Origin of the sequence: Luteibacter sp. OK325 (genome assembly GCF_003050935.1) — a bacterium.
Lineage (GTDB): Bacteria > Pseudomonadota > Gammaproteobacteria > Xanthomonadales > Rhodanobacteraceae > Luteibacter.
Genome location: NZ_QAOX01000007.1, coordinates 113,281 through 168,235 on the forward strand (window position 1 = coordinate 113,281; position 54,955 = coordinate 168,235).

The window sequence follows — 54,955 nt, forward strand, 5'->3', positions numbered from 1 at the left end:
AAGACGGCGACCGCGCCGTTCTGTCCTTCCGAAGTCGCCGGCTCGATCGTGGTTCCCATGGAGCTTCCATGGTGGAAGAAGGCCGCGCGCTTCGCCGGGCCCGGCCTGCTCGTGTCGGTTGGCTACATGGATCCAGGCAACTGGGCCACGGACATCGAGGCGGGTTCGCGCTTCGGTTACCGGTTGCTCTTCGTCGTACTGCTCTCCAGCCTCGCCGCCATCCTCCTGCAGTGCCTCGCGGCGCGGCTTGGCATCGCCACGCGCAAGGACCTCGCCCGACTGTCCAGCGAGCGATATCCCAAGGCGGTGGGACGGCTCCAGTGGGTGCTCGCCGAGATTTCGATCATCTCCTGCGACCTGGCCGAAGTGCTCGGCAGCGCGCTGGCTTTCAAACTGCTGTTCAACGTGTCCTTGCCAGTCGGCGTGGCCCTGACCGCGCTGGACACCTTCATCGTGCTCGGCCTGCAAGGGCAGGGGTTCCGTCGCGTGGAGGCGATCATCCTCGGCCTGGTCGGCACCATCGGCATCTGCTTCGTCGTGCAGCTGTTTCTCATCGGGCCCGACTGGGCCGCGGTGGCCGCGGGTTTCGTGCCGTCCCTGCATGCCTTGTCCTCGCGCGAACCGCTGTACCTGGCGATCGGTATCCTGGGCGCGACGATCATGCCGCACAACCTCTACCTGCATTCGTCCATCGTGCAGACGCGCGCCGTGTCCGGCGAGGAGGGTAAGCGCGATGCCATCCGGCTCACGCGCGTCGATACGATCGTCTCGCTGTGCCTCGCGCTGTTGATCAACGCGGCCATCCTCGTTGTCGCCGCCACGGCGTTCCATCGGACAGGCCGCACGGATGTGGCCGATATCTCCGATGCTTACCAGTTGTTGGCGCCGATCGCCGGGACCACCGTTGCCGCCTTGGCCTTCGCCATTGGTCTGTTCGCCTCGGGGCAGAGCTCCACGTTCACCGGCACCATCGCCGGACAGGTAATCATGGATGGTTTCCTCCAGATGAAGCTTCCCTGCTGGCAGCGGCGCCTGATTACCCGCGGGCTGGCCATCATCCCGGCGTTCATCGGCGTGGTGACCATGGGCGACCGGGCCATCGGCGCCCTGCTTGTAGCCAGTCAGGTGGTCCTGAGCCTCCAGTTGCCCTTTGCCATGTATCCACTGATCCGCTTTACCGACGACCGCCAGTTGATGGGCGTGTTCGCCAACACCCGCCTGGTGTCGTACTCGGCGTGGTTCCTGTTCGTAGTGATCTCGGCGGCCAACCTCTGGCTCGTAGCCCAGGTGTTCGCCCTGGCATGACGCAGGGCTGACACACGCATCACATACGGCCGCGCAGTCTCGTGTCCCGACGACATCACCGGTGCCCGAAGCGATGCAGAGTCCCTACGTTCCTGAAACGCCTGGCACCTCACCGGTCGTACCAGAAGAAAAGCCGAACGCGCCGAAGCCGGAAATGCCTGGCACCGATCCGATGAGGGATCGGCCGCAGGAACGTCCTCCGCATCCCGATGACCCCGAGGACGATGGCGTCCCCAGGCCACCGGCGCCCGAAGCGCTGGATGTTCGCATTCCATGACACAACGCATTCCCTGAAACCGGAGGAATTCCGCTCATGCCTGAGAAAAAAACCACTGCCAGGGCACGGAAGGACAAACGCGAAGGTAAAGCGGCCTCGACGCAGGCTGGCGAGTACGTGCGGGAAGAGATCGACCATGTGCGCGAAGGCAAGCATGGTGCACGGTCGGCCAAGCAGGCGATCGCGATCGGTCTGTCCAAGGCGCGCCGGGCCGGCGTGAAGGCCAAGCCGTCGAAGACCGCCAGCGCGGCGACGAAGAAGAAGGCGGCCCAGGATACGAAGGCCGCGACACGCAAGCGCTCGTCCGGCACGGCGGCGAAGAAATCTACCGCACGCAAGCGCGCGACGACCAAGGCGCTCAAGCGCGAAGGCACGGCATCTGTGTCGAAGCGGGCGCTCTCGACGCAGGCCAGGAAGAGCGCATCCAAGCGAACGGCGAGCAGCCGTTCGGCCGCCGCGAAGAAGGCGGCGCATACCAAGGGTGCAACGGGAAGGAAGACCGCCGCCAGGAAGGCGGCACGGACCAGGGCGAAGAAGGCTTCCTGATCGTGAATGGGCCCGCGTAAAGCGGGCCCATTGTTTTCGCTCATCCCGGACCGGGAGAGCGAGGCAGGAGAAGAGGACCTTAGACGGCTTCGCCGCTCAGACGGCTGGCGACTTCGCCGAGCCAGTCGTAACCGTCCATTTCGCCGCCGAACAGATCCATGCCAGCCATATCGGCGGCGGAGCCGTTCGAGAATTCGAAGGTCGAGATGCCGTAATCGTTGCGAAGTTCGTTCATATCGTTTCTCCCAGCCTTTATCGGGACCGGTTATCAATCGTCTGACGCCACGCCGCCGGTCTCTGGCGTGGCGGGAACCTTACGCTGCTGCAGGCCGTTAACGATGGCGCTGAGCGACTGGTCCGTTTCGTTTGGTGAACAATGGGTTCGTTAGTCTTTCGTCATGCCCTTTTCGGGCTTAATTTCTGTACTAACCAGTTTCCTGTGCACCCCTTTGTGTGGGCGCCCCTCGGCTTTACAAGGGCTTCCAACCGTTAAATGCTTGGACAGCGGGTGTAAGCAAAAGGTTCAAAACAAATTCCATCGAGGCTGGCGTGGCCCTTCGGCGAGTCCCTTGCGGCGGCCTTTCGTTCGCCGTTTGGACCCCATCTGTTAACCCTAGTTTAACTCAAGGGCTGCCGGGCTGCCACGCTGGCGCTTGCTGCCGTTCAGTTAGAATTGACGATCCCCCCGGCCCAGAGCCGGTATGACCGCCTTTGTACGAGGAACTCCGCCATGAAGTCTCGCGCCGCCGTTGCCTGGGAAGCCGGAAAGCCGCTTTCCATCGAAGAAATCGATGTCCAGGGTCCGAAGGCCGGTGAAGTGCTGGTGCGGATCGTGGCTACGGGTGTGTGCCATACCGATGCCTACACGTTGTCGGGCGATGACCCGGAAGGCGCCTTCCCGGTCATCCTCGGTCACGAGGGTGGCGGTATCGTGGAGGAGGTCGGCGAAGGGGTGACCTCGGTCAAGGTTGGCGACCATGTCATTCCGCTCTATACGCCCGAGTGCGGCGAGTGCAAGTTCTGCCTGTCTGGCAAGACGAACCTCTGCCAGAAGATCCGCCTGACGCAAGGCAGGGGCCTGATGCCGGACGGTACCTCCCGGTTCTCGATGGGCGGCAGGCAGCTGCTCCATTACATGGGCACGAGCACTTTCAGCGAATACACCGTGCTGCCGGAAATCTCGCTGGCGAAGATCAGCAAGGAAGCGCCGCTGGAGAAGGTCTGCCTCCTCGGTTGCGGGATCACCACCGGCATCGGTGCGGTCCTGAACACGGCCAGGGTGGAGCCGGGTTCCACCGTGGCCGTGTTCGGCATGGGCGGCATCGGCCTGTCGGTGGTGCAGGGTGCGGTGATGGCAAAAGCCTCGCGCATCATCGTGGTCGATACCAATCCCTCTAAGTTCGAGATGGCGAAGATGCTGGGCGCCACCGACTGCATCAATCCGCGCGACTATCCGGACACGCCGATCCAGCAGGTCATCGTCGACCTGACCGACGGCGGCGTCGACTATTCGTTCGAGTGCATCGGCAGCGTCGACGTAATGCGCGCCGCGCTCGAGTGCTGCCACAAGGGCTGGGGCGAGTCGATCATCATCGGCGTCGCCGGTGCCGGCCAGGAGATCCGCACGCGGCCCTTCCAACTGGTGACGGGGCGCGTCTGGCGCGGTTCGGCATTCGGCGGGGTGAAGGGGCGCAGCCAGTTGCCCGGTTACGTCGATCGCTACATGGGTGGTGAGATCAAGATCGACCCGATGATCACGTATACGATGGGGCTGGAAGAGATCAATCGCGCCTTCGACCTCATGCACGAGGGCAAGGCCATCCGCTCCGTCATTATTTATTGAGCTTGCCGATGAATGCATCGATCGACCTGATCCGCCGCTACCACGAGGCGTTTAACCGCGCCGACTGGCCAGGCATGCTGGCGCTGCTGGACGAGCACGTCATTCATGACCTCAACCAGAGCGGCCGTGAAATCGGGCGCGAGCGTTTCGCCGCGTTCCTGCAGCGAACGACCGTCAGCTATGACGAGCAGCTCAAGAACGTGGTCGTGATGGCGAATGAAACCGGTACCCGGGCCGCCGCGGAATACATCATCCACGGCATGTACAAGGCGACCGACGAAGGGCTTCCGCTGGCCCAGGGCCAGTCGTACGCCATGCCCGGTGGCGCGTTCTTCGAGATCGCCGACGGTAGGATCATGCGGGTCAGCAACTACTACAACCTGGAAGACTGGCTCTCCCAGATACGTCGGATCGATGTCGACTAAGCCTTGAACGAACGGGAAACGGGCCGCAGGTCTTCTGCGACCCGTTTCCCATTCAAGGTTGAGCATGGCCTGGACGAACCCGTACTTCGACCGTTCGAAGGAACATCACACGCCGGAAGGATTCCGCAACCTTGAACCGGAACTACGGCCGCCAGGCGGCCTGAAGCGCTGGCGCAAGGAGCGCAAGGAGCAACAGCTACCCCGCCCGCCTGAGGCCGGTTATGAGGCCTTCGCCCGCCGCTGGTGGCAGACCGCCGACCTCGGTGGCACCCAGGATGCCGCCTGGTGGCTTGGCCACGCCACCGTTCTGGTGCGGCACAAGGGCCTTACGGTGCTTACCGATCCCGTGCTTGGGCAGCGTGCTTCGCCACTCTCGTTTGCGGGCCCCGCGCGTCGCACGATAGCGCCCGTGGACGTGGCTGGTCTTCCCGCCATCGACGTCGTGGTGATCTCGCACAACCACTACGACCATCTCGATAACGCGACGGTGCATGCCCTCGCCCGGCGTTTCCCGCAGGCTGTTTTCCTTGTGCCACTGGGCCTGAAGCGCTGGTTCGACAAGGCGGGCATCGGCAATGTCCGCGAGCTGGACTGGTGGGCGAGCACCGAGGTTCGGGGTGCCTTGTTCACGTTCGTGCCGGCGCGCCACTGGAGTGCGCGGACGCTCTGGGACCGTAATCGCTCGCTCTGGGGCGGCTGGGTCATGGATCACCAGGGCTTCCGCTTCTGGTTCGCGGGCGATACGGGTTACTCCGACAAGCTCGCTGAGATCGGCCGCCGGGCGGGCCCGATCGATCTTGCGGCCATTCCCATTGGCGCTTATGCGCCTCGCTGGTTCATGCAAGGGCAGCACGTGGACCCCGCCCAGGCGGTGCAACTGCACCGGGAGGTCGGCTGCAAGCGCTCCATCGCGATCCATTGGGGGGTGTTCGAGCTGGCCGATGACCAGCTGGATGAGCCGCCGCGGCTGCTCAAAGAGGCGCTGGCCGAGGGAGGCATTACAGAGGAGGACTTCATGCTGCTCAACATCGGCGGCCGAATTGCGCTCTAATGGCAGACCCGATCATCCGAAAGCCGCCCACCATGTCGTTTCATGAATTCCGCCTCGAAGGCGAGTACGTCGAACTCAACCTGCTGCTGAAGCTCGCCGGTCTCGCCGGAAGCGGTGGCGAAGGCAAGCGTTTCGTCGCCGATGGCCTGGTGACGGTCGACGGTGTCGTCGAACTGCGCAAGACGCACAAGGTACGTGCCGGACAAGTGGTGAAGTTCGGCGAGGAAGAGATCAGCGTGTTGCCCGAAATCGACTGATCGTCGGCGGCACCCACAAAAAACCCGGCGCTGCAAAGCGCCGGGTTTTTTCGTTCACGCGGCTGGAATTACATGCCCGCCGTGGACGCCTTGGCCGGAGCAGCCTCGTCCGTGGCCTTCTTGTGCGCCTTCTTGTGGGTCGACTTCATGGCGCCGCCGGCAGCGGCGTCCGACTTCATGGAATCGCCCGACTTCATGGAATCGCCCGACTTCATCGAATCGCTGCCCGTGTGCATGGGCGTGGCGGCCGTGGCGGCGGGGGTCGGATCCTTCTTCATCGAATCCTGCGCGAAAGCCGCGCCGCTCATCACCGTACAACCAGCCAGCATCGCGAGGATCAGTTTCGTGTTGCGCATGACGTAGCTCCTGGAACTTGTGGCGCCGATAGGAACATTGCGATACCCGGCGCAAAAGGTACCGCTCACCGGTGACCCGGACTAAGTGCGTGGTGCAGACGCTATCCCTTTTTCGATGAACGTTGCTCTTGCAACGCAGCATTTCGAAGGCGTTCGTTCAGCTTAAAATTTGCATCTGTTAAGTGACGGCATAGGATGCGTGGCGTGAGCGGCGGATCGACTAATGGAAGTCGCGTGAAACCGAGCCCAGGGCGGGAAGCAAGTCACTGAAATCGTGAAGACGATTCGCTATCAGGTGACGCACGCCGTCGATCGATTGCCACTGCCCGTCGACCGCAAGGAGCACCGCGTCGAGCAGCGCCTGGCGACAGGCCTCGGCCACCCTGGGTCGCACGATGACGTTGACCTGACCGGTTTCGTCTTCCAGCGTGACAAACGTGATGCCGCTGGCGGTCTGCGGGCGTTGCCGCACGGTGACCAGGCCGGCGTGGCGTAACCAGCTTCCGTTGCGTGTGGTTTCCAGTTCGCTGGCGCGACGCACGCGCCGGGACTGCAAGTTCTTGCGAATCAGGCTGAGCGGATGCGCGGTGAGCGAAAGGCCGTGGGTGGCGTAATCGGCGAAGACATTTTCCGTGAGCGTGGGCGGCCGCAGGATCGGGCGTTCTTCGGCCACGTTGTCGAGCAGGGGCAGTGCCCGCTCGATGCCCGAACTCTCCCAGCGTGCGCGATGGCGATGGCCGCTGAGGACTCGCAAGGCCCCCGCATCGGCAAGGCGTTCGCGCTCGAAACGATTCATCCCGGCGCGTCGGGCGAGATCGGCCAGGTCGCGGAAAGGCGCCACGGTCCGTGCGGCCATGATCCGCGCGCCGAGATCGGCCGACAGCCCGCCGATCAGGCGTAGTCCCAAACGCAGGGCGAACGCATCGGCGTTCTTCGCCAGGGGCTCCAGGGTGCAGTCCCAGTCGCTGGTCGTGACATCGGGCGGGCGCACTTCCACTCCATGGCGGCGCAGGTCGGCCACCAGTTGTGCCGGCGCGTAGAAGCCCATCGGCTGGCTGTTGAGCAACGCACAGGTGAATACCGCCGGGTGGTGGCACTTCATGAAGGAGGATGCATAGGCGATCAGGGCGAAACCGGCCGAATGCGATTCGGGAAAGCCGTAACTGCCAAAGCCCTGGATCTGGTCGATGATCTGCTGGGTGAATTCGGGTGTGTATCCGTTCTTCGCCATGTTGTGGCGAATCCTTGGCTCGAACTTCTGCAGGCCGCCACGCCGCTTCCACGCCGCCATGGAACGGCGCAACTCATCCGATTCGCCAGCGGTGAAATTGGCCACGACCTGCAGGATCGCCATGACCTGCTCCTGGAAGATCGGCACGCCGAGCGTGCGCTCCAGCACCGGCCGCACCCCGTGTTCGTAGACGATCTCACTGGCGGGAAGCTTTCGTCGCTGCAGATAGGGATGGACCATGCCGCCCTGGATAGGGCCAGGCCGGACGATCGCCACCTGGATGACCAGGTCGTAATAGCAGGCGGGTTTCAGTCGCGGCAGCATCGACATCTGCGCGCGCGATTCGATCTGGAAGACGCCGACGGTATCGGCGTGCTGGATCATCGCGTAGGTATCGGGGTCGTTCATCGGAATGTCGGCGAGGCGTCGGTAATCCTTGCCGCCAAGCTTGCGCAACAGGTCGACCGCCTTGCGCATGCAGGTGAGCATGCCCAGTGCCAGGCAGTCCACCTTGAGCAGCTTCATCGTTTCCAGGTCGTCCTTGTCCCACTGGATGATCGTGCGATCGTCCATCGCCGCGTTCTCCACTGGCACGAGATAGTGCAGTGGGGTGTCGGAGATGACGAAGCCGCCCACATGCTGCGAAAGGTGCCGGGGCATGCCGTTGAGTTCCTCCACCAGCACGACCAGCTGGCGAATGGTCCGGCTGGCGATGTCGAAGCCGCGCTCCTGCAGGCGCACGGTGATCGGTACATCACCATGCGCATGCGAATAGGCATGGCTGAGCTGGTCGAGCTGGTCTTCTGACAGGCCAAGCGCGCGACCCACGTCGCGCGCGGCACTTTTGCGTCGATAGCTGATCACGGTGGCGGCGAGCGCGGCGCGTTCGCGTCCGTATTTGTTGAAGACGTACTGCAGCACCTCCTCGCGCCGTTCGTGCTCGAAGTCGACATCGATATCCGGCGGTTCATCGCGTTCGATCGAAATGAACCGCTCGAAGAGCGTGGAGATCTGCGCTGGATTGACCTCGGTGATACCCAGGCAGAAGCAGACCACGGAGTTCGCCGCCGAGCCACGGCCCTGGCAGAGGATCTCGCGCGAGCGGGCGAACCGCACGATGTCCTGCACGGTGAGGAAGAAAGCCTCGTACTGCATCTGGCCGACCAGCGTCAGCTCTTTCTCGATGCGCTCGACCAGGTGGACGGGAATGCCTTCGGGCCAGCGCGTGGCGGCGCCGGCATAGGTGAGCTGGCGCAGGTAGGCCGGCGCATCCATGCCTTCGGGCACCAGTTCGCGCGGGTAGACGTAGTTGATGCCGCGGATGTCGAAACCCGTGCAACGCGCGGCAACCACGAGCGTCTCGTCGATGAGGTCGCCAGGATAGATGCGTGCGATGGTTTCGCGCCGGCGCAGGTGACGTTCGCCGTTGGGAAATAGCGCATGACCCGCCTCGGCGACGGGATGGTTGAGCCGGATTGCCGTCATCACGTCCTGCAGGGCGCGACGACGGCGCAGGTGCATGTGGACATCTCCGGTAGCGACGCAAGGCAACACGTGGCGTGCGCCGAGCTCGCGCAGGGCGATCAGCTCGGCATCGTCGTGCTGGCCACGGTGCAGCTCGACGGCAAGCCATGCACGGTCGCTGAAATGCTTCGCCACCCAGCGTGCGCGCTCGTCGTGCAGCGCGGCGTCGTTGGCGTTCAGGGGCCCGGGAATCCATAGCAGGCAGAGACCTTCGGCGAGGGATTCGAAGTCGGCACGGTGCAACTCATAGTGACCCTTGGATGCGCGTCGGCGACCCAGGGTGATAAGGCGGCACAGTTCGGTATAGCCGGCCTGGTTCTCCACCAGCAGGACCAGCACGGTACCGTCCTCGAGGCGGAACTCGTTACCGACGATCAGGGGAAGGTCGCTCTCCAGCGAAGCCTCCAGCGCACGCACGATGCCGGAGAGTGAGCACTCGTCGGTGATGGCCAGTGCGCTGTAACCGATGTCCTTCGCACGCTCGAACAGTTCGCGTGCGTTGGAGGCGCCGCGCTGGAAACTGAAGTCACTCAGTGCATGCAGTTCGGCATAAGCGGGGGCGGGGGCATCCCCGTCATTGGCGGGAGGTGGCAGCTCGAAGGGAAGCATGGGAATTCAGGCGAACCAGCCGTGCAGCATCCAGCCGTCGAGCGTGCCGGGCGGCAGGTAGGCCCAGGCCTGCTGGCCCTGTGCCGTGCGTACGATGTAGTAATCGCGACGTGCATCCGCGCCATCCCACCAGCCGCTCTCGATGCGCTCGGGCCCGGCGAGGACAGCGACCGGCTCCGGCCGCATGGGCATCGGCCGGGGCAGCAACCAGAGTGGCCGGCGTCGACGCGGCAGGGAAACGACAGGACCGGGGGTGCCATAACGCATGGCGCGCTCGGGCCGGTGATCGGCGACCAGGGCGATCTGCCGCAATGCCGCGTCGCCCAGGCGTGCACGCAGGCGTTCGTCCAGTGTCGGCCAGTCCAGACCGTCACCCCGAACGGGTTCGAACAGGTCGCGCAAGGGTGGTCTGAAGACCGGCAATTCTTCCGCGACGAGTTCGATCGCCCGGGCCGGGGCCGGTAGCGTGGTTCGTTCGAGGCGTGTACGCGCCAGTTCGAAAAGGCGCTCGGCTTCGCGCTGAGGAGCCGCCATGGCAACCACGATGCGGGTGCTCTGGCCACGTGCGTGTTCGAGTGTCAGGGTGAAACGTTGCACGCCGCCGTCGCGTGCGGCAAGCAGGTTGGCCAGTTCGCGAGTCAGGCGGCGCAGCGGGAACAGCAAGGGCTGGCTACCGTCGAGCTCACCGTCGAATTCGATTTTCTGCAGGAAGTTTGCCGGCGGCTGCCAGGCGGGCAGCGCATGGGCCGACTGGCCACGGATGCGATCGAGCCAGGCCACGCCATCGCGGCCGATGCGTCGGGTCAATTCGGGGCGGGGCAGGCGGAAGATGTCTTCCAGGCGACGGAAGCCCATCGCCTGCAACGACTTCACCATGCTGGCAGACAGTCCGCTCCGGGCCAGTGGCAGCGCCGCAAGCATGCGCAGCACACCTTCGCGTTCGGGCAGCACCATGCCATCCGCACTCGCGGCGAAAATCCATGAGGCCGAAGCGAAGGGCGTGGCGGCCATGGTGTGCGGATGGCCTTGTTCAAGCAGCCCGCTACGCAGGCGCTCGGCAAGTACCGGCCATCCATCGAACAAGCGCAGGCTGGCGCCCACCTCCATCAGGATGGCCTGGGGTGGCGCCAGGCTGACATGGCCGCTGAACTGGTAACACCAGGCGGCAATGCCGGCGAGCAGCCGGGTTTCGGCGTCGCGGTCGCGTGGGCGTACATCGAGGGCCGGGCAGAGCGCCCGTGCGGCGGCGACGCTCTGCCCACGGCGGACGCCGAAGGCTGTGGCTTCTTCGTTGGCGGCGGCAATCAGGCGCTGGCGTGCGTGGCCGTCGAGGAGAGCGGAGGGGCCTGCCTCCGGTGTCGCGGCGAAGGCGGCGGAGAACGCCAGGCCGGGAAAACGGAGGCAGGCCCAAAGCATGGCTGCGGAAGAGGGGCGACGACGGAGCGTCCGTCACGACGGCGTGTTGAACGCGGCGTCATGACGGGATCCATCAGGCCCGCATGCGCAGCAGCGGAGCGGTGGTAGTCAGCAGACCGCGCGATTTGAGGACATCCACGTAGGTGGCCTCGTCGCTGTTGCTGACCTTGAGGCGGAGCGCGGCCGGGCTGTTCTGAGCGGCATGTGTGGACGGGCGGAAAATCATCGCGCAGGCGTCACCGGTTTCGGCGGCCAACTGCAGGCGACGCAGGCTGCGGTAATCGATGTCGGGCAACCAGCCCACCACGGCGCCGCAACAACCCGATCGCAGGCACTGTTCCATGCTCCATGCGGCCTCGGTGCTTCCTGCATGGATTTCATGCAGGAAGCGCAGGTCGACACCGGCCGCGGCCAGCGCGGGGGCATAGGGAAGATAAGGCGGCGCGACGAAGATTACCCGGCGGTGCTCCTGGGTCAGCGCGGCCAGTGCAGGCATGACCAGGTCCAGTTCGCCCAGGCCGTCGTGTTCGAACAGGATTTCGCTGAGGGCGCCCTGCGGCCAGCCGCCGCCGGGCAGTTTCGCGTCGAGCGAAGTCCAGCCGGTGGACAGCGCGCGTACGCGCGGCTGACGGTCGGCGGAACGCCGCCAGATACCGGGATGGTCGAGCACCTGAGCGAGATTCGGAGAGGCGATGGCGTTCATGGTCAGGTCCTGCGGATGATGCCGACGTAACGCCCTTCGATGGCGAACGCGTGGCGACGGGGGTCGACTTCGATCGGCTCGAAGTCGGGATTTTCAGGCAGCAACAGGACACGGTTGCGGTCGTGCTTGAGGCGTTTCACGGTGACTTCGTCGTCGAGACGGGCGACTACGATCTGGCCGTCGGTGGCGACGGCCGTCTTGTGTACGGCAAGCAGGTCGCCATCGAGGATGCCGGCATCGCGCATGCTCAGGCCGACGACACGCAGGAGGTAGTCGGCGCGCGGGCGGAACAGCGCGGGATCGACTTCCAGTTGCGATTCGACGTTTTCCTCGGCGAGGATGGGCGAGCCGGCGGCGACCCGGCCGATCAGCGGTAGCTCGTTGGCAGTCTGACCCCGGAAGCTCGAGGCCAGGCCGCCCGGCAGGCGCAGGCCGCGGTGCTGCGGGGAGCGCTCCAGCACGCCCTTGCGGACCAGGGACTCGACGCAGGCCTGTGCAGAGCTGTGGCTGGAAAAGCCCAGGGCATCGGCGATCTCGCGCAGCGTCGGTGGCAGCCCCTGTGTCTGCAGGTATTCCTGAAGGAAGGAAAGGGTCTTTTGCTGACGCTCGGTAAGGGTAGGTGTCGACATGCGTACATTTGTACACATGCCGGAGGACTCATGCAAGGGGGAAGGTGTTTACGGGATGTCTCAAGGGTGGGCCGGCGCCTGTCATTCCGGATTTCTCCTACACGACTGCGAGGGCGAAGGCGTCTGGAGGCTGCTTACGGAAGAGTCAAAGATGACAAATCCCCCGGATAAGCCGCCTTAGCGGCCTGGTGAACTGCCATGAGCGCTGCCCCCGTCTCCAGCGAGACACCCCCGTCGCCTTCAACGGGCTGCGCGCAGCTTGCTTGCTCCACAACGCTCCCGCAGGATACCGCCATGGAACATAGACTTACCCGCCTGGAAGCGACTACCCAGCATATTCAGGATGATCTTCGCGGTCTTCGTACCGAGGTGAGCGACTTCAAAGGCGAGATGCGCGAGTTCAAAGGCGAGATGCGCGAGTTCAAAGGCGAGATGCGCGCGTTTAAAAGCGAGATGGTCGAGTTCAAAGGCGAGATGCGCGCGTTTAAAAGCGAGATGGTCGAGTTCAAAAGTGAGATGCGCGACTTCCAGAAAGAAGTTCGGTCCGAGTTCCGTGATGTCCGCCATCAGGCACGTACGGATTTCCGCCTTTTATTCGGCGCACTGATCGGCGTTGCCTTGGGTATGGCTACCCTGATGGCCAAGGGTTTTCATTGGATTTGATTTAACCGTTGCACGTTTGTGCACGTTTACGTACATTGATGCGTATTCCCTGTCCCCGGAAGCCGCATGAATCCCGTACGCGCTACACGTTTGATCTTTCTACTCTCCGGAATAGGCATGGCCAGTTGGGCACCGATGGTGCCCTACGCCAAAGCCCGTCTGGCCCTCGACGACGCCACTCTGGGTCTCGTGCTCCTGTGCATGGGCTTTGGCGCCGTGATCGCGATGCCCCTTGCAGGATTCCTGAGTCATCGCTTCGGCCATCGGGACGTGATCGGCGTGAGCGGTCTGCTGGTCTGCCTGGCGTTGCCCTTGCTGACCCTGGCGCCGAATGTCTGGTGGCTGGGTGCGGCCCTGCTGTTCTTCGGCGGTTCGCTCGGTGTGGTCGACGTAGCGATGAATGCGCACGCAGTGGATGTCGAGAAACAGCAGGGCAGGCCGATGATGTCGGGCTTCCACGGTCTGTTCAGCGTCGGCGGTCTCGCCGGCTCCGCGGGTATGGCGGCCCTGCTGCATGTCGGCTCGCCCCTGACCGGTAGCGCGATTGCGGTATCGATCCTGTTGCTGGTCATCGTCACCACGCAGTGGCGGCACTTCCTCGTCCGTCACGACGACGGCTCCGGTGAACCGCATGCACGTTTTCGTCTGCCTGGCGGTGCCGTGTTCCTTCTCGGCTTCCTCTGCATGGTGGTGTTCCTTGCCGAGGGCGCCATGCTTGACTGGAGCGCGGTGTTCCTTCGCTTCTCGCGCGGCTTCGATCCGTCCGTGGCCGGACTGGGCTACGCGGCGTTCTCGGTGGCGATGGCGGTGGGGCGCCTCCTCGGCGACCGCATCACTGCCGCGCTGGGCCCGGTCAACATCGTTCGCATCGGTAGCCTGATTGCCGCCGCCGGCTTCTTTCTTGCCACGGCGCTGCCGTGGGGACCGGTTGCCCTGCTTGGCTTCGCACTGGTCGGTATCGGCGCCTCGAACATCGTACCCGTGCTGTTCAGTGCCGCCGGCCGGCAGATCCGTACGTCGCCCGGTATCGCCATCGCTACTGTGACCTCGCTGGGTTACGCCGGCATGCTCGCCGGGCCAGCCGTCATTGGTTTCGTCGCCAAGGCCAGCACGCTGTCGATCGCCCTGGGTGGCGTCGCGTGCCTGCTCGTCGTGGTATCCCTTTGCGCGTCCATTGCGCGCCGCTGATCAAGGAGCCTTCCATGCATTCGAAACGCAATGTGGTTATCTTCGATTTCGGTGGCGTGCTCGTCGACTGGAATCCGCGCTATCTCTACCGGAAGTTGTTTGGCGACGATGAAGCCGGCATGGAGCGTTTCCTCGCCGAAGTGACCACCCCTGAGTGGAACCTGCAGCAGGATGCAGGCCGTCCGTGGGATGAAGCCGTTCGCTTGCTGACCGCGGAGCACCCCACCCAGGCGGACCTGATCGCGGCCTACCAGCATCGTTGGGAAGAGACCCTGGGCGGTCCCATCGACGATAGCCTGCATATCCTGCGTGAGCTCAAGGACGCAGGCCATCCCTTGTACGGCCTGACTAACTGGTCGCACGAGACTTTTCCGATCGCACGCCAGCGATATGCCTTCTTCGACTGCTTCGACGGCATCGTGGTATCGGGGGAGGAGGGCATGATCAAGCCCAATCCGAAGCTCTACGAAACCCTGCTCGAGCGCTACGACATCGACCCGACCTGTGCCGTCTTCATCGACGACAACAAAATCAACGTGGAGGCTGCGGAGGCCCTTGGTATCCACGGCATCCATTTCCATACCCCGGCCCAGTTGCGTGCCGAACTGATCGAGCTCGGGTTCCTGCCGAAATGAACGCTCCGGATACCACGCTGCCGCGCGAGCGACAGCAACTGATCCTCGAGCGCCTGCAGCGCGATGGCAAGGTCATCGCGGCAGATCTCGCCCAGGAGTTCCGTGTATCGGAAGACTCGATCCGGCGTGACCTTCGCGACCTCGCCGCGCAGGGGTTGTGCCGCCGTGTCTACGGAGGTGCGTTGCTCGCCGTGAACATACCGCCCCTGGGCGAGCGCCATGCCGAACGCACCGAGCTGAAGCGCGCGCTCGCGCGCACGGCGCTGGAGTTGATCGGTGCGGGCCAGATTCTTTTCATCGATGCCGGATCCACCAACACGGTGCTGGCGAAAATGCTGCCCGACCACAGCGACCTCACCGTGGTGACCAATGCGCCCGACGTCGCCCTCGCGGTGTTGGGGCGGCCGGGTTTCGATGTGATCATGCTCGGCGGCAAGCTGGATCCCGCCATTGGTGGCGCCATCGGTTCGCGCACCGTGCGCCAGGCCCAGGACATTCGCGCGGACCTTTGCTTTCCGGGCGTTTGCGCGATCGATTCACAGCGTGGGCTATGGACCTACGACGAGGAAGAGACCGTATTCAAGCAGGCGATCATCGAGGCCAGCGGCGAGACGGTTGCCATCGCGACGCCTGACAAGCTGGTGGCGTCGGCGACACATCACACGGTGCCGATTTCGGGTATCTCGCATCTGGTGGTTGCGGCGGATACGGATGCGGTCGTGGTGGCGCGATATCGCGCCGCGGGTGTGACCGTGCACATGTGATGCCTGGTGGCTCTGTGTGGGAGCCGCTTCAGCGGCGATGGGTGTTGCCGCGAGCCCCATTCGCCGCTGAAGCGGCTCCCACATTACTCAGCCGGCCTTTTTCTTCGCCAGTCGCAGCCATGTATCGACGACGGTATCCGGATTCAGCGATACCGATTCGATGCCCTGTTCCATCAGCCACTCGGCAAGATCCGGGTGGTCGGACGGGCCCTGGCCGCAGATGCCGATGTACTTGCCCTTGGCGCGAGCGGTGCTGATAGCCATCGAGAGCAGCTTTTTCACCGCCGGGTCGCGCTCGTCGAACAGGTTGGCGACGATGCTTGAATCGCGATCCAGACCGAGGGTTAGCTGGGTGAGGTCGTTCGATCCGATCGAGAAGCCATCGAAGATATCGAGGAACTCGTCGGCCATCAGGGCGTTGGAGGGGACCTCGCACATCATGATGACCTTCAGGTCGTTCTCGCCCTGCACGAGGCCGTTCTTGCGCAGCACCTCGATCACCTTGCGGCCTTCGTCCAGCGTGCGCACGAAGGGAATCATGATCCACACGTTGGTCATGCCCATCGTTTCGCGCACGTACTTGGCGGCCTTGCATTCGAGTGCGAACGAGTCGGCGAAGCCCGGATCGACGTACCGGCTGGCGCCGCGATAACCGATCATCGGGTTCTCTTCGTGCGGCTCGTAGCGCGAGCCACCGAGCAGGCCCGCATACTCGTTCGACTTGAAGTCGGACAGGCGCACGATCACCGGCTTCGGGTACACCGAGGCGGCGATGGTGGAGATGCCTTCGGCGAGACGATCCACGTAGAACGACACCGGGTCCTTGTAGCCGGAAATGCGCGCATCGATGCGGGCCTTGGTTTCCGGGTCCTGCTTGTCGTATTCCAGCAGGGCCTTCGGATGCACGCCGATGTGGCTGGCGATGATCATTTCCAGGCGAGCCAGGCCGATGCCGGCGTTGGGCAGCATGCCGAAATCGAACGCGCGCTCCGGGTTGGCCACGTTCATCATGATCTTCAACGGCGCCTCGGGCATGGCGCCCAGGTCGGCGGTGATGCGGTCGAACCTGAGCAGGCCTTCGTAGATCGTGCCGGTATCGCCTTCGGCGCAGGACACGGTCACTTCGGCACCGTCGGGAATGGTTTCCAGGGCATTACCGCAACCCACTACCGCCGGTACGCCGAGCTCGCGGGCGATGATCGCCGCGTGGCAGGTACGGCCGCCGCGGTTGGTGACGATGGCAGCAGCGCGCTTCATCACCGGCTCCCAGTCGGGATCGGTCATATCGGCCACGAGGACGTCGCCCGGCTGTACCTTGCTCATGTCGGCCAGCGAGCGAATGACACGCGCCTTGCCCGAGCCGATCTTCTGGCCGATGGCGCGGCCTTCGGTGAGCACCTTGCCCTTCTCGTTGAGCTGGAAGCGCTCGAGCGTGGTCGTCGTGGCACGTGACTTCACCGTCTCCGGGCGCGCCTGGACGATATACAGCTTGCCGGTGTTGCCGTCCTTCGCCCACTCGATATCCATCGGGCGGCCGTAATGCTTCTCGATGATCAAGGCCTGGCGCGACAGTTCTTCGACGTCGGCGTCGACGATGCAGAAGCGGTGACGCAGGTCGACCGGGGTTTCCTCGATGCGTACGCGCTCGCCCGGCTGGTCGGAATACACCATGCGCTGCTGCTTGGCGCCAAGGCTGCGACGGAGCACGGCCGGCTTGCCTTCACGCAGGGTGGGCTTGAACACGTAGAACTCGTCCGGGTTCACGGCGCCCTGGACCACCATCTCGCCCAGGCCGTATGAGCCGGTGACGAAGACGACGTCGCGGAAACCGGATTCGGTGTCGAGGGTGAACAGCACGCCCGAAGCGCCGACGTCCGAACGGATCATCAGCTGCACGCCGGCGGAGAGGAAGACGTCCTCGTGCTTGAAGCCCTGGTGCACGCGATAGGCGATGGCGCGGTCGTTATAGAGCGAGGCGAAGACTTCCTTCACCTTGTGCAGCACGTCGTCGATGCCGACCACGTTGAGGAAGGTTTCCTGCTGGCCGGCGAATGAGGCATCGGGCAGGTCTTCCGCCGTGGCGGACGAGCGCACGGCCACGGCGATATCGTCGGCGCCGGCGTCCTTGCAGAGCTTGATGTAGGCGTCGCGGATCGCCTGTTCGAGGTCGGCGGGCAGGGCGGTGTCGACGATCCAGCCGCGGATCTCCTTGCCGCCGCGGACCAGTTCATCCACGTCGTCCACGTCGAGCGTGGCCAGGCGTTCCTGGATGCGTTTGGCGAGGCCGCTCTTTTCGAGATAGGTCTGGAAGGCGTCGGCCGTGGTGGCGAAGCCACCCGGAACGGACACGCCCAGTTTCGCCAGGTTGCCGATCATCTCGCCAAGGGAGGCATTCTTGCCGCCTACCTTGCCCAGATCGGTCATGCGCAGCGCGTCGAGCCAAAGTACCAGGTCGCTCAAAGGAAAGTCCTCACATCGGTTCGTCGGTATTGCGGCGGGCCGCGCTAGAAAATCCGCGCATTGTGGTGGCCCTGTCACCATGGAAACAAGGCGCGATGCACAAACGTTCAGGGATCATGCGGGGTTGCTTGTTATGGCGGCGTCTTGCGCTAAGGTTTGCCCATGGACCCACCGCTGGGAAAACCCCCGATGCGCCGTACCGTCTTCTTCATTTCCGACTCCACCGGCATCACCGCCGAAACCATCGGAAACAGCATGCTGGCCCAGTTCGAGGGGGTCCAGTTCGACACCCACCGCCTGCCGTTCATCGACAACCCGCAGAAAGCCGAGGCGGCGTCCCTGCGCATCAAGACCAAGTACGCCCAGGACGGCCAGCGGCCGATCGTGGTCAATACCATGACATCCCGGGCCCTGTGCGACATCGTCGCCGGCAGCGGCGCGCTGATGCTGGACGTGTTCGCGCCGTTCATCGACCCCCTGGAGGCCGAACTGGGCACCAAGCAGTCCGGCGCGGTCAATCGCTCACACGGCCTGGTGGACTTCGAGCGCTACGAGGCGCGGATCAATGCGACCAATTACGCCCTGGCGCACGACGACGGCCTGGACGTGGACTACAACGAATCGGACCTTGTGCTGGTCGGTGTTTCCCGCTCCGGGAAGACCCCCACCTGCCTCTACATGGCCTTGCATTACGGGGTGTGTGCCGCCAACTATCCGCTCACGGACGACGACCTGGACAAGCTCGAGCTGCCAACCCGTCTCCGCCCCTATCGAAGCCGGCTGTTCGGCCTGACCATCGACCCGATCCGCCTTGCGCAGATCCGCGAGCAGCGACGCCCGGGCAGCCGATATGCGACCCTGAAACAGTGTCGCTGGGAGCTGGAGCAGGCCGACCGGCTCATGCGGCGGGAAAATATCCCGGTCCTCAACACCACGCATACGTCGATCGAGGAGATTTCAAGCAAGATCTTCGAGTACCTCGGCATCGAACGTCACATGTATTAGACAGCCCTACGGAGAACCTCGCCCGACATGACCGCCGTCATCGAACGCCCATCCGCTTTCCTCCCGGGACGCTTCGGCTTCCTGATGGGGCTTTATGCGGAGAACTACCACCGGCTGGCACGGCTGTTCGCGCCGCAGCGGCTGGCGCCGGGCCGTTACATCTCCGATGTGGACGACGGCCTGAAGGTGCGCCTGGACGTTCAGGAAAAGCACCCGTACACGCTGGAGCTCGAGCTCACCTACGACTTCGTCGACGAGACGACCGGACAGCCGTCCCCTTCGGCCCAGTTGCGCATGTATACCGACGCGCACGTGGCCGAAGCGATGCACTGCCACCCGGGACGCAAGCTTTGGCAGGTGCTGGGCCCTTTTCCGCCGGCCAATACCGTGCTCCAGCACCGCCTTCGCATGAACGGCTTTCTCAACCGCTGGCTGGAATTCCTGGCCGAGCAGGGCCATTCGATCGGCACGCTAGAGCGCCTCGAGGACACCAAGCCTGATTGATGTGAAAGCCGGCTATGCCGGCGATTGTAGGAGCCGATTCATCGGCGATCCCGCGGCAGCGGGCCAGATTGTGTAGGAGCCGATTCATCGGCGATCCCGCGGCAGCGGGCCAGTTTGAGGCAAGCGCCCATTCGCCGCTGAAGCGGCTCCCACAGAAAGCCAGTCCCAAGGCAGCCCAGATTCAAGGCAGCCCAGATTCAAGGCAGCCCAGGTTCAAGGCAGCCCAGATTCAAGGCAGCCCAGATTCAAGGCAGCCCAGGTTCAAGGCAGCCCAGATTCAAGGCAGCCCAGATTCAAGGCAGCCCAGGTTCAAGGCAGCCCAGATTCAAGGCAGCCCAGATTCAAGGCAGCCCAGGTTCAAGGCAGCCCAAATTCCGGGCAAAAAAAACCCGCCAACCGGCGGGATTCTTTTTGGAAGTAATGGCGGAGCGGACGGGACTCGAACCCGCGACCTCCGGCGTGACAGGCCAGCATTCTAACCGACTGAACTACCGCTCCACACTTACGTTCCAGCTTTCCAACTTTCCAACTTCTTCGTCCTTAACACTCTCTGGCGGACCAGAAAGTGGCGTCCCCACGGGGATTCGAACCCCGGTCGCCACCGTGAAAGGGTGATGTCCTAGGCCTCTAGACGATGGGGACGTCTTAGAAGTTGGTGGAGCCAGCCGGGATCGAACCGGCGACCTCCTGCATGCCATGCAGGCGCTCTCCCAGCTGAGCTATGGCCCCCTGCTGGAAGCCGCAAAGATTACGTCCGACCCGGTATTTCGTCAAGCATTCGTTACATTTTTTTTGAAATTAATTTCACGATTTCGAGAATGACGAACGCTGGCGCGCACTTGCGTGTTGGTGAATGGGCATGTTCCCGTGCACGCGCTAACCTGTCCCTTCGCACATACAAGGACCGGCATGCACGGCATCGTTTTCATCCAGGACCTGGCGACGGTGATGCTCGTTGCCGGCCTGACGACCGTGATCTTCCAGCGCCTGAGGCAGCCGGTGGTGCTCGGCTACATCATCGCGGGGCTTTTGATCGGTCCGCACACGCTGCCGGTGATCTTCATCCACGATGAAGAAACGATTCGTACCCTGTCCGAGCTGGGCATGATCCTGCTGCTGTTCGCGCTCGGTCTCGAGTTCAGCCTGAAGAAGCTGCGCGCGGTCGGTGGGGCGGCGCTGGTCGCCGCATTCGCCGAAATCGTGCTGATGGTGTGGATCGGCTACGAGATCGGCCGCTTCTTCGGTTGGTCCGCGATGGACGCGATGTTCCTCGGCGCGATGCTGTCGATCTCCTCGACCACCATCATCATGAAGGCCCTGGAGGATCTGGGTCTCAAGCGCGAGCGTTTCGCCCAGCTCATGTTCGGCATCCTCATCGTGGAGGATCTGCTCGCCATCGTCCTGATGGCCCTGCTCACGGGTATCGCCAGCACCGGTGGCGTGGAGGCCGGCCAGGCCTTCGCGGCCATCGGTCGCCTTGGCCTGTTCATGGCCGTGTCGCTGGTGGTGGGACTGCTGCTGGTGCCGCGTGTGGTCGACTACATCGCGCGTGTCAGCCGCAACGACGTGCTGCTGATCGCCGTGCTGGGGATCTGCTTCGGCTTCTGCCTGCTGGTGACCGAAATGGGTTACAGCGTGGCGCTGGGGGCCTTCATGATCGGCGCTATCGTGGCGGAATCGGAGAGCGTGGCGCGCATCGAGCGGATCATCATGCCGGTACGCGACATGTTCAGCGCGATCTTCTTCGTTGCCATCGGCATGCTGATCGACCCCGCCTTGCTGGTGGAGTACGCATGGCCGATCACCATCGTGACGATCGCCGTGGTCGTGGGCAAAGTGATCACCTGCAGTTTCGGCAGTTTCGTGGCCGGCAACGATGGCCGCACGTCATTGCGCGTGGGCATGGGCCTGGCGCAGATCGGCGAATTCTCGTTCGTGATCGCTTCGCTTGGCCTCACGCTCAAAGTGACCAGCAACTTCCTGTATCCCGTGGCGGTGGCGGTATCGGCCATCACGACCTTCCTCACCCCTTACCTGATCCGCTCCTCCGACCCGCTGGCGAGCTTCCTGGGCCGTGCCCTGCCGACACGGGTCACCGGCGTATTCGGTGCCTATACCGAGTGGATGGGTAGCCTGGGCCTGCAAGGGCAGGGCGCCATCGTGATGAAGATGATCCGCCGGCTGGTCTGGCACGTCATCATCAACATGATGCTGGTGATCGCGGTCTTCATCGTCATGGCTTTCGCCTATCGGCGCGGCTTCCTCCAATTCGACGTCTTCAGCGACGACCCTACCGTGCGTCGCAGCCTGGTCTGGTCGCTCGCCGCGCTGCTGTCCCTGCCCATGGTGGTGGCGGCCTACCGTAAGGCGGGCGCGCTGGGGATGTTGCTGGCCGAACTGAGCATCCCGGATCGCTTCGGCAGTCGTACCTACCGGATCCGCGCCGTGCTGGGACGGATCATCCCGGTGGTCGCGATGCTGATCCTGGGCCTGCTTGTGGCGGCCCTCGCATCCACTATCCTGCCCCCGCGCGAGGTCGCCGGGGTGCTGATCCTGATCGGGATCGGCCTGACCTGGCTGCTCTGGCGCGTGCTGGTGCAGGTCCATGCCCGCCTTCAGGCGGCGCTGCGGGACACCCTGGAAAAACCGGGTCCGGGGCATGATGAGTGACCGGATCGTCATTCCCGTGAAAGGTTGCTGAACTTTTAGTGTGAAACCTTGTCTCTCGCCACGTCATTGCAAGCGAGGCGCGAACCACCGCACAATGGCGATTCAACCTCCACACGGAGGTGTACCGGCGGCGTCGCCGAATCTTTCCAAGAGAGGGAATACCGAATGAAGCAATTTTTGCGTCCCACGATGACGGCCGTCGCCCTGGCGGTTGCGCTGGGTACCGCCGCGGGCGCATCCGCCCAGGCAGCCAAGCCGGCTGCTGCTGGTGCGGGCACCGTTGACAAGCAGAAGGCCAGCTACGTCGTGGGTTGGGACCTTGCAAGCTCCCTGCCGCCGCTCGTCGCGAAGGAAGTGGATGCCGCTACGGTCGCCAAGGCCCTGCAGGCTGCCCTTTCTGGCCAGAAGCCGACCATGACCGAAGCTGAAGCCAAGTCCGTCCGCGAAGCCTTCGTGGCCCAGCTGAAGGTCAAGGCCGAAGCCGAGTACAACAAGGTTGCTGCCCAGAACAAGCAGGAAGGCGAAGCGTTCCTGGCCAAGAACAAGGCTGCCGCGGGCGTGAAGGTCACGGCGTCGGGCCTGCAGTACACGGTTGTCCAGGCTGGTACCGGCGCACGTCCGGGCCCGAACGACCAGGTCTCGATCAACTACACCGGCACCTTCGTGAACAATGAGAAGTTCGACGCATCGGCCGACCACCAGCCGGCCGGCCCGGCCAACATCCCGCTCCAGGCGGTCATCCCGGGCTTCCGTGAAGGCCTGCAGCTGATGCAGACCGGCGGCAAGTACAAGCTCTTCATCCCGTCGAACATCGCTTACGGCGCCAAGCCGGAAAACGGCTTCCCGCCGAACGCGACGATCATCTTCGACGTCGAGCTGCTCAAGACCGGTCCGGCTCCGGCTGGCCAGGGTCCTGGCGGTCCGGGCGCTGGCGCTCCGGGCGGCAAGTAAGCCTTAGCGTCTCCGGTAGAACGAAAGGGCGCGGAGCAATCCGCGCCCTTTTTCTTTGCCTGCGAGCCGGGCGGGACTACAATCGACCGTTACGGCAGGCCGGTCCCCGGTCCCTGGGAGCTTCATGAAAGTCACGATCTTCGGCACCGGCTACGTCGGTCTCGTCACCGGCACCTGCCTCGCCGAGATGGGTAACCATGTCGTTTGCGTGGACGTCGACGTGGCCAAGGTCGATCGCCTGAAGGCCGGTAACATTCCCATCTACGAGCCTGGCCTGACGCCGATGGTGGTCCGCAACCATGCGGATGGCCGGCTGGACTTCACCACTGATGCCGCCCCCGCGGTGGGTCACGGTGAGGTCGTTTTCATCGCCGTCGGCACGCCGCCGGACGAAGACGGCAGTGCGGACCTGAAGTACGTGCTCGCCGTGGCGAAAACCATCGGCGACAACATCGACCGCTATACCGTCGTGGTGAACAAGTCCACCGTGCCCGTCGGTACGGCCGACCGTGTGCGCGAGGCCGTGCAGGCACGTCTGCAGGCACGTGGCGTGGATCTGCCGTTCGATGTCGTTTCCAATCCTGAATTCCTCAAGGAAGGCGATGCGGTCGAAGACTGCATGCGTCCGGACCGGATCATCGTCGGTGCGTCGAGCCCGAAGGCGATCGGCGTGCTGCGCAAGCTGTACGCGCCGTTCAACCGCAATCACGACCGCATGGTCGTGATGGACGAACGCTCCGCCGAACTGACCAAGTACGCGGCCAACGCGATGCTCGCGACCAAGATCAGTTTCATGAACGAAATCGCGAATATCGCCGAGCACGTCGGCGCGGATGTGGAGCTCGTTCGCCAGGGCATCGGCGCGGATCCGCGCATCGGCTATCACTTCATTTATCCGGGCGCCGGCTACGGTGGCTCGTGTTTTCCGAAAGACGTGCAGGCGCTGGCGCGCACGGCGCATGCAGTCGGCTACGACGCGCGCCTGCTCGACGCCGTGGAAGCGGTGAACAACTCGCAGAAGTCGCGCCTGTTCGCGTTGCTTTCCCGTCACTTCCTTGGCCAGCTGAAGGGGCGCACCATCGCGCTCTGGGGCCTGGCTTTCAAGCCGAACACGGACGACATGCGCGAAGCCTCGAGCCGGCGCCTGATGGAGCAGCTGTGGGAAGCGGGTGCCAATGTCAGGGCATTCGATCCGGAGGCCGCGGACGAAACCCGTCGCATCTACGGCGAGCGCGATGACCTGCGACTGGTCGAGCGTCCGTACGACGCGATCGACGGCGCCGATGCGCTGATGATCGTCACCGAATGGAAGGCGTTCCGTGCCCCCGACTTCGCGCGGGTCAAATCGCTGCTGAAGAACGCGGTGATCTTCGATGGCCGCAATCTTTACGATCCAGCGGCGGTCGAGGAGACAGGCATTGCCTATTACGGCATCGGTCGTGGCCGCAGCCTGGCGGGTCGCCACGATGACTGACACAGACGAACGCATGATGGAGCTCGAGATGCGTCTCGCCTTCATCGACGACACGGTCAACGGGCTGTCATCGGCGGATACCGAGATATCCCGACGGCTTGACCGACTGGAGAGGGCGTTGCGCGATCTGCGTTCCGACCTCATGAACATGCGTGCGGGACTCGGCAGCGACACTGCCAATGAGCCCCCGCCGCCGCATTACTGAAAACACCGAACGAGCCTTACCGATCATGGCAGAGTCCCTGCGCGACCAGTTGTTGAAGAGCGGCCTCGTCAAGGAGATCCGCGAAGAGAAAAGGACCTCCGCACCGCCGCGGAAAGAGGGTGCCGATGGTGGCAAGGGCGCACGATCGTCCGCCGGCAGCGGCCAGCCCTACGCGGGCAACAGCCCACGCCAGGGCGCGAAACCACAGCAGGGTGGTCGGCCCCAGCAGCAGGGTGGCAAGCCGTCGCAAGGCGGTCGACCCCCGCAAGGCAACCGGCCCCAGGGTGGTGGCAGACCGCAGCAGGGCGGCAAGCCCGGTGCTGGCGGACAGCCGCGTCCGCCGCGCAAGGATGGCGAGATCGACCTCGCCAAGGCCTATGCGATCCGCGCACAGACCGATGCGACCGAGCGTCGCCGCCTCGAAGCCGAGGCGGCCGAGCTGGCGCGGCTGCGCAAGGAGAGAAAGCGCAAGGTGGAGGAGTTGTTGAAGGGCAAGGCCCTGAACCTCGCCGACGCCGACCAGGTTCGCCATTTTCCATACGGCGAGAAGATTCGTCGTGTCCATGTGGATGCCACCCAACTGGTCGCGATCAACGCGGGCGAGCTTGGCGTCGTGCAACAGGGCGGTCGCTATCTTGTCGTCGACAAGGCGGTGATCACGGAGCTGCAGGCCCTGGCGCCGGAGTTCATCGCGCTGCTCGTCGATCCGAACGCGGCGAGCGAGTCGGATGATGGCGTGCCTGACGATTTGATGTGGTGAGGCGTCGCCGCTGAAGCGGCGCCTACCAAGCCCTCGCAACCTGCTTGGTAGGAGCCGCTTCAGCGGCGATGCTCTTCGGTCAGGCTGGCGACAACGTCAGTTCCGGATTGTCCCAACCTTCCTTCTTCGCAAAGCGCGCACCGTGCTTCGCTTCCAGCTTCGCCAGTCGCTCGCGCACCGCGGCGACGCCTTCGGTGCGAACGTACTGGATCGGGCCGCCACGAAACGGGGCGAAGCCCGTGCCGAAGATGACGCCGGCGTCGAGCAGGTCGGCATCGTCGACCACGCCTTCGGCGAGGCAGGCGATCGCTTCGTTCACCATCGGCAGGATCATGCGGTCCTGGATGTCGGTCGGCGGCACATAGTCGGGGTCTACTTCGGGCTTATCCGGCTTGCCTTCCTTCCACACGTACAGGCCTTCGCCGTCTTTCTTGCCGCGCTTGTTCGCGGCGATCTTTTCTTCCAGGCCGTGCGGAACTTCCAGGCCGAGGAACGGCGCGAGCTCCTTGCCGACCGACGCGCACACATCGAGGCCGACCGTATCGGCCAGTTCGATCGGGCCCATCGGCATGCCGAATTTCTTTGCTTCGCGATCGAGCACGGGACCCGGCACGCCTTCGTTGTAGAGGCGCATCGCCTCCATCAGGTAGGGCATGAGAATGCGGTTGACCAGGAAGCCCGGCGTGCCCTTGACCGGCACCGGCAGCTTGCCGATGGCCTTGCAGAACGCAAGCGCGCGTTTCTCAATGGCAGGATCCAGGGCATCGTGGCGCACGACTTCCACCAGAGGCATCTGCGCCACCGGATTGAAGAAGTGCAGGCCGAGGAAGCGTTGCGGTGCTTTCAGGCCCTGGCGCAGTTCGTCGAGGGGAATCGAAGAAGTGTTGCTGGCAAGGATTTCGTCCGCCTGGAACTGCGGCTCGATCGTCGCGTATAACGCGTGCTTGGCTTGCGGATTCTCGAAAATCGCTTCGATGGCGAGGTCGGCCTCGGCAATACCCTTGCCATCGACGTCGGCGTTAAGTCGGCCCATGGCCGCGTCAACCTTGGCCGGTGCCTTGAGCTTCTTTTCGAACAATGTGCGGGCGCGCGTGATCGCGGGCTCGATGAAGCGCAGCTCGCGATCCTGCAGGGTCACGTCAAAACCTTTCAGCGCGGACCACGCGGCGATGTCGCCACCCATGGTGCCCGCACCGACGACGTGCACATGCTTGATGCCGTGGTCGGTACCGGCACCGAGTCCTTTCAGGCGTTCCTGCAGGAAGAAAATGCGAATGAGGTTGCGCGCAGTCGGCGTGGTGGCCAGTTTCGCCACGGACTTCGCTTCGAGCTTGAGCCGCTGCTGGATGCTGGAGCCGCCGCGGGCCCAGGTATCGATCAGTGCGAACGGAGCGGGGTAGTGCTCCTTGCGTACCTTGGCCGCGGTCTGCTTGCGGACCATGGGCGCGAGGATGGCGCGCGCCGGTAGCGTGTTGGTTGCCCAGGCCTTCGCACGCTGCGCGAACGGACGCTGGTGCGGACGTTTGATGAGGTGGCGTGCTTCGGCCAGCAGTTCGTCCGCACGAGCGAGTCTGTCGACCAGGCCGACGGCCTTGGCGCGCCGGGCATTGAACGGCTTGCCGGTGAGCATGGCGGGCAGGGCATCCAGCGCGCCGATCAGGTGCGGCAGGCGGGCGGTACCACCCCAGCCCGGATGGATGCCGAGCATCACCTCAGGCAGGCCGATCTTCGTTGCGTCGTCGTCCACGGCGATGCGCTGGCGACAGGCGAGGGCGAGTTCCGTGCCGCCGCCCATGCAGGCGCCATGGATCGCGGCCACCGTGGGGCAGGACAGCCTGGCGAGGTTCTCGAACACGCGCTGGCCGTTCTCGATGTTGGCGAGGACGGTGCCGGTCTGGGCATATTCGACGAACTCGCGGATATCGGCGCCCACGGCGAAGCCCGAAGGCTTGGCCGAGTGGATGACGACCCCTCGTGGATTTTCGATGGCCAGGCGCTCGACGATCGTATCGAGTTCGTCGAGCACCTCGCGCGACAGCGCGTTGGCGCTTGCGCCCTCGCGATCGAAAGTGAGCACGACGATGCCGTCGTCGCCCACGTTGGTCTTCCAGTGCTTGAATCGGAGTCCTTCGAACATGGCAGAGGTCGTACGCTGGCGAATGAGCGCATCACCATACCTTCCTGTCGGGCCGAATGCGAGATACCCCCGCGTATGGTGTGCCATCCCTAGCGTACGCCCCCGTATTGGGCCGATACTTCGCGCCACTGCCGCCGATGTGTCGCCCATGCCCGCCGACTCCCATGTAGGAACCGATGTTTTCGACCGCATTCTGTCTGCGTCGGGACCCTTGGTCGCTTTGCAGACCGGCGATACCAACCAGCTGATCGACCAGTTCCGCCTGGTCGCGCGGCGGACGGGGCAAGCGGTGTACCTGTGGCGCCATGCCGAGGGCCTGGCCAGCCTTCGCGATGCACAGATGCGCGTGCCGGGCTGTACTCGGTTGGGTGACGCCTTGCGCTATATCTCGCAGAGCCTGCATTTCGGCGTGTACCTGCTGGACATGCCGCCGGGGCCGCCGAGCGCCACCGACGGTGCACTTTTACGGCAACTGTCGCGGACTCAGACGGGCCATGTGCGCCGGGTGGTGCTGATCGGCGCCAGCCCCAGCCTGCTGGCAACCTTCGAGGACGATATCGTCCGGGTCGACGCCGACTGGCATGCCCGTTCCGCGGCGCCGCGCCTGCGCGACGGCCGGTGGATCGTTTGAGCGCGCGCATGTCCACGTCCGAGCCGACCGGTATCCTCATCTTCACGCCGCGCCGCGATGTGCGTCGCGCGGTGTTCGACGCACTCGACGCGGATGGCGACTTCGTTCTCCTTAGCGCGCGCGATGCCACGCAGCTGGAAACCCTGCTGGCCGATGCCCCGCCGCTGCATGTCGCCGTCATCGGTGCGGACGGTACGGCCGACATGGTCCAGGGCCTGCGTATCCTCCGTGGCTCGACCGCTTATTCACAGCTGCCCGTGGTTTATGTCGTTGGCGACGAGCCACCCGGCGTCGCCCCGGAAGACAGCGCCGACTGGCTGCGCGAAGGAGCTATCGCGGCGGAGCTTGCCCAGCGCGTACGCGCCGCGATGGGTAGCGACGCAGCGGTCGCCGCCAGTGAGCCGACCGGCCTGGATTATCGGTTCGCCTTCGACGCAGGCGCGGCCTGGGTGGTCGCATCCACGCCGGATGGCTGCGTCATCGAAAGCGGTGCCGCGATGAATCGACTGATGAAGGGCGACGGTCCCGTACAGGGCCGTCTGCTCGCCGACCTTTTCAAGATCGAAAGTGGCGCCATGTGGCCGGTGCCCGACAGCGACGGCGTGGCTTGCACCTTGCGGCGCCTCGACGGTGCGGATGTGTCCGGCGAGATCGATGTGCGTCACCTCACCGATCGCGGCGCCCATCGAATCGCCGTGGCCTTTCGCGACCTCCGTGCCGTTGACATGGCGGGGCGAGCGCTCTCGCTGCTCTCCGTGCTCGATGCCTGTCCCAGCGACGACGAAGGCATGGGCGAAGCGGCCGCGATGCTCGCCGATGCGCTCGAACTGGACGTGGTCGCCGTGTGGTCGGCACTGCCGGAAAGCGAGTTCGGGCCGGAGGTGCTCACGCGTATCTGGAACGGCCCGGGCCTGGTCGAATGGCCTGAAGCGAACGACCTTCCGCTCCTGAAGATCTGCCTGGGTGGTGAAACGCTTTCGCATCTTGGCGAGGGCAACGGTGCGCCCGCTGCGGATCCCCTGGTCGAAGCGCTGGGCCTGCGTTCGTACGCCTTCCTGCCACTGCTTGACGAGCGCCGCAATGTGCTCGGCGCGCTGCTGGCAGGGCGTCGCCGTCTGGCCAGTGACGCCCGGGTGCTCGAGCCTGCCTTGCGCGCGGCAGCCGCGCGTTTCGCTTCGGCGCTCGAGCTGCGACGGGCACGCGACCAGGGGCGCGCCCGTGGCCTGGTCGATGCGCTCACGAACCTGCCCAATCGACTTCTGTTCAACGACCGCCTGGACACCACGATCCGCGAGGCCGAGCGCACGGGCGAGTGCTTCGCCACGTTGCTCGTCGACCTCGATCGTTTCAAGGGCATCAACGACACGCTCGGGCATGCCGTGGGCGACCAGGTGCTGACCGCGGTGGCGAAGCGGTTGCGCGCCAGCGTGCGAGCGTCCGACACGGTCGCGCGTTACGCCGGTGACGAGTTCACGATGATCCTGCGTCACATCATCAAGCGCGACGACGTGCTGCGGATCGCCGAGAAAGTCGTGCAGGCGATGGAGATTCCACTCGGCCTCGACGACGGCTCGGAGCTACAGGCCACGGTATCGGTGGGTATTTCCTTCTTCCCCGACGATGCGACGGAGGGCGAACTGCTGCTCCGGCATGCCGACGAAGCGATGTACGGGGCGAAGAGCCTGGGCCGGAACAACTACCAGATATACGCCGCGAACCCGGATGCCTCGCAGCAACAGCATGTCGCGTTGAAGGCACGCCTGCGCCACGCGGTGAAGAACGACGAGCTGCGTGTCTTCTACCAGCCCCAGGTCAATGCCATCACCGAAGATATCGTCGGTATGGAAGCCCTGGTGCGCTGGGAGCATCCCGAGCTGGGCATGATCAGTCCGGCCTTCTTCATCCCGCTGGCCGAGGCCAGTGGCCTCATCGTGCCGATCGGTGAGTGGGTGCTGCGCACCGCCTGCGCGCAGGCGAAGGCTTGGGAAGACACCTACGGCCTGGGCCTGCGCCTGGGCGTAAACCTTTCCGCGGTGCAGCTCATGCAGCAGAACCTGGCCGAAGTGGTGACCAGTGCCTTGACCGACACCGGGCTCAATCCGGACAGCCTCGAGCTCGAAGTGACCGAGAGCATCAGCGTGAAGACCGTGCCGCACCTGGTCGAGACACTCGATGCGCTGAACGCGATGGGTTGCCACATCGCCATCGACGACTTCGGCACGGGCGCCGCTTCACTGGACTATCTGCGTCGCCTGCCGGCCGACCGGATCAAGATCGACCAGAGCTTCGTACGCAACATCGGCGTCGATCCGGACGATGAAGCCATTGTCCGCGCGACGATCGACATGGCCCACCGGCTCAAGCGCGGCGTGGTGGCCGAGGGCGTGGAGATCGAACAGCACCTGCACTTTCTCCGCGCCAACGGCTGCGACGAGCTGCAGGGCTACCTGTTCTGCCGCCCGCTACCCGTGGTCGCCTTCGACAAGCTGCTGGCCGAGCGCGAGCGGGTGATCACGGAAGGCAGGACGCCGGTCAGCGCCTGACCTGGCCGGGTCCAACTTGAGGTTCAGGCCGGTATGCGCATATTTTGACGGGATGACCTTTGGACCTGGCAGTGAACTTGCTCGGTCCAGGCTTGTCTCAGCTGCGCCCGCGACTGGCCCCGAATGATGTGAGGAGACGGCCCGGATGGGCGAAAACGAACTGGATCAAGCACTTGTCGAACGTGTGCAGCAAGGAGACCGCCGCGCGTTCGACCTGCTTGTGCGGAAATACCGGCACAAGGTCATCGCGTTGATCTCTCGCTACGTGCACGACTGGACCGAATGCGAGGACATTGCCCAGGAGGCGTTCGTGCGCGCATGGCGTGCGCTCGGCTCGTTCCGTGGGGAAAGCGCTTTCTACACGTGGCTCTACAAGATCGCCGTGAATACGGCGAAAAACCACCTGGTAGCCATGGGCCGCCGTCCGCCCACCGGCGATATCGACGTGGACGACGCGGTTTACGTGCCCGGCGCCACGCGTATGCACGACGGCGCGACGCCGGAACGCGAGCTGATGCGGGAACAGGTGGAACAAACGGTGTTTTCCACTGTCCAAGCGTTGCCTGAGGAACTTCGGGTCGCGATTACCCTGCGTGAGGTGGACGGCAAGAGTTATGACGAAATCGCCGCCATCATGAACTGTCCCATCGGTACCGTTCGCTCGCGTATCTTCAGGGCTCGTGAAGCCATCGACGAAAAACTGCGGCCGCTTCTTTCCGACCGCGAGGATCACAATCCATGAGTGAAGCCAATCGGGAAATTCTCTCCGCCGGCATGGACGGAGAGCTGTCACGGGAGGAAATCCGCTTCCTGTTGCGTCGTCTCGAGGCCGATCAGGGCCTGGCCGACGTCTGGTCGCGCTATCACGCGGGTCGCGATGGGTTGCGCCACGAGGCGATGCCGCCGGTATCCCATGATTTCGTCGACCGGGTCATGGCGGCGATCGAGGCCGAAGCCAACGTGTCGGCGGTCGCGGGCATCGCACCGCGTCGCCGCTGGTTGCACTGGTCCGCAGGCGGCGCTATTGCCGCCAGCGTGGCTGTCGCCGCCCTGATGCTCTCGCAGCCGGCGGGCAACCGCTCCGTAGCCTCACCCGAAATCGTTCGCCAGGCGGCGGTCTCCGGTGATGTCCAGGTGGCGGACGCTACGCCCGAACCCGCCGCCGCGCCGGTCGCGCCGCAGTGGCTCACCGGTAGCAACATGGCGTCCCAGTTCACCCAGAAGGCGGCGTTCGACAGTTCAAGCGAGGGCGGTGCGACCTACCTGCCGCGTTCGACGCCGTACCAGATCCACCGTGCCCGGGCCGCGGATGCCCCGGAAGGCAATGGCTACATGCTACTGACCCGTCCCGACGGCAGTCGTTATGTCCAGCCGGTTGCCGCGCCGCAGGCTCGCTGAGCCGCGGCGCCACTGTGGCGCGCCGAACGTCCCCGGCGCGCCCGCTCCCTTATTTGTAACCACTCGTGCGGTCGCCTCGACGCACGGGCAGCCGTGACTTTGACAAGGAGGAAAGAAGATGGGTTGGTTATATGCACGCGCCCTGCTGGGTGGCGCACTCGTATTGGGCACGGCCGGTGTACAGGCACAGAGCCTGCCGGATTTCACTGCTGTCGTGGAAAAGAACGCTCCCGCGGTCGTCCACGTCGAGGCGAAGACGACGGGGGCACACAAGAAAGCGAAAGGCGGTTCCGCCGATACGCAGGACGATCAGGAAGAACTGCTGCGCCGCTTCTTCGGTATGCCGGGCGCTCCCACCCAACCGCGAGAGCAGACTTCGCTGGGTTCGGGTTTCATTATTTCAGCCGATGGTTACATCCTCACCAACGATCATGTCGTCGATGATGCCGACGAGGTCAAGGTGCGCCTGCAGGATCGTCGCAGCTTCACTGCCAAGGTCGTTGGCAAGGATCCGCAGTACGACATCGCCTTGCTGAAAATCGATGCCGGTTCCTTGCCGGCTGTCAGCATCGGCGACTCGCGCAGCGTGAAGCGCGGCCAATGGGCCCTGGCGATCGGTTCACCGTTCGGCCTCGATGCCACCGTTACGCACGGCATCATCAGCGCAGTGGGCCGCAACCTCGGTAGCAGCGACCAGCCCTATACCTCCTTCATCCAGACCGACGTACCGATCAATCGTGGCAATTCCGGCGGTCCGTTGTTCAACCTGCAGGGTCAGGTGATCGGCGTGAACTCGCAGATCTACTCCACCTCCGGCGGCTATCAGGGACTTTCATTCTCCATTCCCATCGACGTGGCGATGAACGTCGTCGGGCAGATCAAGGAGAAAGGCTATGTCTCGCGCGGCATGCTCGGCGTCACGGTGCAGCCCGTGGACCCGTTCGTGAAGAACCTCGCGTTGGCGGACTCCAACGGCGCCCTTGTCGCGCAGGTCACCCCCGGTAGTGGTGCCGACAAGGCGGGCCTGAAGCAGGGCGATGTAATCCTTTCCTTCAATGGCACGCCGATCACCCAGGCACCGGACCTGCCGCCCCTGGTCGGCATCACCCGGCCTGGCTCGATCGCGAAGGTCGAGTTCCTTCGCGATCACAAGAAGCAGGCGGTCGAGGTCAAGGTCGGCGAACTGCCGCGGGACAAGGCAGCCCTCGCCTCGGCGGCGACGGGTGAAGGGGCGGGTGGTGGATCGGAGGCTGCACTGGGTCTCGCCGTGCAGGACATCGACGCGTCGACGCGGTCCGAGCTGGGCCTCAAGGCCGGCGAAGGCGTCGTGGTGAGCCGGGTTTCCGGGGCGGCCGCGTCCACCGCCGGACTTCAGGCGGGTGACGTCATCCTCATGGTCAACCAGAAGCGTGTTGGCAACGCCACGGCCTTCCGCGACGCGGCCAGGGGGATCAAGTCCGGGGATACCGCCATGCTCCTGGTCCGGCGCGACGACTCGACGCGATTCGTCGGGCTGACGGTCCCCAGCGATCGCTGAAGCACTTCCATGCGATAATGCTTGATTCGCGCTGGCCCTGAGGGCTGGCGCGCGTCGTTCGCGCCGCGAGCGATGGTGAACGTGACCACGGCGCTCCATGGAACTCATCCGCAACTTCTCCATCATTGCCCACATCGACCACGGCAAGTCGACTCTGGCCGACCGTATCATCCAGTTGTGCGGAGGTCTGACCGAGCGCGAAATGGAAGCGCAGGTCCTCGACAACAACCCGATCGAGCGCGAGCGCGGCATCACCATCAAGGCGCAGTCGGTCTCGCTGCCGTACACGGCGCGCGACGGTAAGACCTACCAGCTCAATTTCATCGATACCCCCGGGCATGTCGACTTCTCCTATGAAGTGAGCCGCTCGCTGTCCGCCTGCGAAGGCGCGCTGCTGGTGGTCGACGCCGCACAGGGCGTCGAGGCGCAATCGGTGGCCAACTGCTACACGGCCATCGAGCAGGGTCTGGAAGTCATTCCGGTCATCAACAAGATCGACCTGCCCACCGCGGATGTCGAAAAGGCCAAGGCCGAGATTGAAGCCGTGATCGGCCTGGACGCCACCGACGCGATCCCGGTCAGCGCCAAGACCGGCCAGAATGTGATCGAGGTGCTCGAGGCGATCATCCATCGCATTCCGGCGCCGAAGGCGGGCAACACTGACAGGCTTCAGGCGCTGATCATCGACTCCTGGTTCGACAACTACCTGGGCGTGGTGTCGCTGGTGCGCGTGATGCAGGGCGAGATCCGCCCGGGCGACAAGATCCTGGTCATGTCCACCGGCCGTACCCATCTGGTCGACGATGTCGGCGTGTTCACCCCCAAGCGCAAGAAGCTCGATCGTCTCGGTGCGGGCGAGGTGGGCTGGATCAACGCGTCGATCAAGGACGTCCATGGCGCCCCGGTGGGTGACACACTGACCCATTCAGGCAAGCCGGCGGCCGAGCCACTGGCCGGCTTCCAGGTCATGCAGCCGCGCGTGTTCGCCGGCCTGTTCCCCGTATCGGCCGACGATTACCCGGCCCTGCGCGAGGCGCTCGACAAGCTGCGCCTCAACGACGCGGCCATGTTCTTCGAGCCGGAAAGCTCCGAGGCGATGGGCTTCGGCTTCCGCTGTGGCTTCCTCGGCATGCTGCACATGGAGATCGTCCAGGAGCGCCTCGAGCGCGAATACGATCTCAACCTCATCACCACGGCTCCGACCGTGGTGTACGAGGTGGCCAAGACCGACGGCTCCGTGCTGCAGATGGACAACCCGGCAAAGCTTCCGCCGCCGCAGCAGATCGTGGAAATTCGCGAACCGATCATTGTTGCCACCATCCTCACCCCGGGTGATTACGTCGGCAACGTGATCAAGCTGTGCGAAGAGAAGCGCGGCGTGCAGCGTTCCATCCAGTACCTGGCTACCCAGGTGCAGGTGACCTACGAGCTGCCTCTGGCTGAAGTGGTGCTCGACTTCTTCGATCGCCTGAAGTCGGTATCCCGCGGCTATGCCTCGATGGATTACCACCTCGAACGGTTCGATCCGGGCCCGTTCGTTCGCGTCGATATCCTGATCAACGGCGATCGCGTGGACGCGCTGAGCCTGATCGTGCATCGTTCGCACGCGGACCGCCGCGGCCGGGAACTTGTCGATCGCATGAAGGATCTGATTCCTCGCCAGCAGTTCGACGTGGCCATCCAGGCCGCTGTCGGTGCGGCCGTGATCGCCCGCTCAACGGTAAAGGCGCTACGCAAGAACGTCCTGGCCAAGTGCTACGGCGGCGACGTTTCGCGAAAGAAAAAGCTGCTGGAGAAGCAGAAGGAAGGCAAGAAGCGCATGAAGCAGGTCGGCAGCGTGGAAATTCCCCAGGAAGCCTTCCTTGCCGTGCTGAGGCAGGACAACAAGTAAGCGAGATAGGGAAAGCCGGCGCCGGATGCGCCGGACCGGGCCGCAAGGCCCTTCGACACCACTGATGGAGATGGTATGGCGGCATTTGATTTTTCGGCGATTCTTCTCGGGCTGACCGTCCTGTTCGGTGTGGTCTGGCTGTTCGATCGCCTTTTCCTGTTCAAGGCGCGTCGCGCCCGCGCGGAAGCGTCGGGATCCGAACAGCCCGAGCCGTGGCCGGTCGACTGGGCCCGTTCGCTGTTCCCGGTGATCCTGGTCGTACTCCTGCTGCGCTCGTTCGTGGCCGAGCCGTTCCGCATTCCGTCGGGCTCGATGATGCCGACGCTGGACGTGGGCGACTTCATCCTGGTCAATAAGTTCGCTTACGGCCTGCGCATGCCAGCCTTCAACAACAAGCTGGTCGAAAACGGCGAGCCCCGCCGTGGCGACGTGATCGTTTTCCGTTTTCCGGGCTATGTCTGCCAGGACGAAAACGGCAAGACAGTGCGCAGCGGTGACATCACCTGCCAGGATCCCCACGCCGCGGTGCCCAGCGAAAACTGGATCAAGCGCGTCATCGGCCTGCCCGGTGACCGCATCGAGACCCGCGGCAGCGAGCTCTATATCAATGGCGAGCACGTGGGTGCCGAAGAAATCGGTCCGTTCAAGGGCAGCATGACCCGGCCCGAAGATCGCCTGCTGATGACCTTCGGCTCGAAGCTCTACACCGAGCACCTGGGCAGCATCAATCATACGATCGCGCTCACCCCGGCCTACAACATGCCGCAGGACATCCCGAACGCGGCGGTGCCGTCGGAAGTGCCCCAGGGCTGCTACATCGTCATGGGCGACAACCGGATGAACAGCACGGACAGTCGCTGGTGGGGCTGCATGCCCGAGGCCAATCTGGTCGGCAAGGCCTTCTTCGTCTGGCTCGCATGGCGCGGTTTCGACAATGGCGTGCTCGATTTTTCCAGGATGGGCAAGGTCATTCACTGACGGAACGGTGGCGCCCGTCACGCCGCAAGGCGTTGCGGGATGCCCCGGACAAGGTAATCTCCGCTTCGGGGCGCCTTGCGCGCCCCGTTGGCATTTACAGTCTTGAACAGGGGAGCCGCTTCGCGCGGCGGAGACGGAACATGAAATCCAGGCAGTCGGGTATTACCCTTATCGGGTTCGTCATCATGCTAGCCATTGTTGGCTTCTTCGCCTTCATGGCGATGAAGCTGGTGCCGTCGTACATCGAGTACATGGGCGTGGTCAAAGCGCTCAACCAGATGTCGACCGAGGGTGGTAACGAGGATATCGAGCAGGCCCGGCGCCAGCTCGCCTTCAAGATGAGTTTCCAGTACGTGGATGACTCGACGATCAAGCCGAAGGACATCACCATCCAGCGCACGGGTAACGCGAGTGTCCTGCGCGTTTCCTACGATAAAGTGATTCCGTTCATCTACAACATCGCCTTCCTGCTCCATTTCGAGAAGTCGGTGCCGCTCAAAAGTGCCGTTGGGCAATGAGGTTTCGTGGAATTTCCCTACCGCTTTCGTGATCCCGGTCTCGCGACCCTGGCCCTGACTCATCGCAGTGCCGGGAAGCCAAATAACGAGCGGATGGAATTCCTGGGCGACGCCTTGCTGGGTGCCCTTGTCGCCGAACTGTTGTTCGAAGCGCATCCCAATGCGAGCGAAGGCGAGCTCTCCCGCCTGCGCGCGCAGCTGGTCAATGGCCAGGCCCTGGCCGTCATCGGGCGTGAGCTCGAGCTTGGCGACGACCTGAAACTGGGCCCTGGCGAGCTCAAGAGCGGCGGTTACCGCCGCGAATCCATCCTGGCCGATGCCTTCGAGGCCCTGGTCGCCGCAGTGTACTTCGACGACGGCTATGACGCCTGCCGGCAGGTGGTGCGGCGGCTGTTCACGCCACGCGTGGCGGAGATCAAGCGATCCAGCAAGGATGCCAAGACGCGGCTGCAGGAATGGCTGCAGGGCAGGGGCCTTCCCCTTCCCATTTATGAATTAACCGACAGCTACGGCGAAGATCACGCCAAGATCTTCGACGTCAGCTGTACGATCGACGAACCGGACCCGATTCGCGTCGAAGGACGCGGGGGAAGCCGGCGCGCCGCCGAACAGGACGCTGCCGAAACGGTGTTGCGCCGCTTGCTGGAAAAGAAATCATGAACGACATCGACATCCCCGAAGAAAACGACGTCATCGTCGACGACGACTTCCGCTGCGGCTACGTGGCCCTGCTCGGTCGCCCCAACGTAGGCAAGTCCACCTTGCTCAACGCCATGATCGGCGTGCGCCTGAGCATCGTCAGCCATCGGCCGCAGACCACCCGACACCGTATTCTCGGTATTTCCACCAAGCCGTCCGGCCAGATTCTCTACGTCGATACCCCTGGCCTCCACCGGGGCGGCAAGCGCGCCATGAACCGCAGCCTCAATCGGGCAGCGCGCGCGGCCATTTCCGAGGTGAACCTGGCCGTGCAGGTGATCGAGGCCGGCCGCTGGACCGACGAAGACGCCGCCATGTACGCGGCGCTTGCCGAACAGCCGGACGTACCGAAGCTGCTGGCCATCAACAAGGTGGACCTGCAGAAAGACAAGACCATCATGCTGCCGTTCGTCGCCGACCTGATGCAGAAGCATCCGTTCGACGATGTCTATTACGTCAGCGCGCTGAAGTCCAAGGGCCTGGATGGCCTGGAAAAAGGCATCCTGAAGCGCCTTCCGGAGCAGCCGGCGGTCTACGCCGAGGATGAAATCACCGATCGTAGCGAACGCTTCCTCGCCTCGGAAATGGTCCGCGAGCAGCTCATGCTGCGCCTGAATCAGGAACTCCCGTACGCCACCACGGTTGAAATCGAGGCCTTCCAGGATCGTCCCGACGGCATTGCCGAAGTGCATGCGGTGATCTGGGTCGAGCGCGACGGCCAGAAGGCCATCGTGATCGGTGAGGGCGGTGCCCAGCTCAAGGCCATCGGTACGTCGGCGCGCAAGGCGATGGAAAGCATGTTCGAGCGCAAGGTGTTCCTCAAGCTCTGGGTCAAGGTTCGCGAAGGTTGGGCCGACGACGAGAACCTGCTCAAGCGTTTCGGTTACGAATAAGCCGCCAGGCGCGAGCCGAAATGCGCGTCGAACAACAGCCCGCCTTCATCCTGCATGCCCGGCCGTACCGGGAAACCTCGATGCTGGCCGAATGCCTCACCCGCGATCACGGCCGTATCGGCGTGGTCGCGCGAGGCGTCCGGCGAGAGGGCGCGCGGACGCAGCGCGCGCAGCTCGAGCCGTTCCAGCGGGTCGAACTCGACCTGTTGATGAAGGGAGAGCTGGCCACCTTGCGCAGTGCCGAGCCCTCGGGCGCCGTGTTGCGGTTGACCGGCGACGCCGGCCTGGCCGGGCTCTACCTCAATGAACTGGTCGTCCGGCTCACCGGTCGGCAGGACGCCAATCCCGAACTGTTTGCGTTCTACGACGCTACGCTACGGCGCATGGCCGCGGGCGAACCCCTGGCCTGGACACTGCGGCGATTCGAGCGCGACATGCTCGATGCCCTCGGCTATGGGCTCCAGCTCGACATCGACGCGATCGATGGCTCGCCGCTGGATCCCGCGCTGGTCTATTTCTACGATCCCGAGTCCGGCGTGATGCCAGGGCGTATGGGCGACCAGCGCGCTATTCGCGGTGCCGACCTGCTGGCCCTGGCGGCGGATACCCCGCCGGATACTGCCGGTCTCTCCTCGCTTCGTCGCATGATGCGCCAGGTGATCACCTTCCACCTTGGTGGCGGCGAGCTCAAGGCCTGGCGGGTCTTACGCTAAGGCGGCGAGTGTCAGTTCCAGTTCCGAGCGGAAGCGGTGCAGGGCGGCCGGCGATGCCCACCGTGTTTCCATCAGGTGGTTTTGCAGGGATTTCGCCTGGGCGGCCAATCGCATAGCACCGCAGAAGCCGCACGCAGAACGAAGCCGGTGCATGCGCTCGACGAGGGTCGCGGGGGCGTTCGCCAGGGAGTCCAGCTCCCGAATGAGCTCGGTGAGGTCGTCGCGAAACAGGCTTCGCAAGGCCTGCAGGACGGACGCATCGCCGGTCGCCTTCAGGGCCTCCTGGTCATCCAGTAGTGGAGCGTCGGTTTCGGCGTCCGGGGACGCACCGAGCGCATAGGCCAGCGAGGCGATCTGGCACGGTTTCTCAATGACGCAGGCGAAACCGGCGTCGGCGAGCGTTTGCCGCAGCGCGGCGGGTACTTCGGCGCTCGTGGCCATGGCCACCGCGTCACGCGACTCGGCGGCGGCATCGCCACGCAATGCGGCAAGGACGTCGATCGCTCCGCCCGACGGCATGCGGCAATCCAGCAACATGGCATCGAATCGCCGCGCGCGCGCCAGCGCGAGCGCTTGCGCGCCATCCTCGGCCAGCGTGACGACGAAGCCCATTGCGGCCAGGGCGCCACGGAGAAATTCGCGGGTGGAGGGGTCGTCATCGGCGACAAGAAGCTGGGAAAACAGGCGGTCCGGCATGCAACGTTCCGTGTCGTTCATCTGAGTTTGGCAGAATGGCCGAGCATGCTCGCCGTATCAACCCGCACGTTCTTCCTCGTCCTCGTCGCCTGCGCCTTATTCGCAGGGGCCGGAGGCGTTCGTGCGGAGGTGTCCGTTGGCGCCGATAGCCTTGCCTTGCCCGGCGTGGAGATGACCGGCATGCAGGCCGACATAAATTCAGCGCCGGACGGACAAGGATTGAAGCTCACCCTGTCAGCCGAGCGGGCTGACATACCTGCCATGGGCTGGCGAAAGCTGGGCATTGTCCTCGACGGCGCGCTGGATCGTGACGAGCTCGGGCGCTGGATCTTTGATGGCGCTCTCCGCTTGAAGGGTGCGCCTGGCGGCGCGCTCTCCAATGCACGGTTGCACATGGTCGCCGATGAATCGGCCAATACCCTCGAGCTGTCCGTGACGCAGGACAAGGCGAGCGCCAGGGTCGCCTTGCCGATCGACCAGACCACCCATGCTCAGATCACCCTCAAGGGCTTGCCGGCCGGATGGCTGAATGGCCTGCTGTCCACGATGTGGTCGGGGCGCACGACCACGGGTCGCGTCGATGCCGATCTCGCCCTGGACCTGCTCGACAACGGTGTGCAGGCCGGCGGCCAGTTCGCCCTCGATGGGGCAGGTTTCGATAGTCCGGGGGGCAAGCTAGCCGGTCAGAAATTGTCCGGAAGCGGGCGGCTGGGCATCGACAGCCACGCCGGAAGCACCTCGATCGACCTCGATGCCAGCCTGCGGGGCGGCGAAATACTGCTCGGCCCGCTCTACGCCGCTTTACCTGCACACGCTGTGCAGCTATCGCTGGGGGCGCGCTCGGACAAGGGCGTGCTGTCGATTCCGCGCCTGCGCCTTGCCGACCCGGATGCGTTGCAACTGGAGGGCGAACTGGCCTTCAACGCGAACGGCGACCTTGTGCAGCTCCAACTGGATCGCTTCAACGCTCGCCTCCCCGCCGCTTATGACCGCTACGGCAAGGGTTGGCTGCGCAGCCTGGGTATCGACGGTCTTGTCGGGTCGGGCGAAGTCAGCGGGCACGTTGCCCTGGATGCGAGCGGGCCGACGGCCTTCGCGTTACAGACCGGCGGGCTCGACCTGTCGTTTGCCCAGGGGCGGCTCGGCGTGACGGGCCTGCATGGGGCGGTGGACTGGAGCGCCACCGGCGATCGGCCGGCGACCAGGCTCGGCTGGCGTGCCCTTCAGGTCTACAGGATTCCCAATGGCGCCGCGGAAGGAAGTTGGCGCAGCCGCGGTGGCTCGCTGGCGCTGGAGAAACCTCTGGCCATTCCCGTGCTCGATGGCCAGCTCCGCGTACAAAGCCTCGCCTGGAAACCGGCGGCCGCCAGTGGTGAACGCCTGCAGACCTCGCTGGCGCTCACCCAGATCGACATGGCGGCGCTTTGCCGTGCGCTGGGCTGGCCCGAGTTCAAGGGAACCATCGGTGGCGCCGTTCCGTCGATGCGCTATGTCGACGACCGTGTGGAGATGGGGGGCGGCCTTTCACTCAACGTGTTCGACGGCTTTGTTGACATCACACGAATGACTGTGGCGCAACCCTTTGGCGAGGCTCCGGTTCTTACCGGCAACATCGCGCTACGCCAGCTCGACCTGGCACTGCTTACGTCGGTCTTCGATTTCGGCAGTATTACCGGGCGGCTCAACGGCGCGCTCGACGAACTGCGCCTGGTTGCCTGGAAGCCTGTGGCCTTCAAAGCCAGTTTCGTGGCAAACGATGGCGGCCGGATCAGCCAGAAGGCGGTCAATAACCTCACCGCTGTCGGGGGTGGCGGTCTCGCCGGTGGCCTGCAGGGCACGGTGCTGAAAATCTTCAAGACCTTCGGCTACAAGCGCATCGGCCTCACCTGCGCCCTCAAGGGCGACGTCTGCAGCATGGGCGGGCTGGGCAATGCGAAGGATGGCTACACTATCGTCGAAGGCAGCGGCTTGCCGCGCCTCACCGTGGTGGGTCACCAGCGTGAGGTGGACTGGCCGACCCTGGTCAGGCGCTTGCAGGCAGCCACGGAAGGTAGCGGGCCAGTGGTACGATAATCATTAGGAAGGGAGTTAACAATGATGCGTAAGACACTGATTGGAATCATGACATCCGTAGCCATCGCCTTGGTCGGGTGCGTCACCATCAACGTGTACTTCCCCGAAGCCGCGGCGCAGAAAGCGGCAGACCAGTTCATCGGCAATGTGCTCGATGACAGCGGCGTCGCGCGGCCAGCGCAGGGCTCCGATGCGGCCGAGCCGGCAAAACCGGCGCCCGGAAAGCAGCCCTCGGCATCGCTGCTCGATCTCGTGATTCCCGCCGCCCAAGCTGCAGACGCACCCGACATCCAGGTGCGCACGCCGGAAACCGATGCCATTCGCGCTCGCATGAAGTCGCGCTTCGGCGGTCAGCTCAAGGCGCTCTTCGATAGCGGCGCCGTGGGCTTCACGGCTAATGGCCAGGTGGCTGTCCGCGATGCTAATGCCCTGCCCCTGGACCAGCGCTCGCAGGCCAATGCCATCGTGGGCCAGGAGAACAGCGACCGTGACGCGCTCTATCGGGAAATCGCCCGGGCCAACGGACACCCGGAATGGGAGGCGCAGATCCGCAAGACATTCGCCGAGGGCTGGGTCCAGCGCTCGCCGCAGGGCTGGTATTATCAGGATGCCTCCGGCGCCTGGAAGCGCAAGTAGGCTTTCCGCCAGGTCCTCCCAGCCAGCCCGGAGCTTCGCCGTCCGGGCTTTACGTTTTGAGCGCATGACCGAATTCGAAGCCACCATCACCACCGACCTCAGCCACGACGGCCGTGGTGTCGCCCGCATCGACAACAAGGCCACCTTCGTCGCCGGCGCCCTGCCGGGCGAGCGCGTGGTGATCAGGTACCTCAAGCGTCACCGCAATTACGACGATGCCGAAATCGTCAGCGTGATCGACGCCTCGCCCGATCGCGTCGTGCCGAAGTGCCAGCACTTCGGCGAGTGCAGTGGCTGCTCGCTGCAACACATGGAGCCCGCCGCGCAAATCGCCGCCAAGCAGCGCGTGCTGGCCGATAATTTCGAACGAATCGGCAAGGTCACGCCGGCGTCCTGGTTGCCGCCGCTGTTTGACCAACCATGGGCGTATCGACGCAAGGGCCGGTTCTCCGTGCGCTACGTGGCGAAGAAAGAGCGCGTGCTGGTCGGTTTTCGCGAGGAATCCAACACCCGCCTCGTCGCCGACATCGAGCGCTGCGAGGTCATCCATCCCGCCCTCGGCCCGAAGGTCGGCCTGCTGGCCAACCTGGTCAGCAGCATGGACGCGGCACGCGATATTCCGCAGATCGAGTTCGCCGCAGGCGACGACACCGTTGCCCTGGTCTTCCGCCATCTTTCGGCGTTGTCCAGCCGTGACCAGGAGTCCCTGGTCGCATTCGGTCGCGAGCACGGTTTCGCCATATACCTTCAGCCCGGTAACCAGAGCAGCGTGCATCCGATCTGGCCCGAGGCACCGCGATTGACCTTCGCCATTCCCGCCGACGATGTAGAGCTTGAGTTCCTGCCGCTGGACTTCGTCCAGGTCAACGCAGGGATGAACCAGCGCATGCTTGCGCGGACGATGGAGCTGCTCGACCTGCAGCCGACCGACCGCGTGCTCGATCTGTTCTGTGGGCTGGGCAACTTCACCCTGCCTATCGCGCGTCATGCGGCCGAAGTCGTCGGCGTGGAAGGCGAACACGGCCTGGTTGAGCGCGCCGCCGCCAACGCGGCGCGCAATGGCCTGGCCAATGCCTCGTTCCGCGTGGCCAACCTCTTCGAGGACCAGCGCTCAGCGCCCTGGGCCGCCCAGGCCTGGGACAAGATCCTGCTGGATCCGCCACGTGCCGGCGCGGACAAGGTGCTCGAGTACCTGCCGCGCAAGGGAACGCATCGGATCGTCTACGTGTCCTGTCATCCAGGCTCGCTGGCTCGCGACGCCGGTATCCTCGTCCAGAAGCACGGCTTCAAACTGGTGTCGGCGGGGGTGATGGACATGTTCCCGCACACCGCGCACGTGGAATCCATCGCGCTGTTCGAGCGCGCCTGAGCGGACGGGAGACCCATGGGTATCGAGATCGAACGCAAGTTCCTGCTCGCCGGCGACGACTGGCGCGCCATCGTGGTGCGCAGCGAGCGCATTGCCCAGGGCTATCTTTCCGGCTCGGCGGCGATCAAGGCGGGCGTGGTGAAGAGCTCGGTTCGCGTGCGGATTTCGGGTGAGCTCGCCTGGCTGAACATCAAGTCGGCCACCGTCGGCATTTCGCGCCAGGAGTTCGAATATCCCATTCCCGTAACCGACGCCGAACGCTTGTTGTCCGACCTCTCCGACGGCGTCCTGGAGAAAGTTCGTCACCATGTCATGCTCGACGGTACACACTTCGAAATCGACGAATTCCTCGGTGCGAACGCAGGGCTCATCGTCGCCGAAGTGGAGCTGCCAGATGTCGACGCAGCGTACCCGAGGCCGGGTTGGCTCGGCCTGGAGGTGAGCGAGCAGGTGCGCTATTTCAACGTCAATCTGATCGACCGGCCCTACGCACGCTGGTCGTCGGCCGAACGGGAAGGGAAGGAGGTCTCAGCATGCTGATCATCGGTCTGTCCGGCACCGAACTGGCTCCCCACGAGCACGGGCGCCTCACCGCGCATGGCGTCGAGGGCGTCATCCTCTTCTCGCGTAACTTCGCCTCGCGCGAACAGGTCACCGCCCTGATCGATGCGATTCGCGAGGTCGCTGGCGAGGACTTCCTCGTCTGCGTCGACCAGGAAGGTGGCCGGGTGCAGCGTTTTCGCGAAGGGTTTACCCGCCTGCCGCCGCTGGCCGCCATCGGCAAGCTTTACGACAGCGTTCCCTACGAGGCCATCCAGCGTGCCGAAGAGCACGCCTGGATCATGGCCAGCGAAATGCGCGCCGTCGGCGTCGATTTCAGCTTCGCGCCCGTGGCCGACCTGGAACGCGGCAGTGCCGCCATCGGCGATCGCGCCTTCCACGCGGATCCGGCCATCGCCGCCGAGCTGACCCAGGCTTACGTGCGCGGCATGCACCTGGGCGGCATGGCCGCCGTGCTCAAGCATTACCCCGGCCATGGCTCGGTCAAGGAAGACACCCACGAATCCGTGGCAGTGGATCCGCGTAGCAAGAACGACATCCTCACCACCGACCTGCTGCCCTTCGTCGCCGGCATCGAAGCGCGCGCCGAGGGCGTGATGGCCGCCCACGTGAAGTACACCGCCGTTGACGACCAGCCGGCGGGCTACTCGCACGTGTGGATCGAAGAGATCCTCCGCGGCGAACTCGGTTTTCGTGGCTGCGTGTTCGGCGACGACATCAGCATGGCTGCGGCCGGCAGCGTGGGCGGCATCGCCGCGCGTGTCGGCGCGAACCTCGATGCGGGCTGCGATCTCGTACTCGCCTGTTTTCCCGACGTCGTTCCCGAAGCGATCGCGGCGGTCAAGGACCGCCGCCCGTCGCTCGCCGAGCGGATTACCCCGTTGCGCGGGGCGATCGGCTCGACCTGGGAAGGACTCGTCGACAATCCCCAGCGCGATCGTTTCATCGCGCGCGTGACCGCTTTGGAGCCGTAACCCACCCATGACCGCCACCGCTTCGCTCGACTATGCGCTCGCGCACTCCGACGTCCTGTTCACCCGCGAACAGCTCGACACCGAAATCGCCCGCATGGGCCGCGAGATCGATACCGCGCTCAATGGCGAAACACCGGTCTTCCTTACCGTGATGCACGGTGCGCTGATCTTCGCCGGCCAGCTGGCCTTCGCCATCCGCACCGATCTCGAGTTCGACTACGCGCATGCCACGCGCTACCGCGGCGAAACCAGCGGCAGCGACCTGCACTGGCTGCGCCGTCCGCAAGTGCCGTTGAAGGAGCGCACCGTTGTTCTCGTCGACGACATCCTCGACGAAGGCCACACGTTGAAAGCCGTGCGCGATGCCTGCCTGGAGATGGGCGCGAAGCGCGTCCTCCTCGCCGTGCTCTGCACCAAGCTTCACGACCGCCGCGCGCACGGCATCGAGGCGGACTTCAATGGCGTCGACCTGCCTGACCGCTACGTGTTTGGTTACGGCATGGACTACCACGAGCAGGCTCGCAACCTGCCGGCCATTTACGCGCTGAAGGATTGAAGCCATGTCGATCGATCTGGCCGTCATCGGCGGCAGTGGGCTGTATCAGTTCGAAGGGCTGGAGAACGCCGAGCGGCACGCGGTGGAGACACCGTTCGGGCCGGCCTCGGGCGCCATCGTCACCGGCGCCTTTCGCGGCAAGCGCCTGGCTTTCCTGGCGCGTCATGGCGAGAGCCACACGGTGCCGCCGCACCGGGTGAACTACCGGGCCAATCTCTGGGCGCTGCATTCACTGGGTGCCCGTCGCGTAGTGGCGGTCAATGCGGTGGGCGGTATCCGTGACGACATGGGGCCGCGTGCCCTGGTGGTACCGGACCAGATCATCGACTACACGCACGGCCGCTACACCAGCTTCAACGATGTCGAAGGGGCGGAGGTGCGCCACATCGACTTCAGCGAGCCGTATACCGAAAGCCTGCGCCAGGCGATCCTGGCGGCTGCCCGCGCCGAAGGCTTGCCGATCATCGACGGTGGCTGCCATGGCATCACGCAAGGGCCGCGCCTGGAGACCCGGGCCGAGATAGCGCGGATGAAGCGCGATGGCTGCGATCTGGTCGGGATGACCGGCATGCCCGAAGCGGTGCTGGCGCGCGAACTGGACCTCGAATTCGCTTGCCTTGCGCTGGTAGCGAATTACGCCGCCGGCGCGGGCGACGAAGCGGAAATCAGCATCGAGGAAATCTTTGCGCACCTCGCGGCAGCGACGGCTAACGTGCCGCCGATCCTCGGCCGCTTGCTCGCCGGGGCCTGATCTTCGGCGATTGACCGGGAAAACGTCTTAGTTGCGCTTTGCCCGCAAACATGTCGATACTTCGCCTGCGCCGCGGGGGCAGGCACAGGGGATCCATGGGGAATGCCTCGCCATCGCAGGGGCGCGCTTCCAATCCATGTCCAGAGGTTTCCGCATGCGTTTCGGTACGGTCAAGTGGTTCAACGACGCCAAGGGTTTCGGTTTCATCGCGCCTGAGGACGGTGGGGAGGACGTGTTCGTCCACTTTTCTGCGATCAATTCCAAGGGCTTCCGCAGCCTGCAGGAAGGCCAGCGCGTACAATTCGAAGTCACCACGGGCCCGAAGGGCGCGCAGGCTTCGGGCGTCGAAATCGCGGCGTAACCGCCGCGACAGCGTTGCCATGAAATCCCCGTACGAGAGTGCGGGGATTTTTTATGGCACTCGCTCTGTGTAGGAGCCGCTTCAGCGGCGATAACCAGCTCGCCTCAACCCATCGCCAGCATAGCCGGCCCCCACACAAGGCTCAGGCTTCCGCCAGTCCATGCCTCTGTCTTTGGCGTGCCATGCTCAAGATCGCCACGCCCGTCGCGGCTACGCCCGACACCGCTCCGACGCCCAGCGCCCAGCGAGGGCCAAGATGGTCGGCGACCCAGCCCACGATCGGCGCGCCGATCGGTGTTCCACCCAGTGCGACGCCCACGCGTAAGGCCATGACGCGTCCTCGCATGGCCGGCGCAGTAGACAGCTGCATCAGTAGTCACGCAGGTGTCGACTTATCGCTGCCGTGGAAGCGTCCGAAGAGTCGCGCGCAGAGCAGGCCCATGAGCAGGATGCCCGAACCGAATGCCGTGGCGTCGCTGGTGAGCCTCCAGTCGAAGTCGCCGGCGCGGCGGACGAGCGCATACGCGACGACGAGGTTGAAGCAGCCCCAGAGAACATTGACGGTCGACGACGAAAGGCCTTTCCCGCGTGGTTTCGCAAACGGACTCTGGAATGCTCGCCCTGCCACGCCGGTGACAAAGTGGGGGACGGCGTTGGTAAAAAAGGCACCGCCGAAAAAATAGGACACGAGATCGAGCGATTGCATGCTTGTTTCCTGAAGGGACCGGTGACGGGATCAGAAGTCGGTAAGTCGCTGCAGCAACTTCACGGCGGAGGCGAGTTCGTTCTGCTCCGCGGGAGAAAGCTGCGTTTGCAGGGCATGGACGAGCCAGTCTTCCTTGGCGGCGCGGCTTGCCTTGAGGGTCTTGCGAAATGCCGGTGTCAGGTTGACGAGTGATTGCCGCCCGTCCGCAGGATCGGGTCTGCCGGCGACCGCCTTCATCGCTTCCAGCGCTGCGACCGTGACACGCATGGATTGTGGGCGAATGCCTTCGGCCCGGGCCAGCGCCGACACGGTTGTCGGTCCATCGCGATCCAGCCGCAGGAGCACCGACTTCTGCGAGGACGTGAAATCGCCGGCATGGGACTGCTCACGCAACCGCCGAACCAGTTTGCCGCCGGAGATGCGCAGTTCGGCGGCCAGCGAGGCCAGTGAGGGGGCGATGGGACTGTGGGGCGGCTTGACCATGTGCGGACGATAGCATGAATACAGAAAAACTGTACAGTTAAACTGTATATACAGATGTCCCTTACAGGCAGTCGCGTCCGACCGGTCGTCCGGCCTGTTACCGCGCCCACGAAGGCTGCCGAAAGGCCGGGCAGCGTCGTGCGCGTCAGGGAGCGAATGTGGACGCATGCCAAGTCGCGGTTCATCCCTTGTCGAATCCCTCGTTGCCATGTCGGTCTTCTCGATCGGTAGCGCGGCGACGGGAGCGTGGTTTATTCAGACCACGTTCGCGGATGCACGGGCATCCCGGTTGCTCGCCGCGACCGCGATCGCCGCCAGTCTTGAAGCGCGCATGCGTTCCAACGCCGTGGCTGTGGCCGACGGTGACTACACGGAGGCGTCGAGTGCGGCGGGGTGTGTTCGTTCTTGCGACGGCAAAGCACTGGCCGCCGATGACCTGCGACACTTTCGGGAAGTCCTTGCGGAAGGGGTTGGGCCGGCGGCGCAAGGCGCCGTGCGTTGCAAGTCGGCAAGCAGCTGCGTCATCCGCATCACCTGGAAGGGACTTGAGGTGTTGGAATGGGCCGTCGAGCTTTGAGAATCCAGGGTTTCAGTCTGGTCGAGCTGACCGTGGGGTTGTGCGTGGCTTCCATCATCGCCGCCCTGGCGGCGATGTCGCTGGCGGCGGCCGGCATCGCCGTGGGGCGGCACCTGATAACCAGTCGTTCCGAGGACAGGGCGTGGCTTGCGCTCGCCGCCATCGTGCGTGACCTGGAAGGTGCGACGCAGTGGGGCATGTGTACCGAGGCGCGAGATTGTCCACAGAAGAAAATATCGCTGGAGTACAACGTGCCTGTCTTGCTTGCGGACCAGATCGGTTGGTTGGTGGCGGGCGAATTGCGTCGTTGTGCCAGGGACTGTCAAGCGTTTGTGGACGGCGTGGAGTCGCTCGAGGTGACCGTAGACATTCCTGCTAGCGGCGGCCTCACTCATCGCCAACCGTTCATGCAACGGCATGGGAGCACCGTGCGTGCGTTGGAGGTGACGCTGGCGATGCGGGATGGTCGGCGATTCAGCCGCGCGGTATCGCACGGGAAAATCAAGTGACAAGCCATCCTCGCCACTCACGCCGCGGGTCGATCCTGATCCTCGTGCTTGCCGTCCTGGCGATGCTGACGATTCTTGGCGGCACCTTGTCCAGGTCCGTCTACACCCGATCACTCTCGGCGCAGGCGTCGCTCAAGGCGCAGGGGGAGGCGAAGGCCAGGGCATCGGCAGCGCGCATGCGACATGCGATGCCGGAAACCGAGTCGCGTGGTGGCAGGGCACGTACGCCGCGTGCGAACATCGCCGACGGCGCAAACGGCGCGCCGTCGATCAAGGGTATCCATGGACCGCAGACGATTCCTGCAGGGGGCGACGATCGCTTCCGGCGTGGCGCTGACCGTTAAAGGCTTTGCCAAGGGCGAACCGCCGACGGCCTCGGGCGGGACGGTTCCGCGGGTATGCTCCACCTGGGATTTCGGTGTTGCCGCCAACCAGGCTGCCTGGAAGGTGCTCGCCGGTGGTGGTCGTGCGCTGGACGCGGTGGAGCAGGGCGCCCGCGTTCCTGAGGCGGATCTGCGCAACCACAGCGTGGGCCGTGCCGGTTATCCGGATCGCGACGGCAAGGTCACGCTGGACGCCAGCATCATGGATGAGCACGGCAACTGCGGTGCGGTAGCCGCGATGGAGCACATCGCCCACCCGATTTCCGTGGCGCGCCGGGTCATGGAGCGCACGCCGCACGTCCTGCTCGTTGGCGACGGCGCCACCCAGTTCGCGATCGAACAGGGTTTCCCGCGCGAGGAACTGTTGACTCCGGACTCGGACAAGGCCTGGCACGAATGGCTGAAGACGGCCAGGTACAAGCCGTCTGCGAACAGCGAAGTCCGGACTTATAATGCTGGTCCGGGCGGTACGCCGGGCGATGCAAGCAATCACGACACCATTGGCATGCTGGCTATTGACGCCAGGGGCAACCTCTCGGGCGCCTGCACCACGAGTGGCATGGCCTGGAAAATCCACGGCCGCGTCGGCGACAGCCCGATCATCGGGGCTGGCCTTTACGTGGACAACGAGATTGGTGGAGCGACATCCACCGGTGTCGGCGAGGAAGTGATCCGCAACGTAGGCAGCTTTCTCGTGGTCGAACTCATGCGCCAGGGGCGTTCGCCCGAAGACGCCTGCCGCGAAGCGGTCGAACGCATTCTGCGGCGCAAGCCCGACGCGAAGGATCTCCAGGTCGGCTTCCTCGCCATGGACAAGAAAGGCAACGTCGGCGCGTGGGCGATCCAATCGGGCTTCTCGTACGCTGTGTGCGATGCGAAGAAGCAGGACACCCTGATCCCCGGCAAGAGCACGTATTGACGATGGCACTGCTCGAAGTCGCCGCGAACTCGATTGCTTCCGCTTTCGCCGCGCAGGCGGGCGGCGCCGGTCGCGTGGAACTATGCGCGAGCCTGGACGAAGGCGGCGTGACACCGTCGCATGGCACGATCGCACTGGCGCGCGAAGGGTTGGATATTCCGCTCTACGTGCTGGTTCGACCGCGCTCGGGAAATTTTCTGTACGAGAACGCCGAGATCGAGGCGATGCTCGATGACATCGCACACTGTGCCGATCTCGGCTGCGACGGTGTGGTCGTCGGCGCACTCACCGCTGAGGGCGAAGTGGATGCCGAGGCCTGTCACTTGTTCCTGCAGGCGGCCGGTTCGATGGGCGTGACGTTTCATCGCGCATTCGATCTTGTAGCCGAGCGCGCCGCGGCGCTGGAGACGGTGATCGAGCTGGGCTTCGAGCGCGTGCTGACGTCAGGTGGCATGCACAGTGCCGTGGCAGGTGCTTCATCCATTGCACGTCTCGTAGCACAGGCGGGTGGACGGATCGTGGTTATGCCCGGTGCCGGGATCGAGCCCGACAACATCGCCGCCTTGCGAAACGTGACCCGCGCCCGTGAGTTCCATGCCTCGGCCAAGCGTCGCCTGCCGTCGGGGATGCGGCGCACACCTTCGGACGACCTCGGCATGGGTGGTGGTGAGATCCGTACCGATGAAGAGACGGTGCGTGCACTGGTGGCGGCGTTGAGCTGATTCCACGGATCGGTCTTACAGCCCAGACGTCGGCCGCGATGGAGGACTGATGTGGGCTGATTTCGCCGATGAATCGGCTCCCACATCATCTCAGGCGACGAACTGGAGCCTGGCCAGTTCGGCGTAGAGGCCGCCTTCCCGCAACAAGGCCTCGTGCGTGCCCTGGGCGATGATTTTGCCGCCTTCCATCACGACGATGCGGTCGGCGCGTTGCACGGTGGCCAGGCGATGGGCGATGACCAGCGTGGTGCGACCCTTCTCCAACCGCTCCAGGGCATGCTGGATGGCCGCTTCCGATTGTGCATCCAGTGCCGAGGTCGCCTCGTCGAGCAGGAGCAGCGGGGCATCGCGGAGAATGGCGCGTGCGATGGCGATACGCTGCTTCTGCCCGCCGGACAGACGCACGCCGCGTTCGCCGAGCATGGCTTCGTAGCCTTCCGGCAAGGCACTGATGAATCCGTCCGCTTCAGCGAGGCGCGCGGCTTCGCGGACCTCGTCGTCACTGGCGTCCTCGCGACCAAATCGGATGTTGTCCGCGGCGCTGCCGCCGAAGATGACGGTTTCCTGCGGCACCAGGGCGATTGCGCCACGTAGTTCGGGCAGGGCCAGTGCGCGCAGCTCGACGCCGTCGAAACGGATCGAACCGGACACCGGGTCGTGGAAGCGCAGCAGCAGGCTGAACACGGTGCTCTTGCCGGCACCCGAGGGGCCGACGAGGGCGACGGTTTCGCCGGGCGCTATCTCCAGATCGAAGCCGGTCAGCGCAGCCACGTCGGGTCGCGAGGGATAGCGGAACTCCACGTGGTCGAAGCGCAGCGCGCCGGTGACGGGTCGCGGCAAGGGATCGGGTGCTTCCGGTGTGGCGATGGTCGCCTTCTCGGCAAACAGTTCGCCGATGCGCTCCATGGCCCCGGCGGCCTGCAATACGTCGCCCCACACTTCCGACAGCCCGGCGACCGAGCCGGCGGCGAAGATCGCGTAAACGACGAACTGCGTCAGCACGCCGGGGGCGAGTTCGCCGGCGATCACATCTCGCGCACCGGCCCAGAGAACCAGGGTGATCGCGCCGAAGATCAGTACGATCACCGCAGCAGTCAGGAACGATCGCATGCCAATGCGGCGACGTGCCGTGGCCAGGGCAAGGGCGATGGCGTTCGCATAGCGACGGCTCTCGACCGGTTCACGCGCATAGGCCTTGACGGCCTGCGCCGCATTCAGCGTTTCATTGGCGACGGCGGCCGCATCGGCGAGGCGATCCTGGCTGTTGCGCGAGAGTTTCTGCACGCGACGACCGAAGACGAGGATCGGCAGCATCACCGCAGGAATGACCAGGGCGGTAAGGCCCGCAAGGCGTGGACTGGTCCAGGCCATGGCCGCGGCCGAGCCGAGCAGCATGACGGTGCTGCGCAACGCCACCGAGATGCCCGAGCCGACCAGGGTCTGCACCAGCTCGGTATCGGTGCCCAGGCGCGAGGTGAGCTCGCCGACACGCGTGTTCTCGTAGAAACCGACGTCGAGATTGATCACATGCCGGTAGAGCGAGGTACGTAGCGCCGCGAGGGACCGTTCGCCGAGTAGCGCGATAAAAAAGTACCGGGCCGCGGTCGCGATCGCGAGTACCACCGCCAGGCCGAACAGGGCGAGGAAGGTGCCATTGATGGTCGCGAGGCTCGCCGCCAGGAAGCCTTTGTCGATGATATGACGCAAGGCCACCGGCAGCAGCAGGGAGGCGCTGGACGAAATGCCGAGGAAGACCAGCCAGCCGATAGCCAGGCCCTTGTTGGGCTTCAGGAAGGGCCAGAGATTGCGCAGCGCACCGATATTCCGTGACTTTTCCCTGCGTTGCTCGGTCATGCGCGGCTCATTGCTATGGTCATTCGCCAACGAATGGGGTCGACCGGTTCAGTATTCAATCGAGTTGTACACGTCGCGTGAAGATGGTGGGGTGGCCGCTCAGCCACGGCACGATGTCCTGCAACAGATGCTGTGAGGGAAACACGCGGCCATAGCAGCCCCATCCGATAGCGATAGCGCCAACGACGAGCATAGCGAGCCGCCATATATTACGGCTCTGTGGCACCTTGCCCGATCGTGCCAGGCCGGCCAGGAACCAGGCCACCACGGCGGCGCCGAGGACCCCTCCCAGCCATACCTCCGACTGGCTATGCACTTTCAACACGCATCGCGAGATGCCAACGCCGACACCGATTAACACGCCCAGCGCGACCGCCGTCGTGCGCAGGGACGATCTGGCGTCGCGAGCCAGGACACCCGCGAGTGACGGCCAGACCAGAAGGGCAAGCGCGGTGTGGCCGCTGAAACCGGTGTAGTTCAGGCCGGGTGGGCCGATGCCCCAGGCCATGAACAAAAGTTTGGACAGCACCACGCTGCCGCCGCACAGTGCGACGGCGATGAGCCAGCGCCGTCCGTCTCGCCAGTAAGGCGGAGGCAACAACAGGCAGACGGCAATCCATGCAATCAGCGGCAGGAGGATCGCACTGTCGCCGAGACTGGTGATGGCGGTCCACATCGTCATGCGCCGCGGTTGATCGGGTTCATCCCTTCGGACTCGCTATCATGGGCTGCTTCTGTCTTCTAAGCGTTCTTCGGAACGGGAGTATCGCAGTACCTATGTTCGAACGGATACTGATTGTATGTGTCGGCAACATCTGCCGAAGCCCTACCGCCGAGTACCTTCTACGGCACCGCCTGGGCGACGCTGGCGGTGCGCAGATCAGTAGCGCCGGGCTTGGTGCCATGGCGGGATACCCCATGGATTCGACCTCCCTCGCGCTGTTGCGTGAACATGGGGTAGATGGTGAAGCGCACCGCGCGCAACAGCTGGACAGCGCGCTGCTGCGCCAGTCCGATTTGATTCTCGCCATGGAAAAGATTCACGTTGCAGCCATGGTCAGGATGGCACCGGAGGCCAGTGGCAAAGTCTTTCTTCTGGATAGATGGCTGGATGGCCGCGATATTCCGGATCCTTACCGCCAGCAGCGACCTGCATACGAACATGTGTACGGGTTGATAGAGCAGGGCGTCAACAGCTGGTTACGCTATTTGTAATCGTTTGTCGTGACGCCAGTCAGTTTTCAGTCTGTTTCGGTGATGTAGTGTTCGTGGTGTGAGTCGGCATCCTCAACGAGGCGCTGGCTCCCCCCAGTCAGTGCTGCCCTTGTCTGGTCTTATCAGCAACGTTGCCAGTGCTTAACGCTCTCCTGACCGGACCTCCCACTGATCTTGGCTTGGCCTTCGACAAAACGCGCGTGCGTCGCGCTACGGTATCC

At 64.3% G+C, this 54,955-nt stretch carries 56 protein-coding genes, 3 tRNA genes and 1 pseudogene (2 of these 60 running past the window's edge); 43 read left to right on the forward strand and 17 right to left on the reverse strand.

The genetic code is table 11. From position 1 onward, the window contains the following. Positions 1-1,305, forward strand: partial view of an Nramp family divalent metal transporter gene (locus C8J98_RS15525; RefSeq protein ID WP_107914098.1) — the 3' portion only. It extends 15 nt beyond the left edge of the window; the window shows 1,305 of its 1,320 coding nt (coding positions 16-1,320); its start codon lies off the left edge, out of view; it ends in the stop codon at positions 1,303-1,305. 313 nt (positions 1,306-1,618) lie between these two features. Continuing rightward, a complete protein-coding gene (locus C8J98_RS15530) occupies positions 1,619-2,128 on the forward strand; it encodes a ku family containing domain-containing protein (RefSeq protein WP_107914099.1) in 510 nt (169 codons plus the stop codon). Between the two features lie 79 nt (positions 2,129-2,207). On the opposite strand, the gene C8J98_RS22100 is transcribed toward C8J98_RS15530, so the two are convergent. Then, positions 2,208-2,363, reverse strand: coding sequence for a hypothetical protein (locus C8J98_RS22100; RefSeq protein ID WP_158272731.1), 156 nt, complete (start codon positions 2,361-2,363; stop codon positions 2,208-2,210). A gap of 495 nt (positions 2,364-2,858) precedes the next feature. On the opposite strand from C8J98_RS22100, the gene C8J98_RS15535 reads away from it, so the two are divergent. From C8J98_RS15535 to C8J98_RS15550, 4 genes are all read left to right on the forward strand, one after another. After that, on the forward strand, positions 2,859-3,971 hold the full coding sequence (locus C8J98_RS15535; protein ID WP_107914100.1) for an S-(hydroxymethyl)glutathione dehydrogenase/class III alcohol dehydrogenase: 1,113 nt from the start codon (positions 2,859-2,861) through the stop codon (positions 3,969-3,971). 8 nt (positions 3,972-3,979) lie between these two features. Next, on the forward strand, positions 3,980-4,396 hold the full coding sequence (locus C8J98_RS15540; protein WP_107914101.1) for a ketosteroid isomerase-related protein: 417 nt from the start codon (positions 3,980-3,982) through the stop codon (positions 4,394-4,396). A gap of 64 nt (positions 4,397-4,460) precedes the next feature. Beyond that, the gene (locus tag C8J98_RS15545; protein ID WP_107914102.1) at positions 4,461-5,447 is read left to right on the forward strand and encodes an MBL fold metallo-hydrolase; all 987 of its coding nucleotides are present in this window, start codon (positions 4,461-4,463) and stop codon (positions 5,445-5,447) included. Positions 5,448-5,479: 32 nt separating this feature from the next. Next, complete coding sequence (locus C8J98_RS15550) at positions 5,480-5,704, forward strand: RNA-binding S4 domain-containing protein (RefSeq protein WP_107914276.1); 225 nt, start codon at positions 5,480-5,482, stop codon at positions 5,702-5,704. Between the two features lie 68 nt (positions 5,705-5,772). Here C8J98_RS15550 and C8J98_RS15555 read toward each other — a convergent pair whose 3' ends face one another. The 5 genes from C8J98_RS15555 to lexA form a co-directional block, all read right to left on the reverse strand. Next, positions 5,773-6,060, reverse strand: a complete 288-nt coding sequence (locus C8J98_RS15555) for a hypothetical protein (RefSeq protein WP_107914103.1) — start codon at positions 6,058-6,060, stop codon at positions 5,773-5,775. Positions 6,061-6,280: 220 nt separating this feature from the next. After that, positions 6,281-9,424 carry an error-prone DNA polymerase gene (locus C8J98_RS15560; RefSeq protein ID WP_107914104.1) on the reverse strand — a complete coding sequence of 1,048 codons (3,144 nt, stop codon included), beginning with the start codon at positions 9,422-9,424 and terminating at the stop codon, positions 6,281-6,283. A gap of 6 nt (positions 9,425-9,430) precedes the next feature. After that, positions 9,431-10,840, reverse strand: a complete 1,410-nt coding sequence (locus C8J98_RS15565; protein ID WP_107914105.1) for a DNA polymerase Y family protein — start codon at positions 10,838-10,840, stop codon at positions 9,431-9,433. Positions 10,841-10,913: 73 nt separating this feature from the next. Further along, entirely contained in the window at positions 10,914-11,543 is a 630-nt protein-coding gene (gene imuA / locus C8J98_RS15570; protein WP_107914106.1) for a translesion DNA synthesis-associated protein ImuA, read from the reverse strand. 2 nt (positions 11,544-11,545) lie between these two features. Beyond that, positions 11,546-12,172, reverse strand: a complete 627-nt coding sequence (gene lexA, locus C8J98_RS15575; RefSeq protein ID WP_107914107.1) for a transcriptional repressor LexA — start codon at positions 12,170-12,172, stop codon at positions 11,546-11,548. A 294-nt stretch (positions 12,173-12,466) separates the two neighbouring features. Here lexA and C8J98_RS22195 point away from each other — a divergent pair, with 294 nt between their 5' ends. From C8J98_RS22195 to C8J98_RS15595, 4 genes are all read left to right on the forward strand, one after another. Further along, positions 12,467-12,835: a hypothetical protein gene (locus C8J98_RS22195; protein ID WP_199229933.1), complete on the forward strand. Its 369-nt coding sequence runs from the start codon at positions 12,467-12,469 to the stop codon at positions 12,833-12,835. 66 nt (positions 12,836-12,901) lie between these two features. Beyond that, positions 12,902-14,023, forward strand: a complete 1,122-nt coding sequence (locus C8J98_RS15585) for an MFS transporter (protein ID WP_107914108.1) — start codon at positions 12,902-12,904, stop codon at positions 14,021-14,023. A gap of 14 nt (positions 14,024-14,037) precedes the next feature. Next, positions 14,038-14,658, forward strand: coding sequence for an HAD family phosphatase (locus C8J98_RS15590; protein ID WP_107914109.1), 621 nt, complete (start codon positions 14,038-14,040; stop codon positions 14,656-14,658). Further along, complete coding sequence (locus tag C8J98_RS15595) at positions 14,655-15,422, forward strand: DeoR/GlpR family DNA-binding transcription regulator (protein WP_107914110.1); 768 nt, start codon at positions 14,655-14,657, stop codon at positions 15,420-15,422. Before C8J98_RS15590 ends, C8J98_RS15595 begins: the two co-directional genes overlap by 4 nt. Positions 15,423-15,509: 87 nt before the next feature. Here C8J98_RS15595 and ppsA read toward each other — a convergent pair whose 3' ends face one another. Next, positions 15,510-17,882, reverse strand: a complete 2,373-nt coding sequence (gene ppsA / locus C8J98_RS15600; RefSeq protein WP_107914111.1) for a phosphoenolpyruvate synthase — start codon at positions 17,880-17,882, stop codon at positions 15,510-15,512. Positions 17,883-18,071: 189 nt separating this feature from the next. Here ppsA and C8J98_RS15605 point away from each other — a divergent pair, with 189 nt between their 5' ends. Together C8J98_RS15605 and C8J98_RS15610 are read left to right on the forward strand one after the other, a co-directional pair. Then, on the forward strand, positions 18,072-18,887 hold the full coding sequence (locus tag C8J98_RS15605; RefSeq protein WP_107914112.1) for a pyruvate, water dikinase regulatory protein: 816 nt from the start codon (positions 18,072-18,074) through the stop codon (positions 18,885-18,887). Between the two features lie 27 nt (positions 18,888-18,914). Further along, positions 18,915-19,391, forward strand: a complete 477-nt coding sequence (locus C8J98_RS15610; RefSeq protein ID WP_107914113.1) for a DUF1249 domain-containing protein — start codon at positions 18,915-18,917, stop codon at positions 19,389-19,391. 421 nt (positions 19,392-19,812) lie between these two features. Here C8J98_RS15610 and C8J98_RS15615 read toward each other — a convergent pair. The 3 genes from C8J98_RS15615 to C8J98_RS15625 all read right to left on the reverse strand — a co-directional run bounded on the left by C8J98_RS15615 (position 19,813) and on the right by C8J98_RS15625 (position 20,120). Further along, positions 19,813-19,889, reverse strand: a tRNA-Asp gene (locus C8J98_RS15615). Between the two features lie 68 nt (positions 19,890-19,957). Next, positions 19,958-20,033 (reverse strand) — tRNA-Glu (locus tag C8J98_RS15620). 11 nt (positions 20,034-20,044) lie between these two features. After that, positions 20,045-20,120: transfer RNA gene (locus tag C8J98_RS15625), tRNA-Ala, on the reverse strand. Between the two features lie 180 nt (positions 20,121-20,300). Here C8J98_RS15625 and C8J98_RS15630 point away from each other — a divergent pair. The 5 genes from C8J98_RS15630 (at position 20,301) to C8J98_RS15650 (ending at position 25,451) form a co-directional block, all read left to right on the forward strand. Further along, positions 20,301-22,061, forward strand: coding sequence for a cation:proton antiporter (locus C8J98_RS15630; protein ID WP_107914114.1), 1,761 nt, complete (start codon positions 20,301-20,303; stop codon positions 22,059-22,061). A 165-nt stretch (positions 22,062-22,226) separates the two neighbouring features. Then, complete coding sequence (locus tag C8J98_RS15635) at positions 22,227-23,012, forward strand: FKBP-type peptidyl-prolyl cis-trans isomerase (RefSeq protein WP_107914115.1); 786 nt, start codon at positions 22,227-22,229, stop codon at positions 23,010-23,012. Positions 23,013-23,136: 124 nt separating this feature from the next. Next, positions 23,137-24,486 (forward strand): UDP-glucose/GDP-mannose dehydrogenase family protein, encoded by a 1,350-nt coding sequence (locus tag C8J98_RS15640; RefSeq protein WP_107914116.1) that lies wholly within the window; start codon positions 23,137-23,139, stop codon positions 24,484-24,486. Further along, positions 24,479-24,691, forward strand: a complete 213-nt coding sequence (locus C8J98_RS15645) for a SlyX family protein (protein ID WP_107914117.1) — start codon at positions 24,479-24,481, stop codon at positions 24,689-24,691. Before C8J98_RS15640 ends, C8J98_RS15645 begins: the two co-directional genes overlap by 8 nt. A gap of 25 nt (positions 24,692-24,716) precedes the next feature. Then, positions 24,717-25,451 carry a DUF2058 family protein gene (locus C8J98_RS15650; RefSeq protein WP_107914118.1) on the forward strand — a complete coding sequence of 245 codons (735 nt, stop codon included), beginning with the start codon at positions 24,717-24,719 and terminating at the stop codon, positions 25,449-25,451. Positions 25,452-25,530: 79 nt separating this feature from the next. Here C8J98_RS15650 and C8J98_RS15655 read toward each other — a convergent pair whose 3' ends face one another. Continuing rightward, positions 25,531-27,588 (reverse strand): 3-hydroxyacyl-CoA dehydrogenase NAD-binding domain-containing protein, encoded by a 2,058-nt coding sequence (locus tag C8J98_RS15655; protein WP_107914119.1) that lies wholly within the window; start codon positions 27,586-27,588, stop codon positions 25,531-25,533. 148 nt (positions 27,589-27,736) lie between these two features. Here C8J98_RS15655 and C8J98_RS15660 point away from each other — a divergent pair, with 148 nt between their 5' ends. The 11 genes and pseudogenes from C8J98_RS15660 (at position 27,737) to recO (ending at position 39,389) form a co-directional block, all read left to right on the forward strand. Next, positions 27,737-28,219, forward strand: a complete 483-nt coding sequence (locus C8J98_RS15660) for a hypothetical protein (RefSeq protein WP_107914120.1) — start codon at positions 27,737-27,739, stop codon at positions 28,217-28,219. 8 nt (positions 28,220-28,227) lie between these two features. Continuing rightward, positions 28,228-30,762 carry a bifunctional diguanylate cyclase/phosphodiesterase gene (locus tag C8J98_RS15665; RefSeq protein ID WP_107914121.1) on the forward strand — a complete coding sequence of 845 codons (2,535 nt, stop codon included), beginning with the start codon at positions 28,228-28,230 and terminating at the stop codon, positions 30,760-30,762. Between the two features lie 113 nt (positions 30,763-30,875). Next, positions 30,876-31,504 (forward strand): annotated as a pseudogene (rpoE, locus tag C8J98_RS15670) (RNA polymerase sigma factor RpoE). Continuing rightward, positions 31,501-32,160 carry a sigma-E factor negative regulatory protein gene (locus C8J98_RS15675; protein WP_107914122.1) on the forward strand — a complete coding sequence of 220 codons (660 nt, stop codon included), beginning with the start codon at positions 31,501-31,503 and terminating at the stop codon, positions 32,158-32,160. The pseudogene rpoE and the gene C8J98_RS15675 overlap by 4 nt, the downstream one beginning before the upstream one ends. Positions 32,161-32,278: 118 nt before the next feature. Continuing rightward, on the forward strand, positions 32,279-33,697 hold the full coding sequence (locus tag C8J98_RS15680) for a Do family serine endopeptidase (RefSeq protein ID WP_107914123.1): 1,419 nt from the start codon (positions 32,279-32,281) through the stop codon (positions 33,695-33,697). A 97-nt stretch (positions 33,698-33,794) separates the two neighbouring features. Next, positions 33,795-35,588: a translation elongation factor 4 gene (gene lepA / locus C8J98_RS15685; RefSeq protein WP_107914124.1), complete on the forward strand. Its 1,794-nt coding sequence runs from the start codon at positions 33,795-33,797 to the stop codon at positions 35,586-35,588. 75 nt (positions 35,589-35,663) lie between these two features. After that, complete coding sequence (gene lepB / locus C8J98_RS15690) at positions 35,664-36,566, forward strand: signal peptidase I (protein WP_107914125.1); 903 nt, start codon at positions 35,664-35,666, stop codon at positions 36,564-36,566. A gap of 140 nt (positions 36,567-36,706) precedes the next feature. Next, on the forward strand, positions 36,707-37,084 hold the full coding sequence (locus tag C8J98_RS15695) for a DUF4845 domain-containing protein (protein WP_107914126.1): 378 nt from the start codon (positions 36,707-36,709) through the stop codon (positions 37,082-37,084). A 6-nt stretch (positions 37,085-37,090) separates the two neighbouring features. Next, positions 37,091-37,744 carry a ribonuclease III gene (rnc, locus tag C8J98_RS15700; protein ID WP_107914127.1) on the forward strand — a complete coding sequence of 218 codons (654 nt, stop codon included), beginning with the start codon at positions 37,091-37,093 and terminating at the stop codon, positions 37,742-37,744. After that, on the forward strand, positions 37,741-38,676 hold the full coding sequence (era, locus tag C8J98_RS15705) for a GTPase Era (protein WP_107914128.1): 936 nt from the start codon (positions 37,741-37,743) through the stop codon (positions 38,674-38,676). Before rnc ends, era begins: the two co-directional genes overlap by 4 nt. 20 nt (positions 38,677-38,696) lie before the next feature. Next, the gene (gene recO, locus C8J98_RS15710; protein WP_107914129.1) at positions 38,697-39,389 is read left to right on the forward strand and encodes a DNA repair protein RecO; all 693 of its coding nucleotides are present in this window, start codon (positions 38,697-38,699) and stop codon (positions 39,387-39,389) included. Here recO and C8J98_RS15715 read toward each other — a convergent pair. After that, complete coding sequence (locus C8J98_RS15715; RefSeq protein ID WP_158272732.1) at positions 39,381-40,085, reverse strand: response regulator; 705 nt, start codon at positions 40,083-40,085, stop codon at positions 39,381-39,383. The two genes, recO and C8J98_RS15715, sit on opposite strands and share 9 nt — an antisense overlap. 45 nt (positions 40,086-40,130) lie before the next feature. On the opposite strand from C8J98_RS15715, the gene C8J98_RS15720 reads away from it, so the two are divergent. The 8 genes from C8J98_RS15720 to C8J98_RS15755 all read left to right on the forward strand — a co-directional run bounded on the left by C8J98_RS15720 (position 40,131) and on the right by C8J98_RS15755 (position 47,366). Beyond that, a complete protein-coding gene (locus tag C8J98_RS15720) occupies positions 40,131-42,158 on the forward strand; it encodes a hypothetical protein (protein ID WP_107914131.1) in 2,028 nt (675 codons plus the stop codon). 24 nt (positions 42,159-42,182) lie between these two features. Next, positions 42,183-42,794 (forward strand): YdbL family protein, encoded by a 612-nt coding sequence (locus C8J98_RS15725; RefSeq protein WP_107914278.1) that lies wholly within the window; start codon positions 42,183-42,185, stop codon positions 42,792-42,794. Between the two features lie 64 nt (positions 42,795-42,858). Beyond that, complete coding sequence (gene rlmD / locus C8J98_RS15730) at positions 42,859-44,163, forward strand: 23S rRNA (uracil(1939)-C(5))-methyltransferase RlmD (protein WP_107914132.1); 1,305 nt, start codon at positions 42,859-42,861, stop codon at positions 44,161-44,163. A gap of 15 nt (positions 44,164-44,178) precedes the next feature. Then, entirely contained in the window at positions 44,179-44,703 is a 525-nt protein-coding gene (locus C8J98_RS15735; RefSeq protein WP_107914133.1) for a CYTH domain-containing protein, read from the forward strand. Continuing rightward, positions 44,697-45,698 carry a beta-N-acetylhexosaminidase gene (gene nagZ / locus C8J98_RS15740; RefSeq protein WP_107914134.1) on the forward strand — a complete coding sequence of 334 codons (1,002 nt, stop codon included), beginning with the start codon at positions 44,697-44,699 and terminating at the stop codon, positions 45,696-45,698. Before C8J98_RS15735 ends, nagZ begins: the two co-directional genes overlap by 7 nt. A 7-nt stretch (positions 45,699-45,705) precedes the next feature. Continuing rightward, positions 45,706-46,254: a hypoxanthine-guanine phosphoribosyltransferase gene (locus C8J98_RS15745; protein WP_107914135.1), complete on the forward strand. Its 549-nt coding sequence runs from the start codon at positions 45,706-45,708 to the stop codon at positions 46,252-46,254. 4 nt (positions 46,255-46,258) lie between these two features. After that, on the forward strand, positions 46,259-47,005 hold the full coding sequence (locus tag C8J98_RS15750) for an S-methyl-5'-thioinosine phosphorylase (RefSeq protein ID WP_107914136.1): 747 nt from the start codon (positions 46,259-46,261) through the stop codon (positions 47,003-47,005). Between the two features lie 154 nt (positions 47,006-47,159). Further along, positions 47,160-47,366 carry a cold-shock protein gene (locus tag C8J98_RS15755; RefSeq protein ID WP_063573812.1) on the forward strand — a complete coding sequence of 69 codons (207 nt, stop codon included), beginning with the start codon at positions 47,160-47,162 and terminating at the stop codon, positions 47,364-47,366. Between the two features lie 142 nt (positions 47,367-47,508). Here C8J98_RS15755 and C8J98_RS15760 read toward each other — a convergent pair whose 3' ends face one another. Genes C8J98_RS15760 through C8J98_RS15770 form a run of 3 tightly spaced genes read right to left on the reverse strand, consistent with a single transcriptional unit; the run spans position 47,509 to position 48,555 of the window. Continuing rightward, on the reverse strand, positions 47,509-47,697 hold the full coding sequence (locus tag C8J98_RS15760; protein WP_199229934.1) for a hypothetical protein: 189 nt from the start codon (positions 47,695-47,697) through the stop codon (positions 47,509-47,511). Between the two features lie 45 nt (positions 47,698-47,742). Next, positions 47,743-48,072 carry a hypothetical protein gene (locus C8J98_RS15765; protein WP_107914137.1) on the reverse strand — a complete coding sequence of 110 codons (330 nt, stop codon included), beginning with the start codon at positions 48,070-48,072 and terminating at the stop codon, positions 47,743-47,745. A gap of 30 nt (positions 48,073-48,102) precedes the next feature. Continuing rightward, positions 48,103-48,555: a MarR family transcriptional regulator gene (locus tag C8J98_RS15770; protein WP_107914138.1), complete on the reverse strand. Its 453-nt coding sequence runs from the start codon at positions 48,553-48,555 to the stop codon at positions 48,103-48,105. Between the two features lie 166 nt (positions 48,556-48,721). Here C8J98_RS15770 and C8J98_RS15775 point away from each other — a divergent pair, with 166 nt between their 5' ends. Genes C8J98_RS15775 through C8J98_RS15790 form a run of 5 tightly spaced genes read left to right on the forward strand, consistent with a single transcriptional unit; the run spans position 48,722 to position 51,665 of the window. Then, complete coding sequence (locus tag C8J98_RS15775; protein ID WP_158272733.1) at positions 48,722-49,132, forward strand: hypothetical protein; 411 nt, start codon at positions 48,722-48,724, stop codon at positions 49,130-49,132. A 44-nt stretch (positions 49,133-49,176) separates the two neighbouring features. Further along, positions 49,177-49,641 carry a hypothetical protein gene (locus tag C8J98_RS15780; RefSeq protein WP_146171654.1) on the forward strand — a complete coding sequence of 155 codons (465 nt, stop codon included), beginning with the start codon at positions 49,177-49,179 and terminating at the stop codon, positions 49,639-49,641. Then, positions 49,638-49,985 (forward strand): hypothetical protein, encoded by a 348-nt coding sequence (locus C8J98_RS21970; protein ID WP_146171655.1) that lies wholly within the window; start codon positions 49,638-49,640, stop codon positions 49,983-49,985. The genes C8J98_RS15780 and C8J98_RS21970 overlap by 4 nt, the downstream gene beginning before the upstream one ends. Beyond that, positions 49,924-50,943: a N(4)-(beta-N-acetylglucosaminyl)-L-asparaginase gene (locus C8J98_RS15785; RefSeq protein WP_107914141.1), complete on the forward strand. Its 1,020-nt coding sequence runs from the start codon at positions 49,924-49,926 to the stop codon at positions 50,941-50,943. Before C8J98_RS21970 ends, C8J98_RS15785 begins: the two co-directional genes overlap by 62 nt. Positions 50,944-50,945: 2 nt before the next feature. After that, the gene (locus C8J98_RS15790; RefSeq protein WP_107914142.1) at positions 50,946-51,665 is read left to right on the forward strand and encodes a copper homeostasis protein CutC; all 720 of its coding nucleotides are present in this window, start codon (positions 50,946-50,948) and stop codon (positions 51,663-51,665) included. A 90-nt stretch (positions 51,666-51,755) separates the two neighbouring features. Here the strand turns inward: C8J98_RS15790 and C8J98_RS15795 are convergent, their stop codons facing one another. Further along, a complete protein-coding gene (locus C8J98_RS15795) occupies positions 51,756-53,519 on the reverse strand; it encodes an ABC transporter transmembrane domain-containing protein (RefSeq protein ID WP_107914143.1) in 1,764 nt (587 codons plus the stop codon). A 55-nt stretch (positions 53,520-53,574) separates the two neighbouring features. Continuing rightward, positions 53,575-54,201 (reverse strand): phosphatase PAP2 family protein, encoded by a 627-nt coding sequence (locus C8J98_RS15800; protein WP_107914144.1) that lies wholly within the window; start codon positions 54,199-54,201, stop codon positions 53,575-53,577. 95 nt (positions 54,202-54,296) lie between these two features. Between C8J98_RS15800 and C8J98_RS15805 the strand changes: the two genes are divergently transcribed. Further along, entirely contained in the window at positions 54,297-54,734 is a 438-nt protein-coding gene (locus C8J98_RS15805) for a low molecular weight protein-tyrosine-phosphatase (RefSeq protein WP_107914145.1), read from the forward strand. Between the two features lie 174 nt (positions 54,735-54,908). Continuing rightward, positions 54,909-54,955: the beginning of a YjbF family lipoprotein gene (locus C8J98_RS15810; RefSeq protein ID WP_158272734.1), read on the forward strand. The gene runs 646 nt beyond the window's last position; only the first 47 of its 693 coding nucleotides appear in the window; the start codon lies at positions 54,909-54,911; the stop codon falls past the right edge of the window.

What these genes read in the sequence shown, in the direction of transcription:
- C8J98_RS15535 (WP_107914100.1), top strand. Translation starts at nt 2,859, where the DNA reads ATGAAGTCTCGCGCCGCCGTTGCCTGGGAAGCCGGAAAGCCGCTTTCC.
- C8J98_RS15590 (WP_107914109.1), top strand. Translation starts at nt 14,038, where the DNA reads ATGCATTCGAAACGCAATGTGGTTATCTTCGATTTCGGTGGCGTGCTC.
- era (WP_107914128.1), top strand. Translation starts at nt 37,741, where the DNA reads ATGAACGACATCGACATCCCCGAAGAAAACGACGTCATCGTCGACGAC.
- C8J98_RS15645 (WP_107914117.1), top strand. Translation starts at nt 24,479, where the DNA reads ATGACTGACACAGACGAACGCATGATGGAGCTCGAGATGCGTCTCGCC.
- C8J98_RS15750 (WP_107914136.1), top strand. Translation starts at nt 46,259, where the DNA reads ATGTCGATCGATCTGGCCGTCATCGGCGGCAGTGGGCTGTATCAGTTC.
- C8J98_RS15790 (WP_107914142.1), top strand. Translation starts at nt 50,946, where the DNA reads ATGGCACTGCTCGAAGTCGCCGCGAACTCGATTGCTTCCGCTTTCGCC.
- C8J98_RS15530 (WP_107914099.1), top strand. Translation starts at nt 1,619, where the DNA reads ATGCCTGAGAAAAAAACCACTGCCAGGGCACGGAAGGACAAACGCGAA.
- C8J98_RS15720 (WP_107914131.1), top strand. Translation starts at nt 40,131, where the DNA reads ATGCTCGCCGTATCAACCCGCACGTTCTTCCTCGTCCTCGTCGCCTGC.
- C8J98_RS15805 (WP_107914145.1), top strand. Translation starts at nt 54,297, where the DNA reads ATGTTCGAACGGATACTGATTGTATGTGTCGGCAACATCTGCCGAAGC.
- C8J98_RS15605 (WP_107914112.1), top strand. Translation starts at nt 18,072, where the DNA reads ATGCGCCGTACCGTCTTCTTCATTTCCGACTCCACCGGCATCACCGCC.
- C8J98_RS15675 (WP_107914122.1), top strand. Translation starts at nt 31,501, where the DNA reads ATGAGTGAAGCCAATCGGGAAATTCTCTCCGCCGGCATGGACGGAGAG.
- C8J98_RS15555 (WP_107914103.1), bottom strand. Translation starts at nt 6,060, where the DNA reads ATGCGCAACACGAAACTGATCCTCGCGATGCTGGCTGGTTGTACGGTG.
- C8J98_RS15765 (WP_107914137.1), bottom strand. Translation starts at nt 48,072, where the DNA reads ATGCAATCGCTCGATCTCGTGTCCTATTTTTTCGGCGGTGCCTTTTTT.
- C8J98_RS15540 (WP_107914101.1), top strand. Translation starts at nt 3,980, where the DNA reads ATGAATGCATCGATCGACCTGATCCGCCGCTACCACGAGGCGTTTAAC.
- C8J98_RS15585 (WP_107914108.1), top strand. Translation starts at nt 12,902, where the DNA reads ATGAATCCCGTACGCGCTACACGTTTGATCTTTCTACTCTCCGGAATA.
- C8J98_RS15680 (WP_107914123.1), top strand. Translation starts at nt 32,279, where the DNA reads ATGGGTTGGTTATATGCACGCGCCCTGCTGGGTGGCGCACTCGTATTG.
- nagZ (WP_107914134.1), top strand. Translation starts at nt 44,697, where the DNA reads ATGCTGATCATCGGTCTGTCCGGCACCGAACTGGCTCCCCACGAGCAC.
- lepA (WP_107914124.1), top strand. Translation starts at nt 33,795, where the DNA reads ATGGAACTCATCCGCAACTTCTCCATCATTGCCCACATCGACCACGGC.
- C8J98_RS15800 (WP_107914144.1), bottom strand. Translation starts at nt 54,201, where the DNA reads ATGACGATGTGGACCGCCATCACCAGTCTCGGCGACAGTGCGATCCTC.
- C8J98_RS15725 (WP_107914278.1), top strand. Translation starts at nt 42,183, where the DNA reads ATGCGTAAGACACTGATTGGAATCATGACATCCGTAGCCATCGCCTTG.
- C8J98_RS22195 (WP_199229933.1), top strand. Translation starts at nt 12,467, where the DNA reads ATGGAACATAGACTTACCCGCCTGGAAGCGACTACCCAGCATATTCAG.
- C8J98_RS15635 (WP_107914115.1), top strand. Translation starts at nt 22,227, where the DNA reads ATGAAGCAATTTTTGCGTCCCACGATGACGGCCGTCGCCCTGGCGGTT.
- C8J98_RS15760 (WP_199229934.1), bottom strand. Translation starts at nt 47,697, where the DNA reads ATGGCCTTACGCGTGGGCGTCGCACTGGGTGGAACACCGATCGGCGCG.
- C8J98_RS15665 (WP_107914121.1), top strand. Translation starts at nt 28,228, where the DNA reads ATGTCCACGTCCGAGCCGACCGGTATCCTCATCTTCACGCCGCGCCGC.
- C8J98_RS15785 (WP_107914141.1), top strand. Translation starts at nt 49,924, where the DNA reads ATGGACCGCAGACGATTCCTGCAGGGGGCGACGATCGCTTCCGGCGTG.
- rlmD (WP_107914132.1), top strand. Translation starts at nt 42,859, where the DNA reads ATGACCGAATTCGAAGCCACCATCACCACCGACCTCAGCCACGACGGC.
- lexA (WP_107914107.1), bottom strand. Translation starts at nt 12,172, where the DNA reads ATGTCGACACCTACCCTTACCGAGCGTCAGCAAAAGACCCTTTCCTTC.
- imuA (WP_107914106.1), bottom strand. Translation starts at nt 11,543, where the DNA reads ATGAACGCCATCGCCTCTCCGAATCTCGCTCAGGTGCTCGACCATCCC.
- C8J98_RS15655 (WP_107914119.1), bottom strand. Translation starts at nt 27,588, where the DNA reads ATGTTCGAAGGACTCCGATTCAAGCACTGGAAGACCAACGTGGGCGAC.
- C8J98_RS15565 (WP_107914105.1), bottom strand. Translation starts at nt 10,840, where the DNA reads ATGCTTTGGGCCTGCCTCCGTTTTCCCGGCCTGGCGTTCTCCGCCGCC.
- C8J98_RS15650 (WP_107914118.1), top strand. Translation starts at nt 24,717, where the DNA reads ATGGCAGAGTCCCTGCGCGACCAGTTGTTGAAGAGCGGCCTCGTCAAG.
- C8J98_RS15775 (WP_158272733.1), top strand. Translation starts at nt 48,722, where the DNA reads ATGCCAAGTCGCGGTTCATCCCTTGTCGAATCCCTCGTTGCCATGTCG.
- C8J98_RS15660 (WP_107914120.1), top strand. Translation starts at nt 27,737, where the DNA reads ATGCCCGCCGACTCCCATGTAGGAACCGATGTTTTCGACCGCATTCTG.
- C8J98_RS15695 (WP_107914126.1), top strand. Translation starts at nt 36,707, where the DNA reads ATGAAATCCAGGCAGTCGGGTATTACCCTTATCGGGTTCGTCATCATG.
- C8J98_RS15735 (WP_107914133.1), top strand. Translation starts at nt 44,179, where the DNA reads ATGGGTATCGAGATCGAACGCAAGTTCCTGCTCGCCGGCGACGACTGG.
- C8J98_RS15610 (WP_107914113.1), top strand. Translation starts at nt 18,915, where the DNA reads ATGACCGCCGTCATCGAACGCCCATCCGCTTTCCTCCCGGGACGCTTC.
- C8J98_RS15755 (WP_063573812.1), top strand. Translation starts at nt 47,160, where the DNA reads ATGCGTTTCGGTACGGTCAAGTGGTTCAACGACGCCAAGGGTTTCGGT.
- C8J98_RS15795 (WP_107914143.1), bottom strand. Translation starts at nt 53,519, where the DNA reads ATGACCGAGCAACGCAGGGAAAAGTCACGGAATATCGGTGCGCTGCGC.
- C8J98_RS22100 (WP_158272731.1), bottom strand. Translation starts at nt 2,363, where the DNA reads ATGAACGAACTTCGCAACGATTACGGCATCTCGACCTTCGAATTCTCG.
- C8J98_RS15595 (WP_107914110.1), top strand. Translation starts at nt 14,655, where the DNA reads ATGAACGCTCCGGATACCACGCTGCCGCGCGAGCGACAGCAACTGATC.
- C8J98_RS15715 (WP_158272732.1), bottom strand. Translation starts at nt 40,085, where the DNA reads ATGCCGGACCGCCTGTTTTCCCAGCTTCTTGTCGCCGATGACGACCCC.
- C8J98_RS15560 (WP_107914104.1), bottom strand. Translation starts at nt 9,424, where the DNA reads ATGCTTCCCTTCGAGCTGCCACCTCCCGCCAATGACGGGGATGCCCCC.
- lepB (WP_107914125.1), top strand. Translation starts at nt 35,664, where the DNA reads ATGGCGGCATTTGATTTTTCGGCGATTCTTCTCGGGCTGACCGTCCTG.
- C8J98_RS15550 (WP_107914276.1), top strand. Translation starts at nt 5,480, where the DNA reads ATGTCGTTTCATGAATTCCGCCTCGAAGGCGAGTACGTCGAACTCAAC.
- C8J98_RS15745 (WP_107914135.1), top strand. Translation starts at nt 45,706, where the DNA reads ATGACCGCCACCGCTTCGCTCGACTATGCGCTCGCGCACTCCGACGTC.
- C8J98_RS15545 (WP_107914102.1), top strand. Translation starts at nt 4,461, where the DNA reads ATGGCCTGGACGAACCCGTACTTCGACCGTTCGAAGGAACATCACACG.
- C8J98_RS15630 (WP_107914114.1), top strand. Translation starts at nt 20,301, where the DNA reads ATGCACGGCATCGTTTTCATCCAGGACCTGGCGACGGTGATGCTCGTT.
- C8J98_RS15770 (WP_107914138.1), bottom strand. Translation starts at nt 48,555, where the DNA reads ATGGTCAAGCCGCCCCACAGTCCCATCGCCCCCTCACTGGCCTCGCTG.
- C8J98_RS15640 (WP_107914116.1), top strand. Translation starts at nt 23,137, where the DNA reads ATGAAAGTCACGATCTTCGGCACCGGCTACGTCGGTCTCGTCACCGGC.
- recO (WP_107914129.1), top strand. Translation starts at nt 38,697, where the DNA reads ATGCGCGTCGAACAACAGCCCGCCTTCATCCTGCATGCCCGGCCGTAC.